General features: G+C 43.3%; 49 protein-coding genes (1 of these 49 running past the window's edge). 30 read left to right on the top strand and 19 right to left on the bottom strand.

What is annotated here, in order from left to right:
* On the top strand, positions 1–876 hold the 3' portion of the coding sequence (locus BB427_RS06905; protein ID WP_069019829.1) for a DUF342 domain-containing protein. The gene continues 777 nt to the left of window position 1, outside the view; only the last 876 of its 1,653 coding nucleotides appear in the window; its start codon lies beyond the left edge, outside the window; its stop codon occupies positions 874–876.
* Positions 877–922: 46 nt separating this feature from the next.
* Here BB427_RS06905 and rnt read toward each other — a convergent pair whose 3' ends face one another.
* Complete coding sequence (rnt, locus tag BB427_RS06900) at positions 923–1,597, bottom strand: ribonuclease T (protein WP_010375437.1); 675 nt, start codon at positions 1,595–1,597, stop codon at positions 923–925.
* A 164-nt stretch (positions 1,598–1,761) separates the two neighbouring features.
* On the opposite strand from rnt, the gene BB427_RS06895 reads away from it, so the two are divergent.
* Positions 1,762–2,667: a flagellar protein MotY gene (locus BB427_RS06895; protein WP_069019826.1), complete on the top strand. Its 906-nt coding sequence runs from the start codon at positions 1,762–1,764 to the stop codon at positions 2,665–2,667.
* Positions 2,668–2,809: 142 nt separating this feature from the next.
* On the opposite strand, the gene BB427_RS06890 is transcribed toward BB427_RS06895, so the two are convergent.
* Positions 2,810–3,283: a protease gene (locus BB427_RS06890; protein ID WP_069019822.1), complete on the bottom strand. Its 474-nt coding sequence runs from the start codon at positions 3,281–3,283 to the stop codon at positions 2,810–2,812.
* 103 nt (positions 3,284–3,386) lie between these two features.
* Between BB427_RS06890 and BB427_RS06885 the strand changes: the two genes are divergently transcribed.
* Together BB427_RS06885 and BB427_RS06880 are read left to right on the top strand one after the other, a co-directional pair.
* Complete coding sequence (locus BB427_RS06885) at positions 3,387–3,704, top strand: DUF962 domain-containing protein (RefSeq protein WP_010606470.1); 318 nt, start codon at positions 3,387–3,389, stop codon at positions 3,702–3,704.
* 23 nt (positions 3,705–3,727) lie between these two features.
* Positions 3,728–4,834: an amidohydrolase family protein gene (locus BB427_RS06880; RefSeq protein WP_069019819.1), complete on the top strand. Its 1,107-nt coding sequence runs from the start codon at positions 3,728–3,730 to the stop codon at positions 4,832–4,834.
* Here BB427_RS06880 and BB427_RS06875 read toward each other — a convergent pair.
* On the bottom strand, positions 4,818–9,023 hold the full coding sequence (locus BB427_RS06875) for a DEAD/DEAH box helicase (RefSeq protein ID WP_069019811.1): 4,206 nt from the start codon (positions 9,021–9,023) through the stop codon (positions 4,818–4,820). The two genes, BB427_RS06880 and BB427_RS06875, sit on opposite strands and share 17 nt — an antisense overlap.
* 117 nt (positions 9,024–9,140) lie before the next feature.
* Positions 9,141–10,397, bottom strand: coding sequence for an aromatic amino acid transport family protein (locus tag BB427_RS06870; protein ID WP_069019808.1), 1,257 nt, complete (start codon positions 10,395–10,397; stop codon positions 9,141–9,143).
* A 278-nt stretch (positions 10,398–10,675) separates the two neighbouring features.
* On the opposite strand from BB427_RS06870, the gene BB427_RS06865 reads away from it, so the two are divergent.
* Positions 10,676–11,437 carry a peptidylprolyl isomerase gene (locus BB427_RS06865; protein WP_039492377.1) on the top strand — a complete coding sequence of 254 codons (762 nt, stop codon included), beginning with the start codon at positions 10,676–10,678 and terminating at the stop codon, positions 11,435–11,437.
* 125 nt (positions 11,438–11,562) lie between these two features.
* On the opposite strand, the gene BB427_RS06860 is transcribed toward BB427_RS06865, so the two are convergent.
* Positions 11,563–11,793 carry a hypothetical protein gene (locus tag BB427_RS06860; protein WP_039492375.1) on the bottom strand — a complete coding sequence of 77 codons (231 nt, stop codon included), beginning with the start codon at positions 11,791–11,793 and terminating at the stop codon, positions 11,563–11,565.
* Between the two features lie 152 nt (positions 11,794–11,945).
* Complete coding sequence (locus BB427_RS06855) at positions 11,946–13,541, bottom strand: ABC-F family ATPase (protein ID WP_010375453.1); 1,596 nt, start codon at positions 13,539–13,541, stop codon at positions 11,946–11,948.
* A 247-nt stretch (positions 13,542–13,788) separates the two neighbouring features.
* Here BB427_RS06855 and BB427_RS06850 point away from each other — a divergent pair, with 247 nt between their 5' ends.
* The 4 genes from BB427_RS06850 (at position 13,789) to BB427_RS06835 (ending at position 19,291) form a co-directional block, all read left to right on the top strand.
* Positions 13,789–15,855, top strand: coding sequence for a T6SS phospholipase effector Tle1-like catalytic domain-containing protein (locus tag BB427_RS06850; RefSeq protein ID WP_069019805.1), 2,067 nt, complete (start codon positions 13,789–13,791; stop codon positions 15,853–15,855).
* Positions 15,852–16,382 (top strand): hypothetical protein, encoded by a 531-nt coding sequence (locus tag BB427_RS06845; protein WP_010606478.1) that lies wholly within the window; start codon positions 15,852–15,854, stop codon positions 16,380–16,382. Before BB427_RS06850 ends, BB427_RS06845 begins: the two co-directional genes overlap by 4 nt.
* Before the next feature lie 70 nt (positions 16,383–16,452).
* Positions 16,453–16,980 carry a hypothetical protein gene (locus BB427_RS06840; protein ID WP_069019802.1) on the top strand — a complete coding sequence of 176 codons (528 nt, stop codon included), beginning with the start codon at positions 16,453–16,455 and terminating at the stop codon, positions 16,978–16,980.
* A gap of 151 nt (positions 16,981–17,131) precedes the next feature.
* Positions 17,132–19,291, top strand: a complete 2,160-nt coding sequence (locus BB427_RS06835) for a S46 family peptidase (RefSeq protein ID WP_069019799.1) — start codon at positions 17,132–17,134, stop codon at positions 19,289–19,291.
* Positions 19,292–19,458: 167 nt separating this feature from the next.
* On the opposite strand, the gene BB427_RS06830 is transcribed toward BB427_RS06835, so the two are convergent.
* Together BB427_RS06830 and soxR are read right to left on the bottom strand one after the other, a co-directional pair.
* Positions 19,459–21,243 carry a DUF885 domain-containing protein gene (locus BB427_RS06830; protein ID WP_069019796.1) on the bottom strand — a complete coding sequence of 595 codons (1,785 nt, stop codon included), beginning with the start codon at positions 21,241–21,243 and terminating at the stop codon, positions 19,459–19,461.
* A 13-nt stretch (positions 21,244–21,256) separates the two neighbouring features.
* Positions 21,257–21,763 (bottom strand): redox-sensitive transcriptional activator SoxR, encoded by a 507-nt coding sequence (soxR, locus tag BB427_RS06825; RefSeq protein WP_010375466.1) that lies wholly within the window; start codon positions 21,761–21,763, stop codon positions 21,257–21,259.
* Positions 21,764–21,844: 81 nt separating this feature from the next.
* Here soxR and BB427_RS06820 point away from each other — a divergent pair, with 81 nt between their 5' ends.
* Entirely contained in the window at positions 21,845–22,300 is a 456-nt protein-coding gene (locus BB427_RS06820) for a flavodoxin family protein (protein WP_045989097.1), read from the top strand.
* A 201-nt stretch (positions 22,301–22,501) separates the two neighbouring features.
* Here BB427_RS06820 and BB427_RS06815 read toward each other — a convergent pair whose 3' ends face one another.
* Positions 22,502–24,136, bottom strand: coding sequence for a methyl-accepting chemotaxis protein (locus BB427_RS06815; RefSeq protein ID WP_069019794.1), 1,635 nt, complete (start codon positions 24,134–24,136; stop codon positions 22,502–22,504).
* Between the two features lie 392 nt (positions 24,137–24,528).
* Here BB427_RS06815 and BB427_RS06810 point away from each other — a divergent pair, with 392 nt between their 5' ends.
* The 8 genes from BB427_RS06810 to BB427_RS06775 all read left to right on the top strand — a co-directional run bounded on the left by BB427_RS06810 (position 24,529) and on the right by BB427_RS06775 (position 30,741).
* The gene (locus BB427_RS06810; RefSeq protein WP_069019791.1) at positions 24,529–24,960 is read left to right on the top strand and encodes a hypothetical protein; all 432 of its coding nucleotides are present in this window, start codon (positions 24,529–24,531) and stop codon (positions 24,958–24,960) included.
* Between the two features lie 362 nt (positions 24,961–25,322).
* Entirely contained in the window at positions 25,323–26,183 is an 861-nt protein-coding gene (cyoA, locus tag BB427_RS06805) for a ubiquinol oxidase subunit II (RefSeq protein WP_045989113.1), read from the top strand.
* Positions 26,184–26,185: 2 nt separating this feature from the next.
* The gene (gene cyoB / locus BB427_RS06800; RefSeq protein ID WP_045989093.1) at positions 26,186–28,168 is read left to right on the top strand and encodes a cytochrome o ubiquinol oxidase subunit I; all 1,983 of its coding nucleotides are present in this window, start codon (positions 26,186–26,188) and stop codon (positions 28,166–28,168) included.
* 3 nt (positions 28,169–28,171) lie between these two features.
* Entirely contained in the window at positions 28,172–28,792 is a 621-nt protein-coding gene (gene cyoC / locus BB427_RS06795; protein WP_010606488.1) for a cytochrome o ubiquinol oxidase subunit III, read from the top strand.
* Positions 28,792–29,151 (top strand): cytochrome o ubiquinol oxidase subunit IV, encoded by a 360-nt coding sequence (gene cyoD / locus BB427_RS06790; RefSeq protein ID WP_069019785.1) that lies wholly within the window; start codon positions 28,792–28,794, stop codon positions 29,149–29,151. Before cyoC ends, cyoD begins: the two co-directional genes overlap by 1 nt.
* Positions 29,152–29,164: 13 nt before the next feature.
* Entirely contained in the window at positions 29,165–30,043 is an 879-nt protein-coding gene (gene cyoE, locus BB427_RS06785) for a heme o synthase (RefSeq protein ID WP_039492343.1), read from the top strand.
* A 138-nt stretch (positions 30,044–30,181) separates the two neighbouring features.
* The gene (locus tag BB427_RS06780) at positions 30,182–30,409 is read left to right on the top strand and encodes a hypothetical protein (protein WP_017218863.1); all 228 of its coding nucleotides are present in this window, start codon (positions 30,182–30,184) and stop codon (positions 30,407–30,409) included.
* Between the two features lie 20 nt (positions 30,410–30,429).
* Positions 30,430–30,741 carry a YciI family protein gene (locus BB427_RS06775; protein ID WP_045989089.1) on the top strand — a complete coding sequence of 104 codons (312 nt, stop codon included), beginning with the start codon at positions 30,430–30,432 and terminating at the stop codon, positions 30,739–30,741.
* Here BB427_RS06775 and BB427_RS06770 read toward each other — a convergent pair.
* Positions 30,731–31,261, bottom strand: a complete 531-nt coding sequence (locus BB427_RS06770; RefSeq protein ID WP_069019782.1) for a TetR/AcrR family transcriptional regulator — start codon at positions 31,259–31,261, stop codon at positions 30,731–30,733. The genes BB427_RS06775 and BB427_RS06770 overlap by 11 nt on opposite strands.
* Before the next feature lie 118 nt (positions 31,262–31,379).
* Between BB427_RS06770 and BB427_RS06765 the strand changes: the two genes are divergently transcribed.
* Together BB427_RS06765 and BB427_RS06760 are read left to right on the top strand one after the other, a co-directional pair.
* On the top strand, positions 31,380–31,841 hold the full coding sequence (locus tag BB427_RS06765) for an HPP family protein (protein ID WP_045989087.1): 462 nt from the start codon (positions 31,380–31,382) through the stop codon (positions 31,839–31,841).
* A 493-nt stretch (positions 31,842–32,334) separates the two neighbouring features.
* Positions 32,335–34,383, top strand: coding sequence for a winged helix-turn-helix domain-containing protein (locus BB427_RS06760; protein WP_069019778.1), 2,049 nt, complete (start codon positions 32,335–32,337; stop codon positions 34,381–34,383).
* Between the two features lie 19 nt (positions 34,384–34,402).
* Here BB427_RS06760 and BB427_RS06755 read toward each other — a convergent pair whose 3' ends face one another.
* A complete protein-coding gene (locus BB427_RS06755; RefSeq protein ID WP_069019776.1) occupies positions 34,403–36,592 on the bottom strand; it encodes a carbohydrate binding family 9 domain-containing protein in 2,190 nt (729 codons plus the stop codon).
* A gap of 190 nt (positions 36,593–36,782) precedes the next feature.
* On the opposite strand from BB427_RS06755, the gene BB427_RS06750 reads away from it, so the two are divergent.
* From BB427_RS06750 to BB427_RS06740, 3 genes are all read left to right on the top strand, one after another.
* Complete coding sequence (locus tag BB427_RS06750; RefSeq protein ID WP_069019774.1) at positions 36,783–38,756, top strand: UvrD-helicase domain-containing protein; 1,974 nt, start codon at positions 36,783–36,785, stop codon at positions 38,754–38,756.
* Between the two features lie 87 nt (positions 38,757–38,843).
* On the top strand, positions 38,844–40,133 hold the full coding sequence (locus BB427_RS06745) for a Glu/Leu/Phe/Val family dehydrogenase (protein WP_069019772.1): 1,290 nt from the start codon (positions 38,844–38,846) through the stop codon (positions 40,131–40,133).
* Between the two features lie 169 nt (positions 40,134–40,302).
* Complete coding sequence (locus tag BB427_RS06740) at positions 40,303–41,274, top strand: ATP-grasp domain-containing protein (RefSeq protein WP_069019769.1); 972 nt, start codon at positions 40,303–40,305, stop codon at positions 41,272–41,274.
* A gap of 45 nt (positions 41,275–41,319) precedes the next feature.
* On the opposite strand, the gene BB427_RS06735 is transcribed toward BB427_RS06740, so the two are convergent.
* Positions 41,320–43,338, bottom strand: a complete 2,019-nt coding sequence (locus tag BB427_RS06735; protein ID WP_069019755.1) for an ATP-binding protein — start codon at positions 43,336–43,338, stop codon at positions 41,320–41,322.
* Positions 43,339–43,505: 167 nt separating this feature from the next.
* Here BB427_RS06735 and BB427_RS06730 point away from each other — a divergent pair, with 167 nt between their 5' ends.
* Positions 43,506–44,663, top strand: a complete 1,158-nt coding sequence (locus BB427_RS06730) for an endonuclease/exonuclease/phosphatase family protein (RefSeq protein ID WP_069019752.1) — start codon at positions 43,506–43,508, stop codon at positions 44,661–44,663.
* A gap of 106 nt (positions 44,664–44,769) precedes the next feature.
* On the top strand, positions 44,770–45,180 hold the full coding sequence (locus tag BB427_RS06725) for a hypothetical protein (protein ID WP_069019749.1): 411 nt from the start codon (positions 44,770–44,772) through the stop codon (positions 45,178–45,180).
* Positions 45,181–45,215: 35 nt separating this feature from the next.
* Here BB427_RS06725 and BB427_RS06720 read toward each other — a convergent pair whose 3' ends face one another.
* Complete coding sequence (locus BB427_RS06720; protein ID WP_069019746.1) at positions 45,216–45,422, bottom strand: DUF2897 family protein; 207 nt, start codon at positions 45,420–45,422, stop codon at positions 45,216–45,218.
* A 145-nt stretch (positions 45,423–45,567) separates the two neighbouring features.
* Between BB427_RS06720 and BB427_RS06715 the strand changes: the two genes are divergently transcribed.
* Positions 45,568–46,902, top strand: coding sequence for an ankyrin repeat domain-containing protein (locus tag BB427_RS06715; protein WP_069019744.1), 1,335 nt, complete (start codon positions 45,568–45,570; stop codon positions 46,900–46,902).
* 95 nt (positions 46,903–46,997) lie between these two features.
* On the opposite strand, the gene BB427_RS06710 is transcribed toward BB427_RS06715, so the two are convergent.
* The 5 genes from BB427_RS06710 to BB427_RS06690 all read right to left on the bottom strand — a co-directional run bounded on the left by BB427_RS06710 (position 46,998) and on the right by BB427_RS06690 (position 50,578).
* Entirely contained in the window at positions 46,998–47,435 is a 438-nt protein-coding gene (locus BB427_RS06710; RefSeq protein WP_010375505.1) for a DUF2069 domain-containing protein, read from the bottom strand.
* Positions 47,432–47,983, bottom strand: a complete 552-nt coding sequence (gene wrbA / locus BB427_RS06705) for an NAD(P)H:quinone oxidoreductase (protein ID WP_069019740.1) — start codon at positions 47,981–47,983, stop codon at positions 47,432–47,434. The genes BB427_RS06710 and wrbA overlap by 4 nt, the downstream gene beginning before the upstream one ends.
* The gene (arsC, locus tag BB427_RS06700; protein ID WP_069019737.1) at positions 47,983–48,330 is read right to left on the bottom strand and encodes an arsenate reductase (glutaredoxin); all 348 of its coding nucleotides are present in this window, start codon (positions 48,328–48,330) and stop codon (positions 47,983–47,985) included. The genes wrbA and arsC overlap by 1 nt, the downstream gene beginning before the upstream one ends.
* A 129-nt stretch (positions 48,331–48,459) precedes the next feature.
* Positions 48,460–49,911 (bottom strand): beta-barrel assembly-enhancing protease, encoded by a 1,452-nt coding sequence (locus BB427_RS06695; protein WP_069019734.1) that lies wholly within the window; start codon positions 49,909–49,911, stop codon positions 48,460–48,462.
* A 1-nt stretch (position 49,912) separates the two neighbouring features.
* Positions 49,913–50,578, bottom strand: a complete 666-nt coding sequence (locus tag BB427_RS06690; RefSeq protein WP_045989077.1) for a hypothetical protein — start codon at positions 50,576–50,578, stop codon at positions 49,913–49,915.
* A 309-nt stretch (positions 50,579–50,887) separates the two neighbouring features.
* On the opposite strand from BB427_RS06690, the gene BB427_RS06680 reads away from it, so the two are divergent.
* Positions 50,888–51,955, top strand: coding sequence for an AI-2E family transporter (locus tag BB427_RS06680; RefSeq protein WP_045989076.1), 1,068 nt, complete (start codon positions 50,888–50,890; stop codon positions 51,953–51,955).
* Positions 51,956–52,002: 47 nt separating this feature from the next.
* On the opposite strand, the gene BB427_RS06675 is transcribed toward BB427_RS06680, so the two are convergent.
* Positions 52,003–53,040, bottom strand: a complete 1,038-nt coding sequence (locus BB427_RS06675; protein ID WP_069019731.1) for a LacI family DNA-binding transcriptional regulator — start codon at positions 53,038–53,040, stop codon at positions 52,003–52,005.
* Positions 53,041–53,422: 382 nt separating this feature from the next.
* Here BB427_RS06675 and pgi point away from each other — a divergent pair, with 382 nt between their 5' ends.
* The 3 genes from pgi to pgl all read left to right on the top strand — a co-directional run bounded on the left by pgi (position 53,423) and on the right by pgl (position 57,534).
* Entirely contained in the window at positions 53,423–55,069 is a 1,647-nt protein-coding gene (gene pgi / locus BB427_RS06670) for a glucose-6-phosphate isomerase (protein ID WP_069019728.1), read from the top strand.
* 285 nt (positions 55,070–55,354) lie between these two features.
* The gene (gene zwf / locus BB427_RS06665) at positions 55,355–56,824 is read left to right on the top strand and encodes a glucose-6-phosphate dehydrogenase (protein WP_069019726.1); all 1,470 of its coding nucleotides are present in this window, start codon (positions 55,355–55,357) and stop codon (positions 56,822–56,824) included.
* A complete protein-coding gene (gene pgl, locus BB427_RS06660; protein ID WP_069019723.1) occupies positions 56,824–57,534 on the top strand; it encodes a 6-phosphogluconolactonase in 711 nt (236 codons plus the stop codon). Before zwf ends, pgl begins: the two co-directional genes overlap by 1 nt.
* Positions 57,535–57,671 lie beyond the last annotated feature (137 nt).

Raw genomic sequence — 57,671 nt, 5'->3', positions numbered from 1 at the left:
GATGTGCTGTGCTATGAAAACATTGATGTGACGACTGGGCATGTTGAGTTTGATGGCAGCGTGATTGTGAGCGGTGATATTAAAGATGGAATGCGTGTGAAGGCTTCGGGCGATATTACTGTTATTGGCTTTGTGGAATCGGCTATTCTTGAAAGTGGTAGCGCGGTCACGATAATGCTTGGCACAATTGGCCGTAAGCGCACTGAAGGTGAACCTTTTTCATGTTCAATTAAAGCAAAGCGCAGTGTTTCGTTAGGTTATGCGCAGTACTGTCGAATTGAAAGCGAACAAGATATTCTCATTGAACGTCAAGCTTTGCATTGTGATTTGGCTTCCAAGCGTTTAATCAAAGTAGGTAAAGGTGAAACCCCTAGAGGCAAACTGATTGGCGGAAATGTATTGGATGCCATGCGTATAGAAACGGGTGAACTTGGGGCACCTTCAGGCACAAGAACACGTATTTCACTAGCCCAAGACTGGGATAGTTTGCACGATAAGCACCGCGAATTAGTGGAGCTGGAAAAGGTGCTGGCGTCCAAAGTCATCGATATTAAACAAGCCATGAATAAAGCACAGGCGTCGCCGCAATCGCAAAAACGAGATGCATATCTTGCCAAGTTGCAGCACAGCGAAGCGCAGATAAATAAACATTATGGCCGTAATCAGCGTAACATCCGGTTAATACAGCAAAAAATACATCGATTAGCACGCTTGAGTCGAGTCACGGTCAATGAGCTAATGCACCCCGGAACCGAAGTAAAAATAGCGAAAGACACTAAGCTGTTTTCGCGAATTTACCCGCCTAATTTCGTTAAATTGCATGAAGGTAAGATCATGCAACAGTTTACGACGGCCAAAACCGCAGAAATAGCGTAAAAACGAGCACTTATAAAAATGCCAGCTGGATTTGCTGGCATTTTTATTATTCGGTGTCGGTTGTTGACTCAGGTTCTGACTCGGCTTCAGGCTCTGGTAATGGCCAGCCTCCTAATGCTTGCCACTTGTTGACTATGTAGCAAAAGAGCTCTGCGGTGCGTTCCGTGTCGTAAAGTGCGCTGTGCGCTTGACTATTGTCGAACTCGATACCTGCTGCACGACATGCCTTTGCAAGCACCGTTTGGCCTAGAGCAAGCCCTGCAAGTGATGTGGTATCAAAGCTGACAAATGGGTGAAAAGGCGTACGCTTTATCTTGTTACGCTCAATCGCTGCATTTAAAAAGCCGTGATCAAAAGCGGCATTATGGGCAACGACAACGGAGCGCTGACAGCCTGCGGCTTTTTGGGCTTTACGCACGGCTTTGCAAATTTCTTTCAGCACTTCATCTTCCGCAACAGCGCCTCTGAGTGGTGAAAATGGATCAATGCCATTAAAGTCAATCGCAGCTTGCTCAATATTTGCACCTTCAAAAGGCGCAACATGAAAGTGTACTGTCTGATCTAAGCTTAATACCCCGTCATCGTCCATTTTTAACATACTGACGGCAATTTCTAGTAGGGCGTCAGTATCTTTATTAAAGCCAGCGGTTTCCACGTCGATAACTACAGGAAAGAAGCCGCGAAAGCGTTTTGAAAATAGCGTTTGCTCGGTATCAGACATAATCTTCTTGGTTTGTGAAATTTAGCGGCCTATTATACTGATACCTCGACAAGAAGCGAGCAGCTTGAGAGCGCTTAGTATGGTACATTTATTGCTTAACTCTAAATAGCACGAATTGGTAGAGATAAGCTCTAGTTTTTGGCGTGTTGAGCGCATGTAGATTAATGGTTGATGTTGTGAGGTGTGGGGTGATCAAGTTATATAAATCAGTAGGTTGGGTTGGTATATCGTTATGCGCCATTACCTTTAATAGCGAGGCTGCAATGCGGCAATACGCTGCCGAAGCTGATTCATCACATTGGAATGTTGACCAAAACAATCGTTTGAGTTGTGCGCTTAATCATGAAGTCCCGTATTATGGTGAAGCTATATTTTCAAGTAATGCCAGTAAAAATAAAGATTTAACCTTTAATCTAGATATGATGGTACGTCCTGAAAGTTACGATTTTGCAGGGCTTGAATCGGTGCCACCGCTTTGGCGAGCCGGCAAACCGGCAAGAAGTATCGGTCAAATGAAATTACTGAAAAAATTTGACGGTGAACTTGAAAATGACATCGCGTGGCAGTTGCTGACTGAGCTTGAAAAGGGCTACTTTCCTACTTTTTATTATAAAGATTGGCACAACGACGTAGATAAAATCTCGGTTTCTTTGTCATCAGTGAACTTTAAACAGGCGTATTGGGCGTTCTTACAATGTCGCGATAACTTGTTGCCATACAGCTTTGAAGACATCGCTTTTACGGTGATGAATTACAAGAAAAATTCCAGCGAACTGACAAAGTCGTCACGCAAACGCTTAGATATGATCGGCGAATACCTTAAAAATGACCCGAAAATTGAGCAAATTTATATTTCGGCTTATAGCGATAGTTACGGTGGCCGTGATACCAACCTGAGATTGTCAAAGAAACGTGCCGAGGCGATTAAATCATATATGGCGAGCCTAGGGGTTGAAGAGAATAAGATTATGACTGACGGCTTTGGCGAAAAACGCCATATTGATACCAACGACAACGCCATTGGTCGTGGTAAAAACCGTCGAGTTGTGATCCAAATTTCGAGACCTTGATGTTGGGGTTTTGTGTTTTTGTAGTTGGTTGTCGGTTAGTTGGGTTGTGGGTTGTGGGTTGTGGGTTGTTGGGTTAAGTTGTCGGCTTAAAAGCCGACCTACAAGCCGACCTACAAGCCGAGACACGGTGCTGATATCGGTTTTATTCTAATACCGTACTACATGACGCTTTTAATGCATCGGCATGACTGAGCTGATTGTGATAGGTGATGGTAATGGGCTGTGCGGTGTTTATCTCATAAGCCAGTGCTAAATCTAATTCTACGCTTTTACTTTGCCCAGCATTTAGGGTCATAAATTCATTAGCTGAGGGCGCGAGTCGTTTCGCCATGGGTCCTTGATAATTAAGCGACTTACCATTTTGTGTTACCTCTAAAAATTGGCTCCACCAGCCTTCAAAAGGGGTATGCCAAATTAGAAACTTTTCATCATTATGGCCAGCGTTGGTAAAAGTGAAATTAATGGGGTAGGTCATACCTGAATCAGAACCCTTACTCACACTGCATTGAATGTTACTCTGTGTATTCATCGTTGCCTCTGATTTGGTAGTTGGGGCGGTGTCGTTGCAAGCTTGGAGCAGCATCGCAGCGGTGATCATCATTAGGGGTTTCAACATACTGTTTTTGAGCCTGTTGCCACGCTCATTCCTTTTTTATTTTCAACGTAAATACTTTGCACTATGCTGAGTATTACAGTCGAATAACGAATCGCATACTCTCATGACCAAAAATAATAACAAAGAGTTCAATTCTTTTGCATCGTTTTACCCTTATTATCTCGCGGAGCACAAAAACAAAACCTGCCGTCGCTTACATTTTATCGGCTCAACCTTAGTGCTCTTGATTTTGCTCTTTGCGTTGGTTTTTGCACATTGGTCTTTATTATGGCTGCTGCCAATCGCGGGTTATGGTTTTGCTTGGGTGGGGCATTTCTTTTTTGAGAAAAATAAGCCTGCGACATTTCAATATCCGCTGTATAGCTTGATGGGTGACTGGGTCATGTACAAGGATATTATCCGTGGTAAAGTACCTTGGTAAAGGAGACTCGGTAGATAATAAGAATGAATGTAAAACAAAATGTTACTGCCATGAGCTGTGCTGTTTTACTGGCAGGTTGCCAAAGTGTGTCAGCCACTGGCACACGCACGCTAGCAACTTTTAGTGTAGATAATACTCAGTGCTACGACCGCAAGGCGCAATCTAGTTATTTTGCCGTTGATTCTCATCACCATTTTCAGCCATTTCGGGGAGATGCGGTCCCGTTTGATAAGCTCGTTACTTGGGCAGAGCGTGCGGGAGTGGTGTTTATCAATGTTTATGGCATTGGTCAAACCTACGAGCGAAAGCCTGATTGCTTTGGTGAGCGTGGGTGCTACAGCCAGTTGATTTCACCCAGCATTCAAAATGACTTTAAAAATGCGAGCAATTATCTTAAATATGGCGCAGATAACGTGCATATAACCTTGTCTATGACCTTTGCTGACTTGCACAAACCAGAGACTATTTTGCCAAAAATGGCACTACTCGAAGATGAGTTTGGTGACTTATTTCGTTGGATGGGAGAAGTGAATTTAGTCAAAGCGGCGCATTTTGGTAACGGTCATCAAGCGGTAGATAAAGAGACTATCGCCAAGTGGCAGCCATTTATGGCAGTGCTAAAAGAAAAGCGTATTCCGCTTGCTCTGCACGCTGACTTAGGCGATAACAACGCGCCACTTAAATACTTACCTTTGTTTGAGGAAGTGTTAAAACGTTACCCAGAAAACGATATTATTTGGATGCACATGGGAGTCTCAAAAGAGTTAAACCAAATTGATCCTGAGCTGCACATAAACACCATGGAGCGGTTATTCTCCCAATATAAAAACCTAAAGGCCGATCTGTCATGGCGAATTTTGTACGACTATTATTTTAGTGACCCGAAAACTCAGGGACAGTATGTTGAATTTATTAATGCCCATGCTGAGCGCTTTTTGCCAGGCAGTGATTTCGTCGCTAGTAAAAATAAACGCTTTTTCGATTATTTAGAAGAAGTCGATATCAATAGCCGAATTCTCGCCTCTCTTGACGATAATGCTTTTCGCCGGATCGCCTTAGGTCAAAACTATTTTTCGCTGTTAGATTTACCTTATCGTGCGCCAGAGATCTGTGTTATAGCGTCTCCTTGAGCATGGATAGCACATCGTTTACGTCTAGTTTCATCACTTTATCGGTGTTCGCGAGCAATTGATCCGCGAGGTCTTTTTTATGGTGATGGAGCTCGACAATTTGTTCTTCAATCGTGCCTTTGGCAATTAAGCGATAAATAGTAACGGGGCGTGTTTGTCCCATTCTGTGTGCGCGGTCTGACGCTTGCTCTTCAACCGCAGGATTCCACCAAGGATCCATGTGAATAACATAATCTGCTGCGGTAAGGTTCAAACCAGAGCCGCCGGCTTTGAGGCTAATTAAAAATACCTCGCCTTCACCTTTTTGAAAGGCATTCACGGCCTGCTGACGAGCTTTGCTTGGCGTGCTGCCATCTAAATACTGAAACCGGATCCCGCGTTTTTCCAAGCGAGCTTTGATAAGTTGCAAGTGGCCTACAAACTGACTGAATATAAGTGCCTTGTGATTGTTTTCTTGCAGCTCGGTTAGAAGCTCATCCAATGCCGCCAATTTCGAGCTGGTTATCTGACTTTCTGCCATTAACAGTTTTGGATGACAACAGGCTTGGCGCAAGCGGGTTAGCGCTGCCAGCATTTTAAAGCGTTGTTCATTGGCACTGTCTTGCTGTGTTGACTGTGAAATTTCGTCAATGGCGTTTTGGCGCAGCGCTTCGTAAAAGGTTTGTTCTTCTTGGCTCAATTGAATTGGTACATTGATCTCAGTGCGTGGTGGCAATTCGGTTAATACCTGATGCTTCATACGGCGTAGAATAAAAGGCTGGATCAGGTGTTTGAGGCCTTTACGGGCACGGTGTGCTGCTAGCTTATCTTCATTGGCGTTTTCAATGGGAGCGGAAAACTTTTCGCTAAAGCGTTTGAGGTTACCGAGCAACCCTGGGTTTACAAAACGAAAGAGTGACCAAAGCTCTGTGAGGTTATTTTCTATTGGGGTCCCTGTGGTGATAAGCTTAAACTTGCCTTTGAGCGCGCAGGCGGCTTGAGTACGTTTTGCTAATGGGTTTTTCAGTGCTTGGGCTTCATCGGCGACAATAGTTTCAAAAGCGATAGGTTTTAAGATATCAATTTCGCGCTGGAGTAGACCATAACTTAATATCACACAATCCAGTGGTTGCAAGTTGTTCAGCATCTCAGCTCTGGCATCAGAATGTGGATAGTCAGAAAACAGTTTCACCGACAAGGTTGGAGCGAATTTTTGGATTTCTTGTTGCCAGTTGAAGCAGACCGATGTTGGCGCGATGACAAGTGTCGGGCCGACATTGGCACGGGCCAATATCATCGCCAGCGCTTGGATGGTTTTACCCAATCCCATATCATCGGCAAGGCACGCACCTGCACCCCAATGGGCTAGTCGCATTGCCCAGTCAAATCCCGCTTGCTGGTAGTCGCGCAGCTCGGCTTGTAATGTTGAAGGAAGCGTTGGAGTCAATGCGACGGCTTGCTGCATTTTTTCGTTTTGCTCTTCCCAAGCCGGCAAGGTTTTCATCCGCATTCCAGTGGTGGCTTCAGCAATTAACGGCGCAGCTAGCGGGTGAAATTTTCCGTCTTCGGTCGCGTTATTGAGCTGGTCAAGTTGCGCTTTTAAGTCACTTGAAAGGGCGAGTACTTGCTCACCGTCCAGCGCAATAAAGCGGCCATTGCTGGTGGCAACCATTTTGAGAAGCTGTTTAAGTTCGATAACTTGGTCATTACTTACTTGTAGCTCGCCAGTCATGTCGAACCATTCATTTTTCTTGCTCATGGCAAGTTGCAAATGTTGGCTTTCGAGCTTGCTACTGAGCTTAACCTTTTTACCTTTAGGCCATCTGAGCTTGAGCGCCATAGGGCAAGGCTCTTGATTGATCACCAGCTCAAGTTCTTGCAACACCTCTAGCGCTTCGTCCATTTCGGCTAAACTTAAGCGATTATCCGTCATTTCCAAAAATAGCGGGCAGTGCGTATCTAACTCATCCAGTCTTTGCTGCTCAAGTAGCAAGTTTCGGGTGGTGGATAAGCGTTTACCATCGATCTCGGCGCTGACAGTGGCAATACCGTGCCCGGGATGAAAAATCGGCCCTTTTTCGCCAAAGGGCATGACCACACAGTGAAAATCGAGGCCTTGATGATAAGGTTGAATGTTAATAACGAGCGCCGATTGCGCCTCGATACTATCCAGCCCAGTATCTATATCAGCTAAATCAGACTGTACATTAAGATAAGGTGCGATGGCTTTAATACTCGACAGCACTTTTTGTTTTGCACTGGCAGGCACGGTTAATCCGGATTCACCAATAATCTCAGCGACCTGTATATGTGATTGGTTAAACACAATAAACTCGTAGTGATGCTCAGCTTGCTGAATAAATGAGTAGGTTTGCGGTTGACCAAAATAGCTGGGTAAATTAGGAATAGAGAGTAGCAGATCGTCGCCATGTTGACGGATGTGTAACTCGGGAGATTTCTCGGCAATGGTAATGGCTTGTTTTAAGTCTTCTTCATGGTATAGGTTGGTGGCACCGACTGCGGCTTTTAACGCTGGAATTCCCGCAAGGGTATAGTCCGCACGACCATTGTAGCCATAACCTGACTGTGGTGCGATGGCATCAATCAGCTTTTTATCGGACTGGCTGATATAACTAAATTGCTCCGGGTGCTGTTTCAGTTGTTTGCAGGAAATTGGCTTACCTTTTCCCCAGCCTGTTTTACCTCGCTTTTGCTCGCGTGCTAAAAACTCAATATCAAAGCGACCTTGCCTAATTTGCCAAATCAGGCGAAATTGTTCGTCAACTTCTTGGCTGGTATTTGCGTTCGGGTTGAGCGCAATAAGCTTGTCCAATGCTAGATCCCATGCCGTCTTTTTAGCAACGAGATGGCTAACATTCAGCTCGGGATTAAATGCAAGCGGGTATTGCTCACCGTGCTGCGCTAGCATCAACTGCTTTGCAAGCCCGGTAAACAGAGGTAAAGAGAGGCGCTCAAACGTTGCGATGCAGTCGTCGAGACTGGTAAGTGCTTTGGCATCTAAGCTCTGATTACACCAGAAGTGTGCAAAGCAGTCGAGTAAGCGACCTAAGGAATAGTCAAAAACATGAGATTTCTTCAGACTTGAATAATTTAAATGGGCGCTGCTGTAGCTACTGTTTTGCGACAAGCTCTCTGCGCAGTATAACAGCACGTTATTGGCAAAGAAGTTATTATAAGGCGCTTTGCTGTCTTGGCTTTCAAACTCAAGCTGTTGCGAGAGTGTGTCAAATAATGCGGCATCATGGCTATTGGCTTGTTGCAATAACGCCAACTTATGAAACAAACCCAGTGTTCTACCTAGGTACTGCTTTTTACGTTTGGTGATTTTGTCTTTGGCTTTTAGTGCTTGTTCAAAACAAACGATAAGGTTGTCGTGTTGTTGTAAAAAAGCAATGCTCGCCATAATTTGTGCACTATAAGCGGTTTGGATATTGGCTACCAACGCCTGAGCCTTATCCAATTGCAGGGTATAGATTTGATATTCTGCTAATAAACAGGTCAGTAGCGTGCTTTGTGTCTTGGCTTGAACCTGTGTGAGTATTTCAACTGCATAGCTAATGCTGTGACCACCTTGTAGTAAGGTATAGAGCAAAGTTGCAAAAGCTTGATATTGCAAGTCATCAGCAAGCGCCGAAAATCCTTCAACTGAAAAAGGATAAAAATACAATGGTAATAACACTTGGTTGGTCTTATGACACACCGCCTGTGGGTCTTTCGCCAGTCCTAAATGATTACGGGCTTTTGGTAGTTGATTGATAAATAAAAAGTCTCGAATGAGTCGCTGTTCATCGGCAAATTGGCGCTCCCATTCATAAGCATTCAGTACAGGGATAAACTCTTCAGCAGCGTTAAGGATTGCTAAAAACTGGCCATCAGCCATGACTCGATGGCTTAAACTGGTCGCGAGCTTTAGGTTTATTTGCACTCCATCTTCGTTAAAAGTCACTAACCCGTCTGAGCGCCATTTCATAATTTGGCTATGACTTACACCTTGTTCAAAGTCATTTTCGGGGATGATCTCTCTTGCCACGAGTGCTTGAACTAGGCGTTTGAGTTTGATTGCTGAAACTGGTTTATAGACTACCGCCAGCACACTCAACAGCATTTGCTCGTGCACAGGTAGGTTATGCACTTGATTGATTAGCGCTGTGATTTCTTCGTTAATTGCTGGTGGAAAGTCAAAATTCATCGTTTGGTTGTAGTATTCAATTTAAGACACTGAAAACTACCATAATTTAGTCTGAACTGCCATGAGGATAAGCAACAAGAAAAAAGAGAGGTGAGGGAGGCGATGCCTCCCTTTTGGTTAGCCTAGCATGTTATAGAGTAATGCAGAAACCGCCAGCAAGCCGACTAAAAGTACAAAATAAGTGCCAATGTGGCTTTTGTATTTTTGTAGTGCCGGTACTTTAAACACGGCAATGGTTGGCATGATAAACAAAATCATCGCAATGATTGGACCTGAGATAGCCCCCATCATGTCCAAAATACTTGGGTTTAATACGGCGCATACCCAAATAGCAACAAACATAAATACCACGCCTAGCTTGTCAGCAAGCTTATAGCTCATGCTCGTTTGCTTGGTTGCAAGGCCGTTAAAGCTTTCACGTGCACCAAGGAAATGGCCTAGGAAAGACGAAGTAATCGCGATAAATGCCACAAGAGGGCCAAGCATTTCAATAAACGGATTGTTATACACGTTAGCTAAATAGGATAAAACAGACACGTTCGCCGATTTTGCTTCTTCCATTTGCTCTGGTGTTAAAGAGAATACGCAGGAGAATACGAATAGCAAAACAAACACTATCAACATAATGGAGGTCGTACGAAGGATCGCTTCTGATTTTTGAACTGCCTCACTTTTGTAGTGACGACGCTGTACGTTAGCAAAGCTAGAAATGGCGGCTGCATGGCTAAATGAAAATACTACGATAGGAACGGATAGCCAAAGTAACTCGGTTAAGCTCGCAACATCAGGCGTGCTTACCACAGGCATTTGCCAGTTAGGCACTAAATAGAGTGACAAAAATAGTAATACCCCAACCAGCGGGTAAACCAAAATAGCAAAAGCACGCAGTAGCAGTTTTTCGCCGCCTAGCATAATGGCAATCATCCCGGCAACGAGCACACCAGAGAGTAAAATACGAGACGGTGACTCAAAGCCAAGTTGATTGACGATAAAGCTGTCGACGGTATTGGTTAGGCCAACACCATAAATAAGCAAAATAGGAAAAATAGAGAAAAAGTAAAGTAAGGAAATTAAACGGCCAGCACCTGCGCCGAAGTGCTCTTCTACTACATCCGTAAAATCGGCATCTTTTTGCTTTGATGAAAGGACGAACCGGGCCAATCCTCGGTGTGCTAAAAAGGTCATAGGGAAGGCAAGCACGGTCATGATTAGTAGTGGCCAAAAACCACCAATACCAATGTTAATTGGCAAGAATAAAATACCTGCGCCGACCGCAGTGCCAAATAAACTTAACACCCAATGGGTGTCGTGTTGGGTCCAGCGCCCATCGCTGATGGTATTCATCTCCATCGTCGCTTCAGAGGAATTACTCATATACTTGTTGTCCTGGATTTAGAATTATAATCGGGCGCATCATATAAAAAATGACGAAGTGTTGCATGTATAAACCGTCTACTCCGAGGAGTTATGCGGTGAAATTCTTTTATTTGACTAAAACTTGCTCAAGGTGTGGTGGGTTCCTAACCAGTTTTTGTAAATCTAAGTCTGCAAATGTTCTTAATTGTTACCACTGGCAATGAATTGCTAGCCGACTTATAAATAAATTTTTATTCTAGTTTGCAAAGAGAATTAAAATAACCAAGTGGAAAAGTATGTTCAAGCTAAACTCTCTATTGCTCGCTTCAACTTTGTTGGGCAGCTTCGCTGCTAATGCAACGATTGTCGAATTTCAAACTTCTCATGGTAGCTTTCAGGTCAATCTATTTGATGAAAGCACGCCTAAAACCGTGGAAAACTTTTTGAAATATGTAGATAACGGGCGTTATTCTGATACCGTAATTCACCGCGTTATTCCAGATTTTGTTGTGCAAGGTGGCGGCTTCAAATATGAAGGAGACGTGCCTCTTGACGCCATCGCTACTTACGATGCTGTAAAAAATGAACCTGAGTGGTCTAACGTAAAAGGCACTATTGCAATGGCAAAGGTAGCAAATAGACCTGATAGTGCGACAAGCCAATGGTTCTTTAATTTGGTAGACAACAGTAAAAATTTGGACGTTGACAACGGTGGCTTCACAGTTTTTGGTCAAGTGACTGGTGATGGCATGGAAATATTAGAAGCGATAGCAAAAATTCCTCGTTGTGGTAATGTGCCATTAGTTAACTTCACTGATGAACAGTGTAAAGATAGCAATAGTGAGCCGGGGGCAGCTAACTTTGTGACCATAAACGCAGTTACTGTGCTGGATGATGACCCCAAATCAGCTCAGGGCTTAAGCCCAAAAGCAAATACCTTGATTGATCAAGTGCCTGATAAGCCTTCAACTGACTCTGATTCATCTGGCGGTTCAATGTTTGCCGGCCTTATGTTGCTGGCTGGTATTTTCGGATTTAGACGTAGATTTCATAGGTAACCAAATCACTTTGGTTGCAGATGCTAACGATAGCATCACAGTCCCTAGTTAACCTGATCTCAGGTTAATAACTTGGAAGCGCACTTCGGTGCGCTTATTTCTTTGTTATTAAGTTATTGTTTTCGTTATTCGTCTTCGCCAAACAGTGCAATCGCTTTTGTCGTTAAACTATACTGATCACGGCCATCCGCTTGGATAAGCCCTTCATTGAGGTGAGTAGTTACAACATCTTCGAGTAGTTGTTGATCCACATGCGGGAGTGAAAAAGTGTGGTGATTGATATCGCACGATTCTGGAAAGCTTGCTTTCAGCTTAGACAGCAACATTATCGAATACATATTCTGTAAACGTTCCATAGCCGACCCTTTTATTATTCCAATTTTTGCGAGAACAATCCTAACAGTAAAATTGCGGGTTTGTCTATTTTTTGTGCTGGTTTGTGAGGGGGCAAAGATCCGCTGTGCTTGAGAAAATACAAAGGGCCAATTTGGCCCTTTACAGTCTAATCTTATACGGCTTCAGCCGCTTTCTTCGCGAGGTATTCGTCGTACGTACCATGGAAGTCGGTGATCTTACCGTCTTTAATTTCCCAAATGCGCGTTGCAAGTGATGAGACAAACTGGCGGTCGTGCGATACGAAGAATAACGTACCTTCGTATTGTTCAAGTGCCAAGTTGAGAGACTCGATTGATTCCATATCCATGTGGTTCGTTGGTTCGTCCATTAGTAGGATATTTGGCTTATGCATCATGATTTTACCAAATAGCATACGGCCTTGTTCACCACCTGAGATCACCTTAACTGACTTTTTGATGTCGTTTTGAGAGAACAGCATACGGCCAAGGAAGCCGCGTACGACTTGCTCATCATCGCCTGGCTGTTGCCACTGTTCCATCCATTGGAAAAGATCCAGATCTTTTTCAAATTCGTCAGCATGGTCTTGCGCATAATAACCAATATTGGCGTTTTCTGACCATTTATACTCACCTGCTTGCGGCGCTTTACGGCCCGCTAAGGTGTTGAGTAGTGTCGTTTTACCGGCACCATTTTCACCGATGATGGCAACTTTCTCGCCAACTTCAACAAGGCCATTTAGGTCAGAGAATAGGGTGTCGTCATAACCTTGTGATAGTGAGATAAGCTCAAGTGCGTTACGGAATAGCGGCTTTTCCTGCTCAAAGCGAATAAATGGATTTTGACGACTTGATGCTTTAACTTCTTCCAGTTGGATCTTGTCAATTTGCTTAGCACGAGATGTCGCTTGCTTCGCTTTTGAGGCGTTTGCAGAGAAGCGCGAAACGAACTGCTGTAGCTCAGCGATTTGCGCCTTTTTCTTAGCATTGTCTGACAACAGGCGCTCGCGAGCTTGCGTCGCAGCAAACATGTATTCATCATAATTACCTGAGTAAATACGCAGATCGCCATAGTCGATATCCGCCATGTGTGTACACACTGAGTTTAAGAAGTGGCGGTCGTGCGAGATGATGATCATAGTACAATCACGCTGATTCAATACGTCTTCCAACCACTTGATAGTATAGATATCCAAGTTGTTGGTTGGTTCGTCTAGGAGCATGATATCTGGTTCTGCAAATAATACCTGTGCAAGTAGTACACGCAGCTTCCAGCCCGGAGCAACTTCTGACATCAAGCCATAATGTTGCTCGGTTGGAATACCCACACCGAGGAGTAATTCACCTGCTTTTGCTTCTGCGGAATAGCCATCCATTTCAGCAAATTGCGTTTCAAGGTCGGCAACACGCATGCCGTCTTCTTCGCTCATTTCTGGTAATGAGTAAATGCGATCGCGCTCTTGCTTGATTTCCCACAGCTCTTTATGACCCATGATCACTGTGTCTACAACCGTATATTGCTCGTAGGCAAATTGATCCTGATTTAGCTTAGCGATGCGCTCGTTTGGATCGTAGTTTACGTTACCTGCACTTGGTTCTAGCTCTTTGCTTAGGATTTTCATAAAGGTGGATTTACCGCAGCCGTTAGCGCCTATTAGGCCGTAGCGGTTGCCGTCACCAAACTTAACGGAAATATTCTCAAACAGTGGTTTTGCACCAAACTGCATAGTGATGTTGTTACACGAAAGCATAAATTTGACTCATTACTGACAATTGCGGCGATCCTATCATTTATGGGTGACAAATGATGTAAAAAGTTTGGCTAACTCACACATTACTTTTGCGGCTGATATAGCAAAGACCTAGGTGTTGAAAACTTATCGCCATAAGACGTTTTATTTACGATTTTATTAAATTTTATTTACCAATCGGGTGGTTAAATGTTAGCCTGTTTTAATGCGAAAGGATGGTATAAAAAACTAACTCTGGTGAACAAGGATGAAAATAGTTGAAGAAAAACATAATTGGTTGATTGACCAACAAATCGATGAGCTGGAAGTCTTACCACCCCATACCACAACCGCTCATTTACCGTCAGAAATTAGAACGCAACTAAAGCCTCATGCCAGTGATTGGATAGTATTGCAACAAAGACATAATTGGCGCCATGTTAAGCGTGACGAATTTACTCGTGTTTTTATAAAGACCAAAAAGGGCTTACAAAGTGTAAGGTCTGGCAGTGCTGCCGGTTCTAGAGAGCAGCTAATCATCGTTAAACGCAAGTCTTATTTCAAAGCAGAGATTAGAAACAATGCCTTTACAAGCAGTGGTGGGGTTGATCCTAATCAGCCCATTGGCGCAAGCCAATTAGACCCGTTAACACCGGTTGAACAGGTATTGGCCTCGATTAACGTCGATAAATCACCTGAGGTGGCTGAAAAGCGCATATTGGTGTCGCTGGAAGGGGAGTTGGCGGTGAGTTTTGTGATCCAAGGTGCTAATACTCCCACATTGTCCAGAGCCTCTGAAGGGGCAACACAAACGCCTCTGATATTCGGCAAGTTGAGTGAAGATGGTCGCTATAGCCTAAAAGCAAAAATCTTAGGTGTGCCGGAGCAGGTGCTTTTTAACAATGTGCCCTATGCAGACTTACTTGATATAGAAAAAGTAAAAGCACTTAAGATTGGCGCTGAGGGCGGAGTGCAGCTGATTAAACACAGAGTGTCAGGTGAGGGTAATGTACACCTATATTTTATTAGCGAGCCTCCGAGTATCGGGATCTTCTTTGATGGTACAGGCAACAACAAGTACAACGATATTTTGGACCCCTTTGATGATAAAGAGCCGACGAATATAGCTAAGCTCCATGAGTTGTATGAAAATGAAGGTAAGTTTACCACTTCTTCATATATTGAAGGAGTTGGCACTTCGGCTGGAAAGAAAGATTCGACCATCGATCTGGCAATTGCATACTCTTTTGACGAAAGGCTAATTGAAGCGGTGTCAGACTTGGATAAGTTCATAAATAACAATGGATTAATTGAGCTTTGTAACACTCTATTGGTTGATTGTTTTGGCTTTAGCCGTGGCGCAGCGGCAGCACGAGCGTTTGTTAATTTGATCAATGAAATGAGAGAAAAGCAAGATACTAAATTAGCGAATAAAGAGGTGGTATTTCGCTTTGTTGGTATTTTCGATACCGTCGCGTCTATTGGAGGGGATGGAGATAATGATCATGGTGAGCTGTATGCCAGAGATGAGTTAGACGATGCAGCTAGACTCGATCTCAATCAGGCCAGCGCAGGGGCTGTATATCACTTAACGGCTTGGGATGAGCGACGTGATAAATTCCCACTAAGCTCATTAAAAAATAAAGGTGGTAGTTTGTTTGCTAATCATAAGGAAGTCTACTTACCAGGTGTTCATTCTGATATTGGAGGCGGGTATGCCCCTATCAGTATTGATATTGAGTATCCTTTAAAGCGTATTCGTGGTATTCCCGGAAATCCAGAGCATGAAGCAAAAGTACAACAGGCGAAATTGGCAATTGAACATAAATATCAGTGGCCCGGCATTAACGTGGATATGGTCTACCGCTTTAAAAGGCTAAGATATGGCGCAAGTCGCTCGGGAAGAGATAAGGATTTTTACACCACATACCGGCCTGTTTGGAGACGTAAAATAGATAATACCCTTGCCCATTATGGACTGCACCAAATGTATAACGAGGCGATTCAACATGGCGTTCCGCTAAAAGATATGGCGCGTCTTCAAAGTATCTACCCTTATGAACTTAGCAATGAGGTCGCAACTTTGGTACCTAAAGCTCTTAAAGCTGGGCCAGCAAGCCAAGCTTGGCAGAAGTTATACGAGCATTATATTCATATTAGTTCTCGGTTTACGGGAGCTGTGGATAAAATGGCTCATGGAGCTGAAAGAAAGGCAAAATACGCCACTGAAAATGGACAAAGGGAAATGTTTTACAATAATGCAAAAGCGCTACCGCAGGTACAAATTTGGAAAGCGTATAAAAATGGAAATAAATCAATTTGGAGGAAAGGATGAACAATAAGCTCTATACCGTTTTACTGGCAGTAATACTGCTTTGCAGTTGCTCTTCACATTCCGAGCTCGAAAAATTACATATAGGCATTTCCGCTTATGAAAAAAGTGACCTGATGGTAAAGCTGATATTTGACGATAGATTTTCCCCTCCCGCTGGTGCTATAGGCTGTTGCTGGGGGAACGCTCAAAAGAAAGGTGTGTTTTGGGGAGCTGAGATCCCACATAAAGTTCAAGCAGAATGGTGGGATTATAAGCAAGGCAGGCATTATCGTGCTGTGTTTATAGTACAGCGAGACAAGGCATACAAAATCGCGGATAATTTACCGAGTGTGACTTATTACACAGGCAAAACGGAGACCGATGTTGATCCTTATATCATCTTTGGGTTTGGTGAAAAGGGAGAAGTAAAAATGTGGATTTCTAATTCTCAGTTTGCTAGTGGAGTTAAAGGACGCATTTTAGAAGAAATTGGTTCAGCACAGGCGACTTGGGAGCCCTTTGAATTAACCGATGAGATGTTTAATTAGATAAGCGCCCACAATCCAAAGTTAATATAAAAAACAAATGAGACTAGGGATGTTCGACATGGAGAAAAGGATGTTCAATAAGCTCTCTACCGTTTTACTGGCATTAATACTGCTTTGCAGTTGCTCTTCACATACCGAGCTAGCACAGTTGGATATAGGTATTTCAGCTTATGAAAATAGTGACTTGATGGTCAAAATAGTGTTTGATGATAAATTTTCTCCACCTGCAGGAGCGATAGGCTGTTGTTGGGGAAATGCTCAGAAAAAAGGATCGTTTTGGGGTGCTGAAATCCCACATAAAGTGGATGTTGAATGGCGAGACTACAAGCAAGCAAAACTCTACAGAGCCTCATTCAAAGTTCAGCGGAAGAAAGCCTACCATATAATTGACGAATTGACTCCTGTTACATTTGCATCAGGACGTGTTGATGATGATGTGAATCCATTCATCATTTTTGGGTTTGGTGAAGGAGGTGAAGTAAAAATGTGGATCTCTAATGCACCGTTTGATGGCGTGGAAGGACGCATTTTAGAAGAAATCGGTTCGGCACAGGCGACTTGGGAACCCTTTGAATTAACCGATGAAATGTTTCGCTAAAAAAGTGAAAACTAGGCGTTTTATCTTGGTACTTTCTGCATGGTTGTTTACATCGGTTTATCGAATTCCACCGAAATAAATTGCTATTTGGCGCTATCTTGGGTCACATTACTGACCGCAATTAAAATAATATAACATTTAGGATTGGAATATGCGTATTAAAGCTATCTCCGCGGCCATGGTGTTGGCCTTTTCTCAGTATGTTGCTGCCGATGAAGGCATGTGGCAACCACATCAGCTACCTGAACTTGAATCTATTTTAAAGTCTAAAGGGCTAGAGATAGATGCTAAGTCAATTTCAAAACTCACTGAGTTCCCGATGAATGCGGTGATTAGCTTAGGTGGTTGTACGGCGTCATTTGTCTCTCCTAAAGGTCTGGTGGTGACAAACCATCACTGTGCATACGGCTCTATTCAATACAATTCAACAACAGATAACAATATTCTTGAGAATGGCTTTTTAGCAAAACAGCCAAGTGGAGACTTGCCGGCGGCACCGGGCTCACGCGTTTATGTGACTAAAGAAGTGTCGAACGTAACGGATAAAGTTAATGCTGGGACGGACTCACTGACCGGTAAAGCACGTTTTGATGCCATTGACAGTAAGCGCAAGCAACTTGTTGCCGAGTGTGAGCAAGATGAAAGCTATCGCTGTAATGTATACACCTTTCATGGTGGATTGGAATATTACCTCATTAAATCGCTAGAGATAAAAGACGTCCGTTTGGCATATACACCTGCGATGGGCGTGGGCAAATATGGTGGCGATATAGATAACTGGATGTGGCCTCGTCACACTGGCGATTTTGCTTTTTACCGTGCATATGTGGGGAAAGATGGTAAACCCGCTGAGTTTTCTAAAGATAACGTACCTTATAACCCTGAGTCGTTTTTGAGTGTGAGTGCAAAAGGCGTGCAAGAGGGCGACTTTGTAATGGTGACGGGTTATCCGGGTCGTACCAACCGTTATCGTATTGCTTCTGAAGTAGATTATGTGTTTAACACGGTTTACCCCATGGTACGTAAACATAACTCTAAGTATGTGGCACTGATTGAAGAAAATGCACCAGAAGGTTCTCAAGCTCGTATCGCTTATGAAAGCACCATTGCAGGTTACAACAACTACATCAAAAACTTTGGCTCTATGATTGAGAGCTTCAAAAAAGGCAGTATGTACAGCCGCAAGCAGCAATTTGAGCGCGATCTGAGCACTTGGATTAATGCCGATGCAGACCGTAAAGCAAAGTATGGCGCTGTGCTAAATGAATTGAGCGAGTTGGTTGCTCAATCTCAAGCCCATTATGAGCGTGATATGATGGTTGGCTATATCCACCGTTCGCAAATGATGTCTGTAGCGCGTCAACTTTACCGCTTGGCGGTTGAAAAGCAAAAGCCTGATGCTGAGCGTGAGAGTGGTTATCAAGAACGAGATATGCCAAAAATCAAAGCGGGGCTTCAGCGTATGACGCGCCGCTATGATGAAACAGTTGATAAAGCGATTATGCTTTACTTCATGGAGCTTTATGCAGCCTTGCCAAAAGAAGCGCGTTTAGCTGAAGTCGATAAGCAGCTTCAACTTGAAAGCGGCTTCAATAAAGCAAAGCACCAAGCGCTGCTAGATGAGATGTATGCCAACTCTAAGCTTGCTGATGAAAAAGCCCGTCTTTGGATGTTAGATTTAGAGCTTGAGCAGTTAAATCAAAGCTCTGATCCATTCATTCAATATGCAAAAGCGATTTTTGCAGTGATGAAGCAAATCGAAGATGAAGAAAAAGAATTGGCTGGTAAGCAGCAATCTGCACGTCCAGCTTTGATGGAAGCCATTATTGCTTACAACAAGTCGCAAAATAAGCCAGTTTACGCAGATGCTAACAGCACACTCCGTGTCACTTACGGTACGGTAGGTGGCTACTCACCGCAAGATGGCTTAGTGGCAACGCCATTTACTTCGCTTGAAGGGTTACTGGCTAAGAATACCGATGTTGAACCATTTAACGCGCCGAAAAAGCAACAGCAGTTGATCCGCGAAAAAGTATATGGTCAATATACAGGGGGCATGAATACCGTACCGGTGAATTTCCTTTCTAACGTGGATACCACTGGTGGTAACTCGGGCTCGCCAACCTTAAATGGGAAAGCGGAGTTAGTTGGTTTACTGTTTGACGGTGTATATGAAAGCATTATTGGTGACTGGGATTACGATAAAAACCTAAACCGCTCAATCCATGTTGATTCGCGTTACATGTTATGGGTAATGGACAAGGTTGATAATGCGCAAAACCTGCTAGATGAAATGAAGATAGTAAAGTAGGTCGACCTTTAGGTCGACAATCCCCCCAACGTTTAAAGGGTAGCCCTTGGGTTTATAGGGTATCCTTTAGGTTTATAGGGTACCCGTAGGTCGGCCTAAAGGCCGACCTACGGGTGATATCAATTTTTCGAAAAAACAATGCCGGCCATGAGGCTGGCATTATTGTGTTACTTCGCCATTAACTGGCGGATATATTTTACCGGAGCACTACCAAAGCTTAAGAATTTTTCATGGAATGCTTTTAAGTCAAATTCCTTTCCAAGCTTTTGCTTTTGTGTTTCACGGAAGTCGTAAATTTCGCGATAACCAGAGTAATAGCTGGTTAATTGTACTTGGCTCAAGGTTGCACGGCGCCATTTACCTTCGGCTTCTGCACGCTCTTGGAAAGCTCCATTCATCAGCAGATCTAAGCCTTCTTCTTTGCTTATTCCTTTTACTTGGATACCGTAATCTAGGATAGTGTTACAGATCACACGTAGATTCCACTTGTAGTACATTAACCACATTTCAGGCTCAAAGTTACCATAGCCTTCTTCTAGCATCATGCGCTCAGTGTATACAGCCCAGCCTTCAATCATCGCGCCATTGCTTAAGATACTCTTCACCAAAGACGGGGATTCGTTAGAGTAAACCAACTGAGTGTAATGACCTGGCACGGCTTCGTGAATATTTAGGATCTGCAGGATCCAGTGGTTGTATTCACGTAGATACGATTCAGCTTGCTCGTCGCTCATTGAGTCCAGCGGAGACACGTTATAATAGGTGTTCTCTTTTTTGTCGTATGGGCCCGGAGCACTGATTGAAGCGCCAGCAAAGCCACGCATATATTCAGGCGTCTCGCGAACAACTAGTGGCTTTTCTGGGTCTAGCGTGATGAGATCTTTTTCCATCACAAACTTTTCAAGTTCTGGTATTTGCGCCTTGATTTCGCTCACAAAGTTTTCACGTTTTACGTGTTTGACTGAAAGGTGCTTGATAAGCGTGGCAATCGCATCAATGTCAGATTCAGGGCGTGGCTTGTCAGCAAAGTACTTTGGCCAGAGTTGATCAACAATCTTAACCATTTCATTAGTAACACGGGCTTTGTCGGCCATTGCCTTTTCATACATTTGCTTGGCGGTGTAGCCAGACTGAATATCAAAGGCAAATTTTTCTTCGTACAGCTTCTCACCAATTCTAAATGAGCGCGCGTTACCGCTTTCACTTAACTCTTTTTCAAGGTTGCTAAGGTAAGATACATATCCATTGATGGCAGATTTCGCGGCAGCGAAGCGCTGTTTGAATAGGGCTTTTTCCTCGGCTGTTAATAATGAAGTCGCGAGTTTATCAAGCAACTCGTCGTTTAATACACTAAATGCGCCTTGGTTTTGTGCAATCGCAAGCTGAGTATATTCAAGCGTTGGATTGTTAATATTGTTTTGTGCTGCTTCATAATACGCTGGCACATATTGAAGACGTGCTAAAACGAGCTTGAGCTTTTCGTCATCCGTTTTAAAGCGGCTGTTGAGTATCGTCGCAAAGCCATAAGAAACATTGTAGTTTGACGGATTCCACTGCCAGCTTTTGAAGGTTTCAATATGCCAGATATCGCGTTTTAAGCGATTTTCAATTAAGTGATAATCGATTTTTTGACTATTGCTTAAGTTAGCAAGATCGAACTGTTGTAACATAGCCAGTTGCGCCTGAGAGAAGGCAACACTTGCATCACGAGTCGCTTGGGTTGGTACAGTGATAATATCATCGTACTTGCCAAAACCTGCCCAGAGCGACGCTTCTGGGTACTGTTTCCATAAGTCATTGATAAATTGCTGAGAAAAGTCAGCGAATTGTGCATTTTTTGCTACTGTTTGCTGTGAAGCTGAAGGCGTCGTCTCGACAGACGAAGGAGAAAGTGAGCAGCCAGTCAGGCCCATTGCCATGGCTAGCGCCATGCACAAGGCAGTCTTTTTCATTATTGTGTCCTATTTAATGGTTTTCGCTATCATAACAAGATTTTGCTTTATTTGCTTTGTCTGGCTCATCCAACCACACCGCACCGTTAGCCTCTTTGGCAACGATGTCATCGGGGTTGTAGATAGGGCATGATTTCATCGACAAACAGCCACAGCCAATGCAACCATCGACATAGTCTCTTAAACGTTGCATGTAAGCGATTTTTTCGTCCAGCTTTGCTTGCCAGGCTGTAGAAAGTTTGGCCCAGTCCGCTTTGGTTGGTGTTCTTGAATCGGGTAGGGTATCAAGGGTTTCTTTTATCTCCCCTAGGGTTATCCCCATTTTTTGACCAGCTTTAATAATGGCAATTCGGCGCAACACATCCTTTTTATAACGGCGCTGATTACCGTTATTACGCCAACTACGAATAAGCCCTTTGTTCTCATAGAAATGCAGTGCAGACACCGCAACGTCAGCTCTTTGGGCAACCTTACCGACGCTGAGGTTTGGCTCGTCTCTTAATAATTTTTCAGTTTTCATAAATTAGTACTTTACCTTAACTTAAGGTGAGGTTTTAAGGTAGCACCCAATTTATTATTAGTGCAACTGGAATTGAAGATTATGAAAACAGTCGTTATTTACTCAAGCTCAAACCCCAATGGAAATACCTACCAATCTGCAAAGGCACTAGCAGAAGAAAAAAGAGCTGAGCTCATCTATTTAGACCGTTATAAAATTGGTGAGTATTGCTACAAACACTCTCACAGTGATGATGACTTTGTTAACCTTTTTAGATGGGTACTTGGTTTTGAGCACATCATTTTTGCATCCCCCGTTTATTGGTATGCAGTGACACCAAGAATGAAGGCATTTATCGACAGAATAACTGACTTTATGGACATAGAAGTGTTAAAGCCTGAGCTTAGAACGCTACGTGAAAAGCAGTTTTCTATCTTGTCGACCTCATGCCAAGAAAAAGCACCGGCACCATTTACTGAGATGCTGGTGGGGACCTTTGAATATTTGGGCATGAAATTACAAGAGCAGCGTCATGTCCATTATCCTTATGCTGATTAATCGCTGTGGATTTTGTTGGGTGGGGTTGTGTGACGATGGCTTTTAAAGATCGCTGCGTAAAGCAGCTCCTACTCTGAAGTAAAATCAGTTTGGTGGGTGGTTTATCCGCCGAGAAGCTTTGTGACTGGCGGGCTAAACTCCTTGCTACCCGACATTTCTCAGCGGAAGTACGCACTTCCGCCTATGCGAATAGGTGCAAGGTCACACCTTAAATTCATTTACCATTTGTGAGAGTCGTTGTGACATTTCGCTTAATTGCTGGCTCGACGCTTTGGTGTGTTCAGCGCCAAGGGCGGTTTGGTTTGCCACTGTTGCGATACCCCTGATGTTGTCAGTCATGTCAATAAGATCTTCGGATTGCTTTTCACTCCAGGTGGCGATATTAACGTTAATATCATTCACGGTTGCGATGGAGAGGTTGATTTGCTCTAGTGCGTGCTTACATTCTTGGCTCACTTTGAGGCTTTGCTCGGATGCTGCACGGCAGCTCTCCATTTCTTCAACGGTTGTGGCGACGCCATTGTGCAGTTTATCAATGATCGCTTGAATATCATCGGTAGATTGTTGCGTACGCTGAGCTAGTGTTCTTACCTCATCGGCCACCACGGCAAAACCGCGACCTTGTTCTCCTGCTCTCGCAGCCTCGATGGCCGCATTCAATGCTAATAAATTAGTTTGATCTGCCACTTTTTTAATGACGTCAAGTACTGCACCAATCTCGGTTGATGAGCGTTGTAGTTCGAGCACAGCTTGTTGCGCTGAGTCGACGCTACGAGAGGCATGCGCTATGACTGCCACATTTTCGTCTACATGCGTCAGCCCTTGGGTCGTCAATGTGGTTGTCTCTGTCACTTTATCAAGCGCACGCTTTGACTCATTATTGACAGCTTGCGCCACTTGATTAAGCGATTGCATGCGGTTTTGCACTGATTCTGTTTCACTGTTTTGTTGTCCAATACCAGCTTGGATCTGCTCGGTAATACAGGATAACTCCTCTGCTTGGGAAGCCAAAGAATGGGTGTTTTCGTTGATATCATGCAGTACATCACGAAAATGCGAGTTCATTTTATTAAATGCGATAGCCATTTGGGCAAGCTCGTCTTTACCGTGGCTTTTCAGTGTAATGGTGAGGTCTTTTTGCGCTGAAATGAGTTCCATAGTACGGGTGAGCTTATCCAGTGGCTTGGTAATATTTTTGCTGATCAAGCTCGAGAGGAAAATAAGTAATATCGCATAGCCGAGCGTTTCAGCAGTCATCAACATGAGTCGGTCATAAAACTGTTCTTCAACGTCTTGAAGGTAAATGCCTGTCCCAATTGCCCAGTTATAGTGCCCTAAGTTAACAATATAAGAAAGCTTGCCCTCAAGCTCCTTTGTCCCCGGTTTTGGCCATTCATATCGGGCAAAGCCTTGTTGATTTTGATTAGCAATGACGACAAACTGGCTGAATGCCTCGCGAATAAAACGTTCATGATGGTGAGTCATTGAGGCGCCATTGAGTAGTGGCTTAATGGGATGCGTTACCATATTCCCGTTTAAGTCAAATAAGAAGAAGTAGCCAGCATCACCATAGCGTGCAGCATCAATGAGTTTTTTTATTTTTTCTTGTCTTTGTTGTGGGGAGAGTGAGGCCTCGGTGGCAACCATATTAAGTTGTGCAACTGTGGTTTCCATTAGGTTTTTTGCATTAATACGTCTTTCTTGCGTTAAGCTGTCTCGTAAAACGAGTGCTGATGAGAGTTGCACAAGGGCAATGATCATGACAGACAAAAGCAGACTAAGTCTGAGTTTATTGGGCACTTTCATTAAACCTAGGAGTTTATTCAGCTGCTTCATGAGTTCCTCTAGTAACAAAGAATTAGTTAAAATGACAGCGATGTCAGTTGGCGTGGATCATACTTAGAACGAACCAAAAATAAATAGCATGAACAAGAGATGAATAAGGCGTCAAGCCGTGCAGACGGTTATCTAATTGATAGTTAATAAAAATGTTAATATTCACGTTTTGTAAATGATTGTGAATGAGAACTATTGTTAATAAGTAAGTGTAAGGGTTTTGTCTTAGGGAAGGATGGAGGTTAGAGATAGATCAAGAAAATTTGATACAGATCATTGCAGATATCGCTTGAATCGAATAGCGACTTTGTTATACTCGCTGCGAATTTTCAGTTTAGACTGAAAGTTCTGAACTAATCAATTCTATCAAGATAAAAACATCAGGATAATCTGTGCCACTGTTAAGCTATGTTCGACATACTGCTACTACTGACGACACAACCTATCAAGGTTGTACGATCACGCGTGCGCAGTTATTCGGTCGTATTTTCAGTGTGCTAAGCGCATTGATGATGTTTAACACGGCATTATTATTCACTGGCATGCTAGGTGATGTAGCTGAATTAGAAGCACTTTTTGCAGATAATTCACTACCTGACTCTGTTTTGGTGATGCTTGGAGAGTTTTGGGCTCAGCCTATCTTGTCATTACAATTATTGATAGGTCTTTATTGGTTAGTTTTCCATACTATTTTGCCTACACGCGCTGGCGTTGTCCTGCGTAAAACGGCATTCGCCTCTACTGAGGCTATTCAACCTCAACCGGTGCCTAGCGCACATGGTTGTCGTGCTCCTCCTTTTGGGTACCGCTGTCTGTTTGCGTAATCGCAATATTTGAGTCCAGTGCGTTTGATTTACGCGATTTGGATCTGCAGTCAGCAATTCAGTTTCAATTACATTAATCGGCTACTTACAGTCCTTTTAGGGCGAATTGTAAGCTTAGTAAATGTGATTGTCCGTTTACTGTATCGATTATTTGGTAAATGGTTAGTGACTGGTATCAAAGGAGCTTTTCCCTTCACTAATACATTTTCCCTGATGGATACAGTGCAATTCGAACTTGTGCAGCATAGCTTGCACAAATAGATACTCAGCGCGCTTGATAAATAAGCCGCAGCTTATCGTTGAAGGGTAATCAATTGAATAAACGTAGTGTTGTGAATTATGCGTTCGCTTCATTGGGGCTTATGCTCACCGGCTGTAGTGGTGGCATTTTAGATCCCAAGGGGCAAATTGGCATGGATGAGAAGTCCTTGATCATCATTGCCACTGTACTGATGTTACTCGTTGTAGTACCAGTTATTATTCTTACCTTATATTTTGCGTGGAAGTACCGAGATGGTCGTGACCACGAGATCTATGCACCTAAATGGGCTCACTCTAACAAAATAGAAGCCGTGGTTTGGACCATTCCGATAGTGATTATTATTGTACTTGGGGTGATCACTTGGCGCTCTACACAATCACTTGATCCGTATAAGCCGTTGGAAGGTAAAGGTGAACACCTCACAGTTCAGGTGGTATCGCTAAACTGGAAGTGGTTATTTATCTATCCTGAGCAAGGCATTGCTACAGTGAATGAGCTGGTGTTTCCAGCGAATGTACCAGTGGAGTACAAAATCACTTCCGAAAGCACCATGAACTCTTTCTTTATTCCACAGCTTGGCAGCCAAATCTACTCGATGGCTGGGATGGAAACGCAGCTTCACCTGATTGCTAACGAGCCGGGGACGTTCAAAGGCTTTTCTGCTAACTACAGCGGAGCGGGCTTTACGGGAATGAAGTTCGATGCCATTGCGACCAAAGACAAAGCAAGTTTTGATAACTGGGTTGCCGATGTCAAAGCAAACGGCGAAGCCTTAACCGCAGGTCGTTATACGAAACTGGCTGAGCCTTCGGAATATCACCCCGTTGAATATTTTGGTTCGGTAGAGCAGGGCTTATTCCACACCATAGTTATGAAGTACATGCAGGGCCATGGCGAAATGAGTTATTACGCCAAACCAGAGCATGCTGCGCATCCACATCACGGCAAGGCTGAGGAGTAATTATGTCGTTGTTTGGTAAATTATCCATAGAGGCAATCCCCTATCACGAACCCATCATTATGGTGACGTTAGCTGTGGTGGCGATTGTTGGTCTAATTGTGGCGGCAATGGTCACAAAACACAAAAAATGGGGCGTGCTGTGGCACGATTGGATCACTTCAATCGATCATAAACGCTTAGGCGTGATGTACATTATCTTGGCATTAATTATGTTAATGCGTGGTTTTGCCGACGCCATCATGATGCGCACACAGCTGGCGATGGCCACAAGCGGCGCTGCCGGTTACTTGCCTCCTGAGCACTATGACCAGATCTTCACCGCACACGGGGTGATCATGATCATCTTTATGGCGATGCCATTTATGATTGGTTTGATGAATATCATCTTGCCACTGCAAATTGGTGCTAGAGATGTTGCCTTTCCGTTTTTGAATAATCTCAGTTTTTGGCTGACGGCGGGCGGGGCAATTCTGATCAACTTGTCCTTGGCATTTGGCGAGTTTGCAAAAACCGGTTGGGTGGCGTATCCGCCATTGTCGGAGTTGTCGTTTAGTCCGGGTGTCGGGGTTGATTACTATATTTGGGCACTGCAAATATCCGGGCTTGGGACATTGCTCACCGCCGTGAATTTCTTGGTAACCGTATTTAAGATGCGTGCACCTGGCATGACGCTAATGAAAATGCCTATTTTTACTTGGACTTGTACTTGGGCAAATATCCTAGTTGCGGCGTCTTTCCCAATTCTTACTGCGGTGCTAGCGATGCTAACGCTTGACCGTTATATGGATTTCCACTTCTTCACCAATGAAGCCGGTGGTAATGCCATGATGTATATCAATCTGTTCTGGGCATGGGGTCACCCTGAAGTTTATATTTTGATCTTGCCTGCGTTTGGGATTTTCTCAGAAATTATTTCAACCTTTACAGGCAAACGCCTGTTTGGCTATAAGTCGATGGTGTACGCCAGCGGTGCGATTTCTATTTTGGGCTTTATTGTTTGGCTACATCACTTCTTTACTATGGGTTCAAGCGCCAATGTTAATGCTTTCTTTGGGGTCATGACGATGGTCATTGCGGTCCCGACGGGAGTAAAACTCTTTAACTGGTTATTTACCATGTATCGCGGTCGTTTGCGGATCACGGTGCCAGTCCTTTGGACGTTAGGGTTTATGGTGACCTTTACCGTTGGTGGGATGACTGGCGTACTGCTTGCGATTCCTGGCGCGGACTATGTGCTGCACAACAGTCTTTTCCTAATTGCACATTTCCATAACACCATTATCGGTGGGGCAGTGTTTGGTTATCTGGCGGGTTTTGCTTACTGGTTCCCTAAAGTAATGGGTTACAAGCTTGATGAGCGTTGGGGTAAAGCCTCATTTTGGTGCTGGCTAGTTGGCTTTTTTGTAGCCTTTATGCCGCTTTATGTGCTTGGCTTCTTGGGCATGACACGTCGCCTTAATCATACCAACACGCCAGAGTGGAACATTTGGCTATACATCGCGTGTATTGGTGCCTTTATCATTATGTTTGGGATAGTTTTCCAAGTGGTACAGCTAGTGGTGAGCTACAAAAATCGCGAGCAATTGCAAGACACCACAGGCGATCCGTGGAATGGGCATACGCTAGAATGGTCAACGGACTCTCCTCCGCAGTACTACAACTTCGCGAAAACCCCTGTAGTTGACGATATTGACGCTTGGACAGAAATGAAAGAGCAGGGACAGGCATATCAAAAGCCTGCACATTATCAGCCTATTCACATGCCAAAAAATACCCCGGCTGGAGTGCTTATCAGCGCGTCATTGACCGTGTTTTGCTTTGCCATGATTTGGCATATTTGGTGGTTAGCGGCGGTGGGTTTTGTCAGTGCTATCGCGGTATTTATTAAGCGTTGTTACACCAGCGACGTTGATTATTATGTTCAGGTTGACGAGATTGAGCAGATTGAGTCTGCCCACCTTTCTCGCGCATTACAGGAGGGTTAATTCATGAGTGCAATTACTCCCGCTACGCTGCATGCGTTAGAAGATGCTCACGAGCATGCAGATCATGACACAGGTTCAAATACCGTATTCGGTTTTTGGCTATATCTGATGACGGACTGTTTGTTGTTTGCTTCTTTCTTTGCCACTTATGCTGTGTTGTACATGAACACGGCAGGTGGGGTATCTGGCAAAGACATATTCGAGCTGGGTTTTGTTGCGGTTGAAACCGCGGCCCTACTGTTAAGTAGTATTACCTTTGGTTTTGCCATGATAGCGGCAAACAAACAGAAAAAGTCGCAAACCTTATCTTGGCTTGCGGTGACATTTGCCTTTGGTGCGGTGTTTATTGGTATGGAAGTATATGAATTCCATCACTTAATAGTACATGGTCATGGACCGCAGCATAGTGCTTTTCTGACTTCTTTCTTCTCATTGGTGGGTCTGCACGGCATGCACGTGACGGCAGGCTTGATTTGGATGACTGTGATGATGATTGAAGTGACACGTCGTGGTCTTAAGCCACAAACGGTAACGCGTTTGAGTTGCTTAAGCTTGTTCTGGCACTTTTTAGATATCGTGTGGATCTGTGTATTTACCGTTGTTTATTTAATGGGGGCAATGTAATGAGCCATAGTGAATCTCAAGCGTTAGTACAGATGGATGTTCATGAGCATGAACACGACAGCCACGGTAGTGTGAAGTCGTATCTAATTGGTTTTGTGCTATCCGTTATTTTGACAGCCATTCCTTTTGCTGCCGTGATGAGTGGCAGCTTGTCATCTAGCACGACATTTTGGACGTTAGTGACAACCGCGTTAGTGCAAATTTGGGTGCACCTAAAGTACTTTTTACACCTGAATTTTGTTACGGAAGAAGGCAAGGCAAGCACGCTTTCCTTTATCTTTAGTGCGTTGATTATTGTGATGGTAGTGGGGCTGTCGGTCTGGATCATCTACGAATCGAACGCCATGATGATGTATTAACAGGAGAGTAGTCATGCTGCGTCGTTATTTTCAGGTGACAAAACCTGGGATCATTATGGGAAACTTGATTTCAGTCGCAGGAGGCTTTTTATTGGCCTCTCGAGGTGAAGTTGATTGGCTGCTATTTGCCTTGACTCTGCTAGGGCTATCTTTAGTCGTTGCGTCAGGTTGTGTAGTTAACAATGTCATCGACAGGGATATCGATGCGGCAATGGCTCGCACTAAAACTCGCGTGACAGTAACTGGGGAAATTTCCTCAGTTGCTGCACTGTCACATAGTCTGGTACTTGGATTATCTGGCTTTGGGCTCTTAGCCTATTTCACCAATTGGATTGCGCTGGGTTTTGCCGCATTTGGGTTTTTTATTTATGTCGGTGTTTACAGCTTATACATGAAACGAAACTCAGTGTATGGCACGGTGGTTGGTAGCCTGTCTGGGGCAGTGCCTCCTGTGGTTGGTTACTGCGCAGTAAGCGGGGTGTTTGACTCTGGCGCTGCCATTTTATTATTGATGTTTTGTCTTTGGCAAATGCCGCACTCTTACGCCATTGCGATTTTCCGTTTTGAAGATTACCGGGCCGCGAATATTCCGGTGTTGCCAGTCGCGCAAGGTGTTGAAAAGGCCAAGCATCACATTGTTTTGTATATCGCCATTTATGCACTCGTGGTGATGTTACTGCCGCTTAGCGGTTATACCGGCATAGCATTTATGGCGGTGGCCTGTACAACCAGTTTTTGGTGGTTATTGATGGCGCTAAAAGGATACCAAAGAGACTTAGATTTACATGGTTGGGCGAGGCAAGTATTTGCATTCTCAATAGTCAATATCACAGTCCTAAGTATCGCGATGGCGATTGATAATCACAGCACAGTTTCTGCGATGCTGTACTGATCGCAGATTATCCCAAAGTAACTAAAATCCAAAGGCCCACGGGGCCTTTTTTCGTTCTTATCTTATTTGTTTTACGTCGCTTGCTTTTTACCCGTTTTATCTCCATATCCAGCTTATTGAATAGATGAGAAGATAATAATGGATATAGGGATCACAGAAGTATTGTTGTTATTTACGGCGATTTTTATCGCGTCCTTTTTACTTTTTAAGGTCGTGCTATGGGCCAAAAAAATGCCAAAAGGCGCCTATCTATTTTTGGCTTTAATGCCGCTCATTTCGCTTTTCCCTATTCCACCACCCGTTTTTAAAAATGTCGCGAAAGCCAAACAAGAACAACGTAAAAAAGCACCCAAATCAGAACCATAATCTCACAGGAAAATAGTTTAATGTCAGCTTCAATATTTATTGTTAACCTTACTTATGTTACCGAAATTGAACAGGTAGAGCCGCTGCTCGCCCCTCACATCGCGTTTTTAGATCGCTTCTATGCCAATGGTACTTTTATCGCCTCTGGCAGAAAAATCCCACGAACTGGTGGGGTTATTTTGGCAAAGGCGAGTAGTGAAGCTGAGCTACTTGATATTGTTCGTCAAGATCCCTTTTATGTCGCCGAAGTGGCTCGGTATGACATTATCGAGTTTGTGCCAAGCAAGTTTGCATCTTGCTTTACAGAAGTGGAGAAATACCTTAATTCTTGAGTGCCCGCTTGGCCACGTCCGTATCGTGACAGGTATAGGCCGTTGAAATAATCCCTTCGCTCAATAGAAACAAGCGCTCGACAGCAGCATCATCAGCGCCGTTGAGCGCTTGTTTAAGTAACGCTTTTACCGCAAGTTTGTGCCGCTGGCATAGTTGATTTATTGGATTGGTAAGCTCACCAAATTCTGCCGCCGTGTTAATAAAGTAACAACCACGGAAATCGCCCAGCACTGCCACTTTATTATTAATCCACTGATCTAGCGCTGAAAATAGCTGCTCTGCGAGCTGTTCATTCGTTTGAGCATTTTCAAGGCAACGAGATAACCAAGATATAAATAGGTGATGCCGCTGCTCAAGTGTTGCAAGCACCAGCGCCTCTTTACTCTCAAAATGGTTGTACAGGGTTTTTTTAGCAATACCAGATGACTTTAATACTTCGTTAATGCCAATGGCATGAATGCCATGTTGATAGAACAGTCCCATTGCGCAATCGATCAGTTGTTGTCTTTTTGTACTCATCAGTCAGTCATTCAGTCATGTTTATTAGCGTGATTATAGGTTGACAGAAGTAGACCAACTTGTCTACTATTTGCGTGGTAGACAAGCTGGTCTACCTTTTGGAAAGGGAAAGAATACAATGAGAGAAATACAACTTGCTTTAATTGCTGGAGCGGGGGCGTTTATCGCAATTGCAATATTGGCGTTTAGTCAAACGATAAGTGCTGAGCATATTTTTTTAATGGCACCTTTGGGCGCGACGGCAGTGCTGGTATTTGGTGTGCCTGAAAGTCCACTTGCGCAGCCTAAAAATGTCATCTTTGGACATATCATTACCGCTACAATCGGGATTATTTTTGCGCAGTATATCGGTGTTAACGAATTCACTTTGGCATTAGCAACGGGGCTTGGCGTATTTAGTATGTTAGTAACAAAAACCACCCACCCACCGGCTGGCGCGAATCCAATACTGATCATGTTGGCACTAGAGGGATGGAGCTTTTTATTTACGCCTGTGATTATTGGTGCAGTGGTGCTTGTGCTGGTTGGTAAAGCAACGTTAGTGGCTAAAACAAAGCTAACTACAATAACAGCTGCTTGATACTAATCACGCAATTTTCACTTTATTTAATATGCAGACTGCAATGGTCTGCTGTCCTCATAATACCAATCAAATTCACTTTCCAACCAATTTAAAAGGCTAAATACTCTATTCTATGTGTCAAAAGCTTCGCAACGAAATAACCTAAGGTGTAGGTAAAAAAATGGATTAACGTATTATTTTTTATCACATTAAATTATTTTCTTATCCAGCTGGAAAGGCATTAGTTATCCGAAGAGTAGTTACCATAGTAAAGTTTTTGCTGGGCCTATTTAGAGGTAACCGTATTGGTGGTTGCAAAGGGTGGGAGCCTTACTAAGAGGCCATTTCCTCGCTGCAAAAGGGCTCGTTTACTTAATGTAATTGTTATAGACTAAGCTTTAGCAAACACTTTAACGATTCAAATATTTTTTAATTATTTGACGCCAAACAAACTTATAGTGTCGGTTGGTAAATAAGAATAACAATAAGCCTTACATGGAGTAGATGTAGTTTGGAGCGTATTCAATTTGGCGAGTTTCAGTTTGATACTGGAGCCTATGAATTAACATATCACGGGCAAGTTGTCGCACTTGATCCGAGAATGGTCGCATTGTTGGTTTTTTGCCTCGACAATCCCAATCGAATAATTACTCGGGATGAGTTACAAGATGCGATTTGGCAAGGTGTGATTGTAACCGATAACGCTATCAACAAATTGGTTGCTAATTTACGAAAAACCCTAAATGACGACCCTAAATCTCCACAATATATTCAAACTGTGCCTAAACTGGGCTATCGCTTTATTGCTTCAATAAGTACGGTCGGTGATGTTAAAGGTCCTAATTATCAAAGATATTTGAAAAGCAGCTCTAGTTATAATAATAAGGTACTTGGTGGCGCGTTGATCGGTTTGCTCGTTATTGCTGTTTTCGTTTGGAACAGTATTGAAGATACTGAGCTGAGCTATGGTGAAAACAGCGTATTGACTCGGGTTTTGGGTGCCAAGCGTAGTTTGGTTGTCGCCCCAAAAGGGAATTCAGTGAGTTTTATCAATGATACTCGAGGTCATGGGAATACACTTTGGATGAAACATCTCGGTAATAATCACGATGATGTTGGTACTGAAGTGAGCAGTGGAGAGTACTACATTGAGTCTTTAATTGCGCAAACGTCGACGAGTCTTATTTTTAATGGTTATAACGAAGGTCAGTGCGGTTGGTTCAAAGCTCCTTTTACTGAACAGACAAACAGCATTGAGCGAGCACATGTTCAGCGGTTAGGCTGTGACAATCTCGTTGCTCACCGGCTTACCTATGCCACCAAGCAAGAGGCGATATGGTTGTTGGGACATGCCAGAAATCATGAGCATAGAAATACATTATATAAAGTTAATTTTGAAAGTGGGGTTGAGCCAGTCAACATTGCTTTGCCTCAAGATTGGCATTTTGTCTCTGTGGATTTAAAACCCGATTCAAATGATTTGTTATTAATAGCTCATAATAGCCAAGGCATCAGCCGCTTATTTGACTTTGATATCGAGTCGCAAACTTTATCCATGCTAGCTGATATCCAGCAACAAATTGAGTTTGGAATTTGGGGACAAGGTGGTGGTGATGTTGTCTATGTGTCGGCCTCCAAACCGACCCAATTACAACTGTTTAATACGCAAAATGACAAGGAACAAACGCTTGTAAGTTTGGGGGATAGAATTTGTTGTGAGTTAGCGCGCCATCCCAATGAAAAAGATTACATTTACTCAACATACGACAAAAACATTGATCTAAATTGGCAAACAGCAGGTTTTGAGTTAGATAATAGCAACGGCAATGAGCGATTACCTGCATTTGCAAACGATCAAGTCGGGATCTACTTTGCTTCCAATCGTGCTGGTCATAGTTACATCTATTTTCAAGCTCCAGAACAACGAGCTACACCCATTTTTCCTATTGCAGAACATGCAGTATTGAGAGGCCTTTCTGTCTCTCCCGATGATAGGTTTGTGCTACTTAATCACGATAATCACCAATTGTGGTTGCTTGACAATGAAGAGAGAAAGGTAACACAGCAAACCTACTTAGACGGTTATGGCTTTGCCCAATCTTGGATTAATTCTACGTTATTTGCTATTACAGTGAAGCAAAATAAGACGCGTAAAGTTAGAGTCTACAACCGTCAACTACAATTAGTTGCAGAGCTTCCTTCATCATGGGTAAGGCTAATGGTTGATAAAGCAGATAAAAAGTCTGTGTATGTGTACAATCAGCAAAGCGAACTTTATCGGTTCAACTTAGCTGATGTTCTCAATGGTCAGATGAAAAATGGGGCTTTACTTGGTGAAATAGCGCATTTTCACCAAGGTGTTATAGAAAAAGGCGTGCTTTATGTCGGTAACGATAAAGAGACAACACTCACTACCTATAAGATTCATGATGACTCGCTACAGCGATTAAGCCAAAAGCGTTTTGATGGTTATTACGGATTTGATGTTAGAGATGGTCAAATTATTTATGCCAGTGCTCGGGCATTTAGTAGTGACTTATACACTACCCGAGCACAGTAGAGAAAATAATATGTGATCCTTACCATCTATATGTGTAAGCTAGTTTTATCGCCGTCTCATCGGTGGTTTCTACACGTTCATGCCAGCCAGATCCTAAGTCGTAACCGCGATTGATGCTAGCGATATAGACAGCATTTGGAGATGGCTCGTAACGTAACCGACTAAATAGCGAGAAATTGTTAGTTTGGTTATTGTGTTGTAATAACGTATTCCAAGACCACTCAGTGTTAAATGCAACGTTAATTTTGAGCTGAGTGTTGAATAGCTGATCATTAATACCATCTCTTTCATAGTAATACATATTACGACTCAAGTTTAAAAATAGATGTCTGTTCGGGCGGTAGTTTAGGTCAAGACTGACTCGCTCTAGCTCAGCATCATAAAATTCTCCCTTAGTGATGCGGGAAGTGACATAAATAGGTCTGCTATTGGCACTACTGAAGTAAATTTCGTTTTGGTTGTAATTATATTCCTTAGGCACAAAAGTGAGTTTATTCGTAAAGCTAAAGGGTTTTGTTAACATCCTTTGATAGCGATTGTGCGTGAAGAAGAAAAAATCATCACTTTTAAAATCGATTTGTAGCGGTCTTATAAAAATGCTTTGTCCTTCACGCTTACCTTGCGTGTCCTCCCATAAATAATAAAAGCCGGTAAATTGGTAGTAATTAACCTGCTCACTTAACCAACCTGATTGCGGTCGTATTCTGTAGTGACTCACCGTTTCATAGTATTTTAGATCTTTCCTGTTCACAAAACCTAAAGTAGGATTAAAGTTCTTTCCTACATACTGAAAACGGTTGCGCATGTAAAATGTATCATTGAGCAGGCGCATCGACGCACCGTAAGACTTATTATCTTCATTAGAAATAGCATTGTGTGACGCCGATTCCGCTACCTGATAATAGGCATGTGCATCAACAGGAAACTGTTTAAATATATTTCCTTGATAACGATAGTCTGCACCGAATAGCCTGCTATCTGATTGGTCATTGGGGCTACCGTGCGTCACTATTGCGCCTATTTGATGTTTATCTACAACTTGGTGAATGATACGGGCAACACTTAATTGAGTATCTTCTGACTGCATGGCATCTTGCTCTTGGTTTACGCTCAATATGCCTAGGCGAGTGTTACCAATCTGCCCGGTAAGCTTAGTACCCCAGTTGATGTCTAACAGACCGGATTGGCGACCTTGCCCAATGCGCCTTGAATAGAAAGGCATGCCATTTGAATAGGTATCATCCATGCCACCAAAGCGGAAAATTTGACTATCTTGCAGGAAAAAATCACGTTTTTCAGTAAAGTACTGACTAAACCTAGTGGTATTTAAAGGGACTTCGTCCACTTCTGTGCCAGAAAAATCAGTGTTGAGAGTCAGCATGGCTGATAGGTTTGGAGTGAGCTTGTATAACACATCAAGTGCAGGAGTGAGCTCGCTTTTTTCATTATTAGTGCTTTTTAGTGCTAGGCTTGGTTTTAGCTCTAGGCCGATACCTTGCTTCAAGTTGCGAAGACCGCTGATTGGTGCCAGTTGATTAGTGTGCCAAGCATAATTGTTGGGGTTATTGACGTTCCAGTAAATCTGCGTGTTCGGGCTTGCTGTTCTATGCCTTAACTGCAACCCCCATAGTGCGGCATTTTGCTCAAATGAGATGGATTGCATTGGGATCGCAATCTCAACTGACCAACTGTTTGCTTCTACGGAAGTTTTGGCATGCCAAAGCGTTTTCCACTGTGCGATATAGCTGGTGCCATCAACAAGGCCATCCTCTTTTACTCCGGAGGGAGTGACGTGAAATAAGTATGCATCGGATTTATCGAAATTTGTGTCGAGCACTAGACCAAAGTAATCTTCGTCCCACATATATTCACCTTGGGAGAGTACTCTGTCGGTCAATGTATGTTTTGGTTGGTAAATTTTTGCTGCCACGTAAAAGAATTCACTGTCATAGCTGACATATGCTTCGATATTATGAGTGGGCTGGTCTCCAACATTGGGTCTAAATACCACAAAATCCTCAATCAGCCTCGCATCTTGCCATTCACCTTTAGATAACTTGCCATCAATAATGGGCTTGATATTGGTTTTAGGTATATGTGTTTCGGGCTGAGTGAACTGTTGCCAATTTGCTTCACTATAAGAGGAAGTAATGCAGGATAAGACGCAAAGCGCAATCAAGTGGGGTTTCTGGCTAAAAGTACTTTTCATATTATTTTTCTCATTACGATGGATAGATAAATGATGCAGCAGTCGCTGTATAAAAAAGTGATAAAGGCGAGAATTGTGATGACAAAAAGGTGATTTATGGTGATGAAAAGGTGTCTAGTTAATTGAAATCAATGGTAATAAATAGCAATGACAAAATTTCATTAAGCGCATTTTTGGGTTTCGTGCTAGTATGGCTGCAACGGAATTACTTTGTCTGATTGACCAATTGATAGCATTACATCTCTTTAGTCGGCTGTTTTATGGGGTACGTAGTGCCAAATGTACGAAAGAAGGCCTCCACCTTAAGTCGAAATCTGCTGACAGTTTCATCCCCTTTAGCGCTATGACAGTTCCGCCAGCACCTCAGCGTGGTTGGCTTGCTCAAAAAGTCCTGATCAAACAGGGTCACGAGACCTATGTGTTAAGTGTTAAAAATCTAGGTGCAGATGAGTTAGTGCAACAATTGCAACGACTGTGGATCTTACACCATGGCAAGCACTTGCAAGTCAAAATTCGTAAAATCGAGCAGTTATTAACGCGTCGATATCTCAGCCATCATAATCAAACTCTAGTACGTCATGTTTGCAGTGCCTTATGGTCCAGCTGGCAGCACCTAGATGACAATATCGTGCCAAGTTCGTTAAAGCCTCAAGTAGCAACAGTACGAGAAATTGCAGTTTGGAATGAGCGTGATATTGCTGAGTTTCAGTCTGCTTTTGTCGAACACTACTTGGCAAAAGACGCTAACTATTTTGACAGCGTTGAATCAAATCCCCTTACAGTAGCTCAGCGTAAGGCTTGTGTGATCCAGGATGACAGGCAATTACTGCTTGCTGGCGCAGGCACGGGTAAGACAAGCGTTATCAAGGCCAAAGTTGGGTATCTTTTGCATCGTAAATTAGCTCAGGCGAATGAGCTGTTATTGCTTGCGTATGGTAATGATGCCGCGACGGAGATGCGTCAACGCTGTCAGCCTCTCTGTGATACCTTAAATTGCTCTACCTTTCATTCGCTTGGCATGCAGATCATCGAAGCGGTTACAGGGGCAAAGCCAACAATTTCAACTCTAGCAACGGATAAAAAACTATTTAAACAATTTATTGCAGACACCGTGCAGTCGTTGCGACAAGAAAGCCACTTTGAGCGAGACTTTGCGCTATTTCTGAAAAGTTCGAGCACACAGCAAGCGTCACAGGCGATAGACCTGATAAGTCAGGTATTACCTTTGATGAAGCATGCTCAAATAATGGGTGAGGTTGAGCAACTGCTGACGCAATTTAGCAATCAAATGAGTGTGATCATGCCAGTTCTTGCGGAATATCAGCTGTATTTAAGCAATGAATCTAGCATCGATTTCGATGACATGCTGGAGCGGGCTATTTATTACGTAGAGTCTGGTCAGTTTATTTCACCGTGGAAGTTCATCTTGGTCGACGAATTTCAAGACATCTCCCGTGTGCGGGCAAAGCTCATTCAGGTGCTGCTAGATAAAAAAGCTGGCTCGCAATTGTTCGCCGTTGGTGATGATTGGCAGGCTATTTATCGCTTTAGTGGTGGCGATATGCGCCTAACTACCGAATTTACTCGCTATTTTGGTAAGTCGACGACCACATATTTGGATAAAACATTCCGTTATCCTCAAACCATTTTAGATACGGCGAGTGAGTTTATTTGCCGCAACCCAGAACAAATAACCAAGCATATCACTTCTCATACCACCGGCGTAGCGGGGCAGGGTGTGGTAAAAGTTATGGTGGATGACGAATTGTCGCAGGCGCAACAACTGCTTAATCTTATCGAGCAGCGCAACGAAGGAAAAGCTTCCGTTGCCCTACTGGCAAGAAATCACAGAGCATTACCTGATAAATCAAAGATTGCGCAGTGGCGACAGCTCTATCCAGAACTTATTATTTCACATAACACCTTTCACGGTGCTAAAGGGACTGAAGCAGACTTTACGATAGTATTTGGTCTCAAGCATAGAAACTTTCCGTCACAGGTAAAAACACCAGCATTTGTCGATGCGCTTTTACCTGCACAAGGGGCATTTCCCGACGCAGAAGAGCGGCGCTTATTCTACGTGGCGTTAACCAGAGCGAAGAAACAATGCTTTTTACTAGCGCCAAACGATGCACCTTCCTACTTTTTAGAGGAAATCGCATAATTATTAATCCCATGTTGATGGACTTGATCTTTTTGCGCCATGCACTCATACAATTACTTGTTGAATTAAAAAATAAGCGAGGAAAGGATGAGTACGGATCTACTAAAAGACGCATTGAAAAGATTAAATCATATAGTCGAAAAAACAGGAATTAACGAGTCTACCTATCAAGCGTTAGCCCAGCCTCAAAGAACGCTGTCGAGCAACATTTCAATTCGTCGTGACAACGGTAAGCTTGATTATTTTAAGGCGTATCGTTGTCAATACAATGATTTGCTAGGCCCAACAAAAGGCGGAATACGCTTTCACCAAGAGTCTGATATGAGTGAGGTGCAAGCTTTAGCCCTTTGGATGACACTAAAGTGTGCGGCGGTTGGCGTGCCATTTGGCGGTGGTAAAGGTGCCGTAACCGTTGACCCTAAATCACTGAGTCCGATGGAGCTTGAGCGCCTTGCTCGAGCATATATTAGAGCTAATGCTGATTTTATTGGACCCGATCAAGATATTCCCGCACCGGATGTGTACACCAATGCCAGGATCATGGGTTGGATGATGGATGAATACGAGAAAATCGTCCGTAAAAAAAGTCCAGCCGTGATCACTGGTAAACCGCTTATTTTTGGAGGGAGTGAAGGGCGAGAGTCCGCCACAGGTCGCGGTGCATTTTTAATGATAGAGCGGCTTAGTGAAAAAAATAATTGGAATAAAGCAGAACAAACAGTAGCTATTCAAGGCTTTGGTAACGGTGGCTATCACTGTGCAAGGCTGTTGCAGCAAGCGGGTTATAAAGTCGTTGCAGTAAGCGATTCAAAAGGCGGGATTTACTGTAAAGATGGCTTAGATATAGAAAGCATTTATCAAGAAAAGCAACGTAACAAAGCGCTTAAAGCCGTGTATTGTGATGATTCAGTCTGTGAAAGCGTTGAACATAAAGTGCTGAGTAATGAAGAGCTGCTTGCGCTGGATGTAGACATTTTAGTGCCCGCAGCGCTATCCGGCGCAATCACCCGAGATAACGCCAAAGCAGTATCGGCAAAGTATATTGTCGAAATTGCCAATGGACCGATTGAGGCGGACGCCGACGAAATCTTGCATGAACAGGGCGTGATAGTGATCCCTGATATTTTAGCTAATGCCGGCGGCGTTATCGTAAGCTATTTTGAGTGGTGTCAGAATCGCCAAGGTGAGGCTTGGGACGAACATACTGTGCAAAATAAATTGGCGCAATATTTATCGAGTGCGTTTGAAGCGGCGTGGCAGCTGCGAAGTGATGAAGGGCTTGAGATGCGAGATGCCGTATACAAACTGGCGTTAAAACGGATTGAGAGCGCCTTGGAAGCCCACGGGACACAATCTTACTTTGAAAATCGTGAGTAGTTTTTTAGATTGTGTCGATAAATTTTTTTTGCTGTACTGTTTTCGGGTGAGTCCACATAATCGCGCTTTTGTTTGGGGGCCGGTGATACACGAACCTGCTTAGGTGTTTTCACTTAACAATTCGTGTCAACAGCGACCCTCTTATTCCGCTACTCAAGGGGCAATTCGTATGCGCGGTTGGATCATTTACAAAGACTCTGCCAGTTTGTTAAAACCTGAAATTTATGAAATAGATAGATTGATGGCGGTGGCAAAGGAAGAAGGTATTGATCTTCAAGTTTACTCACCTGATCAATTCGATCTATTGGTAACCAGAGAAGATGAAGAAAGTATTCTAATCGATGGTCAGCCGGTTGCGTTACCTGACTTTGTACTGCCGCGTATGGGTGCAGGCACGACTTACTTTACGCTTGCGATTATTCGTCACCTTGAACGTTTAGGCGTACATTGTTTTAACTCTTCGCAGTCTATCGAAACCGTAAAAGATAAGCTGTATGCGCAGCAGATCCTTGCAGAGCAAAACTTACCAACACCGAAAACCATGTTGGTTAAGTTCCCTGTAAATATAGAACTGGTAGAGAAGCAAATTGGTTTCCCGGTGGTGATTAAAACGCTATCAGGCTCGCAGGGCAGCGGCGTATTTTTGTCTAAATCACGCGGTGAATTTGATGATTTGATGCAACTTATTGAAGCAACAAATCCAAAAGCAAATATCATTTTGCAGCGTTTTGTGAAGTCGAGTCATGGTCGAGACTTACGTGTATTGACCATTGGTGGTCGTGCTGTCGCTTGTATGGAGCGTAATTCTGGCGGTAAGAACTTTAAGGCCAACGTAAGTTTAGGTGCAAAAGGTAGCCCCCACCCGATCACCCCTGAAATCGAATGGCTAGCAACACAAACCGCTAATATCCTGAATCTAGATGTCGCTGGCATCGATTTATTATTCGATGAAGAGCATTTTAAAGTTTGTGAAGCAAACTCAAGTCCAGGTTTTGAAGGGCTAGAACAGGCTGTAGACATTGATGTGGCGAGAGAGATTTTACACTTTATTCGAATTCGCTTAGGGATCTTTAACCGCACTGGTCAATCAAAGAAGAGCAGTAACGGCACTAAAGCGAGCAAAGAAAAAGCAGCGGAATAATACCGCTACGTCATAACAAGAAAGGAGCTAGGTCAAGCTCCTTTTTTATTGCGTGAAGGGCTCAAGCGCGCTTCTTAGTGCGTCAAGCTGAATAGGCTTAGACAGAAAGTTATTCATGCCGGCCTCATAACAGGCTGCCTTATCGGACTCAGAAGTATTGGCGGTCAACGCAATAATATGTGGTCCTTGGCGTTTATCTTTTGCAAGCCGACGAATACTGCGAGTGGCTTCAAAGCCATCCATAATCGGCATGACGCAATCCATAAACACAATATCAAAAGTTTTGTCTTGGCATGATTTTACGGCTTGCTCGCCGTTATAAACTTTGTCGATGTGAGTTGCACCAAACTGATTCAGTAACTTTTCCATCACCAGTACGTTGATTTGATTATCATCTACAAGCAGGATTTTACATTCTGATAAGGAAATATGCTGCTCTTCAGTCTTTTGCTCTTGTACGTCGTTGGCCTCGTCTGCAAACTCTATTGGGAAGGTAACGATAAAGGTACTTCCTTTACCCAACTCACTTTCTACCTGTACTTCGCCTTGTAACAAATTACAAAGCTCAAATACGATTGAAAGACCAAGACCAGTACCACCAAAATGCCGACTTACACTGGCATCGCCTTGGCTAAATGGCTGAAAAAGATGTATTTGATTGGTCTTAGCAATCCCTATGCCTGTGTCTGAGACACTTAATTGTAGAACCGGTGAAGTTTCACTTCCCAGCACGTCGGCATAAATATCGATACTACCCGTTGGTGTAAATTTGATGGCATTACTCACGAGGTTTGCAATAATTTGTTTAACTCGCGTCGGATCTGAATAGAGCCAATTTGTGCCTTGTTTATGAATATGGAAGTTGATTGCAAGCCCTTTTTCCCGACAGGCTGGACTGTACAGGCCAACAACTTGTTCGACTAGCTGATGAAGATCAAACGCGGTATTGTCTAGCTTCAGGTTGTTACTATTTAACTTACTGAAGTCTAATACGTCGTTTATCAATGTGATCAACATATCTGCACTGTTGACTGCGACGCTCAGGTTACTCTTGATTTCTTTTATGTCGGTTTCTTTTCGGCACGCTTGCAGCATGCCGACTAAACCATTCAGCGGGGTTCTTAATTCATGGCTGATTTTGGCGATAAATTCACTCCGGGTCTTAAGAAGTTGCTCCGCTTCTTCGCGCTTTTGCTCTAATGCAATACGCATTTTGACTTGTTCATCAATATCTTGAATTGCTCCAAAAACCCGAACGCATTCGCCATTTTCATATTCACCTTGACCGTGAGAGGCGACCCACTTTTCGTTGCCGTTGGCATCAATAATAATGGATTCTATGTCCCATTTGGTTTTGGAGGTGATGGCGTCGTCTATGGCTTGTTTAATGTTTCCTTGGTGTACGCCGGGTTTATAGAAACTGATGGCATTGTCGAGTGTTGGTGTAAAGTTATCATCAACGCCATGAATGAGTCGCGTTTGTTGGCTCCAATACACTTTGTTCTTTTTAAAGTCGACTTCCCATGAGCCAATATCAGCAAGACGGCTCATCGCTGCTAATGCTTGTGAGCGGTGTTGTATTTTTTTTAACGCCTTTTGCCGAGAAATTTCAACACCAATCCATTGACCTAATAAACTCACATAATCTAAGTGTTCTTGACTGAACGCTTGGGCTTTGGCGCTTGATGCGGAAAAGTTGACGGTACCATAGCGTTTACCATCAACAATAATCGGCGCACCAATGTAGCTTTCTAGGCCAAAGTTTGCGTAGCAAGGGTGAGTGGCAATTTCGCTGGTACCAGCGTGATGAAAAGACAGTGCGCTGTCAGCTTGTAAAGTGTGCCAGCAATAGGTGTTTGCCAGTTCAAAATCCGTACCTACTAACAAAGAATTATCTGGAGTGATCACATGCCTTACTGTGTATACATCAGCTTGGATTTCACTGACGATTGCAATATCAAGCTCAAATACATCGAGGCCAAGAGTCAGCAGCGCCGTCACTTTTTCTTCAAATGTGGTGTCTTGGTTTGTGGTGATGAGGTGTAATCGTTTTAAAATACTCACAAATTTCACATTGGCAGTACAAGGCAGTTAATCATTTAACTTTAACCGCTCTTTGCTAACTTGCCAACATTAAATCGTTTGAGTCTGTCGAGATAATTTCCGTTTTTCAAAGGATTATGAATAAAATAGTCATCGCGGGATTTATCACAATTTTTTAAGGCAAGTCTATGAAATACGTAGGTCTACTTTTTTTATTAATGACAACGGTCGTAAGTGCACAAACACTTCGTGTTGCTACCTTTAATGTCAGTATGGAAGCAACGAACTATCAACAAAAAGGGCAAGCACTGGACTCTCAAAAGCTCAGTAAGTTGCTACAAAATGGTCAACATCAACAAATCAAGAATATTGCAGAAATCATTCAGCGTGTTCGTCCAGATGTGATTCTACTTAATGAATTTGATTACATCGCTGAACCAAATAAAGGTGTACAGGCATTTGTAAATAACTATCTAGCACAACCTCAAGCGGATCAGCAGCCGATATCGTACCCTTACTTTTATATTGCGCCAGTCAATACTGGATTACCAACACCGTTTGATTTAGATAATGACGGTAAGCAATCTAACTATGGCGGTGATGCCCAAGGGTTTGGGCTATATGAGGGGCAATATGGGATGGTTGTGCTGTCAAAGTATCCGATTAAAAAAGAGCAGGCCCGAACTCTGCAGGCATTTCTTTGGAAAGATATGCCAAACCATATGGTGACAATAGATCCGACGACGAGACAGCCTTGGTATAGTGAGCAAGAGTGGCAAAGCTTGAGGCTAAGCTCAAAATCTCACTGGGATCTGCCAATTGAAGTGAACGGTAAATTATTTCACCTGCTGGCTATGCACCCAACGCCTCCTGTCTTTGATGGTGAAGAGGATAGGAATGGCAACAGAAATCACGATGAGATCCGCTTAATGGCTGATTATATCGACCCTAAACGTAGCCAGTACATTTATGATGACAATGGTGTTAAAGGTGGCCTTAAAAATGATACACGATTTATCATCGTCGGTGATTTAAACGCTGCTGATAAAGGCGATAAACATAGACTAGGCGTGATAGAACAATTATTAGATAATCCTAAAGTATTCTCGAACTTTACGCCAAAAAGCAGAGGGGGAAGTGAACATAGCAAGGAAAGTGAGAGTCGCAGTTATACCGCACATTGGGGGGCTCGTGTAGATTACGTATTGCCATCCAAGTTCGGTTTTCGGGTGATTAGCAGCGGGGTTTTCTGGCCAAGCAAAGAAGATGAATTATTCCGTTTAGTGGAAAGTCGTCATGCCAGCTCCGATCACCGTTTAGTTTGGGTAGACGTGGAAGTTAAATGACCGCTGTGATTGGTCAATTGTGTCGCTTATTACAAATTTAAACAATGACTAACGGAACTAAACCGAAATAACCCCTAAGCTTGCGCTTAATGAATAGGAGAGTGTGATGAAAAGAATTCTATTAAGTGTTGGTTTAGCGGTTTGGTTATCCGGGTGTGCTCATCATGATGATGTGCGTCCATCGTCTGATGGTGTGCATAATATTATGTTATTTTCCGACAGCCGTGATGCGGGTAGTAAAGAAGCATTAAAGCAGGCCGAGCACTATTGCAAACAAGCCGATATGGTCGCGTATGTTGTGGATCTAGATATTATTTATAACAGCGATACGCCTGAGAGTACTTATATCACGCAAAAAGGCGTAGCTAACGCCGTTGAGGCTGCCGGTATGGCGATGTGGATTTTTGGTCGAAATAGTGTCGATGATGCAGGGGCTGCAATGACCATAGGTGGAGGAATAGCCGATGGTGCGCTCGGTAAGCCTTATGATGTGCGATTAAATTTCAAATGTGGATGAATGATTAGTCAGCACGTCTAACGTCGCAACATGCTTCAATCTTCATCCTTTTTTGGATTATTTTGAGGCGTGTTGTTTTTGGATGTTACCTTATCTTTGTCAAAAGGCGCCGTTTGCTCGTCTATTTTCTTTTTCATTTCAAATTTGGCGGAATATTTTAACAACGCAATATTGCTCCAAATCACCCCTAACACACCAGCAATGATCAAGATCACTTGCCATGTTTCTAATTGATTGCCCATTCTAGCTCCTCAAAAAAGCCCTATTTTTTAAATTTGTCCTGAAATAGGTGAGCATTTTAGCGCGACTGTTGATATTATTCACCACCTAGTCATTTCGCGATAATTATGCTGCATATATTTACATTCTGAGGATAATAGCGCATTCATGGAACAAGTGTTAATTTGGCCTGCCCAGTATCCCATGCTGTTAAAGGGGTTAATCGAACAAAACGGTGCTTACATTCTAGATGCCATAGAGGCATGGCCGAATTGCCAACAAATGAAAGATGAGCAGGGCGTAACGACCACTGTTCTACCTCCTTTATTTTACCTCGCTTGGCTACGACCGCTAGAGCCGTTCGAAGCCTGTTATTTTCAGCATATTGATGACTATGACGATAAACAGCGTCAATACGTTAATAGCGTAATTCAACACATCGAGGAAAATGATACTGATCAGGATGAGCTAATAAAAACACTCATTCAGCGTCTTGGTCAGTACTCTAACATTCAAGCTCAGGTACAAGAGCAAAGTTTATCGTTTGTAGAGCTGCTCTATGACAAACATTATGAAAAAACGCTGATATGGCTATTGGAGAAAGGGCTTAAGTTTAGCGCGAAAGAAATTGTTGCTCTGTGGTGCAACAGCTCGGAGGCAACACAGACGGTACTATTGACTCATATTGATACTTGTCTGCTTGACCGAGCCGCTACTGCTAAACTAGCAACAGATAGTTTGCTGGATGGACAGCAGACTTTTGAGCTGCTTTGCGCTATGTGTGACAAAGATGAAGTGACGGGTCTTTTGGAACAAGCGCTATTGTTCCAACTAACCCAGCAACAGGTGAAGCAATCAGCTATTATTACGCTGGTAACGCAGGGCGCGAAAGGAACGGCAAGAGATAGCAACGGGCGCTCTGCCATTATGTTAGCAGTTGAAAATGGTTTTGTGAGTGCAGTTGAAACCATGTTGCCGCACCATAAAGTAAATGAGTTGGACGAATCGGGCAGGAACTTAATGCATTATGCGGCGGCATCGAACTCTGCTGCTATGATCGAAATGATTTTTGAACATGGTGATGACCCGACGCTTGCGGATATTCATGGCGACACCCCTTACCGTGTTGCTATGAAAAATCAGGCACTTACTTCTAAGCAAACATTTGAACAGCGCGGTATTATCGAGCTTTCTAACGAAGCAAAGTATCAAAAAATAAAAACCGTCCATATTCTTTATGCCTTTGCTGCGATTTTGCTACCACTTCAGTTATTTTTATTTTTTACTGATGAGGTTGATGAAAAAACCATTGCAACACTTGTCACTACGGCTGCTTCTATCGCAATTTTTGTTTTTGCGAGACGAAAACGCAGTAATCCCCTCTATCCGAGCAGCTCAACACCTTGGTCACTCATCGGGGTAAATGCGTTAGCTTGGCTCAGTATTGGTGTGCAGGTATTGTTTTCAGTATTGGTGTTGATAGCCGTACTCTCGTTGCAGTAGCTTACCATATCGAATAATACCAAGGCATGAATACGAAAAAAGCGCAGCTACTTCATTGAAGACTGCGCTTTTTTAATGGAGTTACGCAAGCGAGATTATGACTCTTTATGTTCGTGAGCTGCCTTTTCGTCGGCAAGGTCCTCTTTTAACTTGCGGATCTTCAATCCTAACTCTTGGCCTCTGTGTCTTGCATAGTAAGTGCAACCAATAAACATGGAGGTTGCAAAGCCAATCTCAAGCAGGACTAACACTAGCTCGTCAGGAGATGTCCACAACAGGGTAAAGCCGTGGATAAAATAAAACATCACGACAAAGTTTGCCCACGCATAAGTGTATGGCTTATCCTGTAAAATACCTTTAAGCGGGAGTAATAAAGGTAAAACGTACACCACAAAGACAAAGCCCAAGCTGTAACCTTCTCTTGGTGCAAGCACAAAGAGCCACAGTGGCATTAGGATCAAAAGACCAAAATACCCAACTAGCGCACAGAGTTGAAAGCGTCTAGTGATGGGCTTTTTTGCAATTTCATTCATGTTAACTTTTCCGCGACGCGTAGCAGTCGACTCGCTGCTGCACGACAAATTTTGATTTCTGTTTGAGTGAGAGAAGTATTGTTTTGGCTACCCGCAACATGTGTTGCACCGTAAGGCGTTCCGCCCATTTCGGTCGCCAAAAGCTCTGGAACATCATAGGGGATACCTAACAACATCATGCCGTGGTGTAATAACGGTAAGGAGAGGTTGAGTAGAGTAGCCTCGTTGCCACCGTGCATACTGCTTGAAGAAGAAAATACGCAGGCTGGTTTATCGATGAGCGCGCCTTTAAGCCACAGATCGCTGGTGGTTTCCCAAAACGCTTTCGCTTGAGCCGCCATCATACCAAAGCGTGTTGGAGTGCCAAACGCCAAACCGTCACAGGATATTAAGTCTTGCTTTGTTACGACCACATCATGGTCTTGACGTTTCTCAAATACGCGTACTATAGCTTCACCACCTTGTGACACTATGGTGTCTGCAAATTCGTGCGCCATATTCGCCACAGAGCCATGACTAGAGTGGTATAAAATAAGAATTTTACTCATTACAGGATATCAAGCACTGACTCTGGGGGTCTACCAATCGCTGCCTTGTCACCATTGACAACTATAGGACGTTCAATCAGTTTAGGGTTTTCAAGCATGGCTGTGCGCAGTGTCGCTTCGTCCGAGTTTTTCGATAGTCCAAGCTCTTTGTAGAGCGTTTCTTTGCTGCGGACGAGCTGGTGAGCAGAACTAAATCCAAGTTTAGAAAGTAAATTAGCCAAAGTGTCACTATCGATTGGCGTCTTTAGGTATTCAATAACGGTAGGATTAACGTCATTGGACTCTAGTAAAGCTAGGGTTTCACGTGATTTTGAACAGCGCGGGTTGTGATAGATTTCTACTGACATGATTTCGCTCTATTTTGCTCTAAGTCGTAATGTAAACGGATCATAGCTTAATGTTGAGATGACGAAAAGCGATGTGCAAGAAAATTGGCTTAAATACGTTTTTACTATTGCTGTAAGCAATCGCTAAGCCTACAGCTTAGCGATTTCTTTTTGCATATTACGGTATTGGCTAAGTAGCGCCTTTAATCTGGTACGTTTGATATCTTCGTTATCTTCGACATGATTGAGTGCACGCTGGACTTCATCTGCTGCCTTATTAAATGCACCGTACTGGGCATAGACACTCGCTTTTGACTCATGGTAAGCCGCCTTGTTTTCTTGGGCTTCATAGGCTTGTGTGAGTAAATCGCGGGCGAGAATATGATCCGGTTTCTCAAGCAAAAAGATCTTGAGCAATTGCTCTGCAACTTCATACTGTTTTGCTTTTATGGCGGCATTAGCATAATTCAGCGTGATAACTTGGTTATTGGGCCTAAGTTGATGTTGGGCCTGAAGCATCTCAACGGCTTTGCCAGAGTGCTCTGTCGCAATTAAATAATCGGTATATACATCAAGATAAAACAAGTTATTTGGATCTTTTTCTAACAACTCATCCAATAGTTTGCCAGCTTCTTCGTACTTTTTTTGATCGAGTAACGTAATTGCTAATCCGTATTGTAGGGCGCGCTTGTCGAGCTCTGCTGAGTGTTTTAGCGCGTTTCTGAAAAACGCTTCTCCAGCATCTTCTGAATAATAGTATCGTGCAAGCACACGGCTTTTAGCTAACGCGTAGGAAAGGCTTGAGGGGTAATGCTTTTTCTCGAATTGTTGTGCTCTAAGCCTAACGTCCGATACTCGACTGTCGGGTAACGGGTGCGTAAGCAAAAATGCGGGTGGCTTATTTTTAAAGCGAATTTGATCCGAGAGCTTAGTTAAAAATTCACTGGCCGCATAGGGGTCAAAGCCTGCTTTATGTAGGGTATTCATACCAAATCGGTCGGCTTCTTGCTCCGCTTTTCGGCTATGCGTTAATTGGTTCAACGATGATTGCGTTTGGCTTGCGGATAAAATGGCGATACCTGCATCTGGGGCAACAACGGTTGCCAAAATACCAGTAATAAGCCCCGCGATGGTCAAGGCACTGTTGTCTTTTGCGTTTTGTACGCGGCGTGCTAAATGGCGTTGGGTAACGTGCGCAATTTCGTGGCCAATAACGGATGCTAACTGACTCTCGTTATCGGATTGCGCAATGAGTCCCGTATGTACACCAACGTGGCCCCCGTAAAAAGCGAAGGCATTAATATCTTTGTTATTTATCCAAAAAAAGGTAAATGGAAAGCGTACGTCATTAGCATTGGCGACGAGGCGATTGCCCAGGCTAGTTAAGTACTCTTCAAGTACCGGATCGCCAACCACAGGGGAGCGCGAGCGTAACTGCATCATCATGACTTCGCCGATCGCTTGCTCTTTTTCAATAGGTAGTACTTGGAGAGCTGAAGTGCCTAAATCTGGTAGTTTCAGCTCTGTTTGTGCAATAGCGCTGCTGGATGCAGCGAGCGCAAATGTTAAAACGATTGAATTTAATAGGGGTTTTAACCGCATTTTAATCCCTTTTAAGGTCTTCTCCGAGCATGATCCTAGCTAAGTCGACTTCATCATTGCATGCTCGAGCATCTTTTTCGCAAAGTTGGTAAAAATCTTTTATTGAGACCCCATCAACACCTGTGATGTTCAATTCTTTTTGCAAAAACGTCACTGTCATATGTAGCACTTTGTGCGCATGAAGTATCAGAGCTTTGTCGGCTATATCACCACGTTCAAAGTAAAACGCAATGAATTTATGGAGCTGGTTGATGCGCAGTAAGTTTTTCATCGTGTGCGGATCCCACACTCGGAATTCTAAAAAACGATTATCTTTAACATAGGCATCAATCTTGGTGCCTTTGGCTATTGGGTAAGCCCAAAGCTCAAAGCCTCTATCAGTAAATGCTTGATGTAATGCTATTTGAGGTTTATTGTCACAGTGAATTATGCCACTGTCATCCTCATAACCACCTAATAGTTCGATATTCCAATTTCGCTTATCTAGCAAACGCTTTACTGCATTATCAAAGCCGTGATGGAGCAGACCCTCACATTCACTCACCGCTGAGGCGACAAGGTGATAAAAAGGCGGAAGTTCACCCCAATTAATTTGTTTTTTGTACCAATTTATTTCTTTTAGTGTTGGATTGGCTGGCAATCGGGCCTTATTATTAACGCCTGGCATTAAGATTCCCAAGAAGTAGAGTATGCTATTAAGAATAAACCATCAACGCCTTGAGGGCTACCGCATTGAGTGATTTGTGTGGAGACAAGACAACAAAATTTGTGCATGATTTGCGAGAATTTACCTGTCCCGCATTATTTGTTCAGTTTAAGTGGCGGTTAAAGCGCCATGACTATACTCTAGGCAAACTAAAGTTGCTGATGAGTCAGGATCAAAGCTTGTTAGACATAAAAAAATATTTGGATGGTAACTCGGTGAGTTACCAAATTATTGAAATTGAAAGCGGTGAAGTGTGTTTGGAGATCATGGATGTTTGAGTTAGTAAAAGCGTGGTATATCAAAAAGTTTTCAGATCCACATTCCGTTACTCTATTGCTGATGCTAGTTGCTACGGTTGCTTTGCTGTACTTTTTTGGCAGTTATGTCATGCCGGTACTGGTCGCAATTGTTATAGCTTATTTACTAGAATGGCCAGTGAACAAGCTTACCCGAGTGACTGGCAGTAGGATGTTATCAGCAGTAGTGGTAATGGCGGTATTTGTGGGGGTCGCTTTGGGGCTGGTATTTGGTATCGTTCCCGTTTTGTGGCAACAGTTAAGTAACCTGCTCCAAGAAAGTCCAACCATGGTAGAAGAGGGTAAGGACTTCCTTTTACATTTACCTGAATACTATCCGACGCTGATTTCTACAACTCAGGTACAGGCAATTGTGAGTTCTGTGGAAAGCAAACTGTTAGAGCTTGGCGAAGTCATTGTGTCAGCCTCATTAACTTCATTAAAAGACGTTGTCGCTTGGATGATTTATTTAGTCTTAGTGCCGCTGCTTGCTTTTTTCATGTTGAAAGACAAGTCAGAGCTTACATCTGGAGTGTCAAAAATTATACCCAAGGACAGAAAGCTCATTTCACAAGTGTGGCATGAGATGGACCAACAAATCATGAATTATATTCGTGGTAAAGTTTTTGAGATTGTCATCGTTGGAGTAGTGAGCTTTGTGACCTTTTCCATTTTGGATTTACGTTATGCCGCACTACTGGGAACGTTGGTTGGGCTCTCTGTACTTATCCCATTTATTGGTGCTGCACTCGTTACCTTACCCGTTGCTGCAGTTGCTTTGTTTCAATTTGGTCTAGCGCCAGAATTTTGGACCATTCTCATCGCGTACGGCATTATTCAAGCATTAGATGGTAATGTTTTAGTGCCGTTATTGTTTTCAGAAGCAGTGGATCTCAACCCTGTTTATATCATTGTTGCAGTGTTATTTTTTGGTGGTTTATGGGGATTTTGGGGGGTATTCTTTGCGATTCCACTTGCATCTCTGGTCAAGGCGCTGATCAATGCATGGTCGAGTAAGAGTGAAGAACTGTTGGCGAAATAGTGAGAATTTTTGATGTTAGTCGGCTCAAGAGCCGACTAAATAAATAGCTATTGTGTGATCCTACCCGTGCTTTCACGAACCACCATACTCGGTGTGAACACATGTGAGACTTCTTTATCATTTTTTCGATGTCCCCGTGTTTTAGAAAACAATAAACGCGCAGCATGTTCAGAAATAATGTTGTTAGCCTGATGTGCAGTCGTAAGCTTTGGCCAAGTTTGGCGGGAGAATGGAGAGTCTTCGAAGCCACTGATAGACAATTGACCCGGGATCTCTATGTTCATCAGCCGCGCAGCAAATAAAGCTCCAGCGGCTACCTCATCGTTACCACCTAAAATCGCAGTGATTTGGTTTGGATTACCATCGGCCAGCAGCGCTTTAGCGCCTTTTACCCCTGATTCAAATGAGTAAGTACCGTGATAGAGCAGTGTATCGTCCTGTTCTATATCGTGTGCTTTTAGGGCATCGCGATATCCGGCTAACCGTTCTGTCGTTGATTTGTGTTCTTCATCCCCAAGTACAAACGCAATTTTTTTATGTCCAAGTTGGATCAGATGCTCAGTAATTTCATAGGCTGCAGCGTAGTCGTCAACAAAGATACAGTTATTTGCGCTATTTTTCGCTTCTTGCGCTCGACCAGAAAGTAGACGCACGTAATGTATGCCCAGCTCATCTAGCATATCAATAATGGATTGCTGCTCGGATAGAGGAGGAGTCAAGACTAAACCTGCAAGACGTGAGCGTTTGATCATAGTGACGAATTCTTCGGCCATATTTTCCGAATTGGATTCACAGGGGTGGATGACGAGCTCATATCCTTCATCTCTACAGCGAGATAACACCCCGTTTTGCATATCAATGACATAATACGCATTGGGATTGTCGTAGACCAAGCCAATTGCAAATGAAGAAGTACCAGCTAAGTTTCTCGCAGCGATATTAGGCTGATAATTAAGCTCTTTGACAGCCAGCATTACTTGATCGTAGGTTTTTTTTCTAACCGAAGGTTCTTTATTGATTACCCGCGATACGGTTTTCATAGATACGCCAGCTAGCTTGGCAACATCATTAATAGTGACTTTCATGTAGTTGTTCTTCTATTTACAGGTCTGTATCGATCATTATTAAGCACAGAGGAATAGTAGCGCTTTATGTATGCAGAAGCTAGCGCCCAATTTCTGAGATATTTAGCCGCTAAGGCGACCATCGGCTTAATAAAAGGATCATCTGTTTTTCTTAGTCTATCTAATAAGTACAGAATTTAGCACTACAATTCGCAGAAATAAATGAATGATACCGGTGTCAAAAATTTTATTTTAGGTTATTATTCGCAATGTAAAATTGAAAAGAAGCGATTTGACAGCGTTGTCATTTTGGCATAATGTGCTTGTTTAATAATGTTTCTTTGTTGTTACTACCTGAAAAGTAAGGTAACTAACAATCACTTACGTCTTAGGGGAATATGTAATGGGTGGTCGTGTAGATTTGGATAGTTGGCAAAAGCTCAGTGGTTCTGCTCAGCGAGTAGAGCAACAGCATTTAAAAACGATGTTTGCAAACGATGCACAAAGGTTTGAAAAGTTTTCTCGTCAAATCTCAGGTGTATTGTTCGACTTTTCCAAGCAACGCATTGATGACCAAACATTCTCTGAGATGATGCAGCTCGCAAAAGAGAGTGATATTGCGCTTTGGCGAGAAAAGATGTTCTCAGGTGAAAAAATAAATATCACTGAGGACCGAGCGGTTTTACATACAGCACTGCGTAACCGAGCTAATACACCTATTTATGTGGATGGTGTAAACGTTACTGAACAAGTCAATGCAGAATTAGAAAAACTACAAGCATTTAGTAACCGAGTTCGTTCGGGTGAGTGGCAAGGGTATACAGGCAAAGCTGTCAAAGATGTGGTTGCGATTGGCGTTGGTGGTTCTAACTTAGGTCCGCAAATGGTGACTGATGCGCTAGCCGCGTATGCAGATGAAACGCTAAACGTGCATTATGTTTCGAATGTTGACGGTGTACAGATTGCTTCAGTACTAAAAGGTTTGGATGCAGAAACCACCTTGTTTGTTGTGTCATCAAAAACTTTCACAACCTCTGAAACCATGACCAATGCAAAGACTGCCGTTGAGTGGTTTTTGAATGCTGCAAGCGATAGAGCGGCAATCGCCAAGCATTTTGTTGCAGTTAGCACCAACCTTGAGAAGACCAGAGCGTTTGGTATTAGCGATGACAACGTATTTACGATGTGGGACTGGGTTGGCGGTCGTTTCTCGCTTTGGAGCGCGATAGGATTACCAATCGCACTTTATTTAGGCTTCGATAAGTTTGTCGAAGTACTTGAAGGTGCGTTTGAAATTGATGAGCACTTTAAAACGGCAAACAACGAAGACAATATTCCACTGTTGATGGCGTTACTCAGTGTATGGAATACCAGCTTCTTGGGGTATCAAGCACAAGCGATTTTGCCTTATGATCAGGCGCTTCATATGCTGCCTGCGTATTTACAACAAGGTGAAATGGAAAGTAATGGTAAGCATGTTACTTTTGCAGGAGAGCAGGTAAACTATACGACTGTGCCAATTATTTGGGGCATGACAGGGATAAATGGCCAGCACGCTTTTTATCAGTGTTTACACCAAGGTAATGTGATTGTACCGGCTGATTTCATCGCTTCGATTGAACCGCAAAACAAAGTAGGCCAGCATCACGATATTTTACTGTCTAACTTCTTCGCGCAAACGGAAGCAATGATGACGGGTGTAGATGCACAGCAGGTACGTGAAGATTTAACGGCTAAAGGTAAGTCGGATGCGGAAATCGACAAGTTGATCCCGCATAAAATACACCAAGGTAACCGTCCAACCTCTTCATTTATCTTAGATAAGGTAGATGCAAAAGCTGTGGGCCGACTGATTGCCTTGTATGAACACAAAATTTTCTGCCAAGGCATTATTTTGGATGTGTGTTCATTTGACCAGTGGGGTGTTGAGCTTGGTAAAGGGCTTGCTTCAAATATTGAAGCCGAGCTAACGCAAGAAGGCGTTACTAACCCGCATGATAGCTCAACGGCGGGTCTAATCGCTTATTACAAGCAAAAGAGAACAAATTAATACTTCGAGTGGAACTGGAAGTAAACAGAATACCTTTGAACGGGTAGCGCTGGAGTACTTAGAGCCTGTATTTTTGTGAGAGGAAATACAGGTTTCTAAGACTCATTTATACCAACTTACTTAATCCCTCAAATTGAGCAGGTATTAAGTCGAATTGATATTACTAGTGCATTGCAATCGAAATCATCACCCGTTACACAATGAGTTTGGTAGGCTTTGGAGTGGCTCCAAATCGAATAAACACTGCGTGCTTGTAGTGCACGCCTAACCTAATGAGAGTGAATTATGCTTAATCCTTTTGACATCGTAATTTTTGGTGGGGGAGGCGATTTAGCACTTCGCAAACTCCTACCTGCCTTGTATCGTGCATATCAAGAAGGTAACTTACCTGAAGGCACTCGCATCTTACCGACCGTTCGTGAACAAAACAAACAACAAGAATTTATCGAAACGGCACATATCGCATTACAAACTCACCTTGGCAAAGGCGAATACAACAAGAAAGATTGGTCCGCATTTGAACAGTTTTTAGTGCCTGTGGTAGTCAACGTTACTGAAGAAGATGAACACTGGGATACGCTAAAGAATATTTTGGCTGATGGGGAAGATAAGTCTCGTGTATTCTACTTGTCACTTCCTCCAGCGGTTTATGGCCGTTGTTGTGAGCTATTGTCAATCAAAGGGCTAATCACTGAGCAATCACGTGTAGTTGTTGAAAAGCCTATTGGTTATTGCGGTAAATCTGCAGAAGAAATTAATGCCAAAATCGGTGAGTTCTTCTCGGAAGAGCAAGTATTCCGTATCGATCATTATCTAGGTAAAGAAACGGTTCAAAACCTGATGGCACTTAGATTCTCAAACGCACTGTTCGAGAATTTATGGGATGCTAAAGCCATAGATAATATTCAGATCAGTATCTCTGAAACAGTCGGTCTTGAAAGCAGAGCTGGCTTCTACGACAAAGCGGGTGCACTTCGTGATATGGTGCAAAATCACTTATTGCAACTACTTTGCTTGGTTGCGATGGAGTCACCACATAAACTTAATGCCAACAGCATTCGCACTGAAAAGCTTAAAGTATTAGAAGCGCTTAGACCGCTAATTGACACGGGTGTAGATAATAATGTTGTGCGTGGTCAATATGTGCCAGGCGACCTTGAAGGTAAGCTGGTACCTGGCTACCTTGAAGAGTTGGGCGAAGGGTCGAGTAAAACAGAAACATTTGTTGCTATTCGTGCTCACATTGATAACTGGCGTTGGTCTGGCGTGCCTTTCTATTTAAGAACAGGGAAGCGTATGAAAAAGCGTTGTGCTGAAATTGTGGTTGAGTACAAGCCTGTTTCTCACAATGTTTATGGCGATGCGGCGGGTCCAATTCAGCCAAACCGTCTGGTAATAAGATTACAACCTGAAGAAAGTATTCAGTTAACGCTAATGTCTAAGCGTCTAGATAACCTTGAAATGCAACTAGAGCCAGTGACGCTAAATATCTCATTGAGTGAAAAGTATAACAATGGCTATCATTCAGACGCATATAAGCGCTTAATGCTAGACGCCGCTGCAAATAACCCTGCTTTATTTATTCACCGTGACGAAGTGCGCCAAGCGTGGCAGTGGGTTGATCCAATCATTGAGCGTTGGCAGAGTAAAGGGGCTCCGTCACTTTATCGTGCTGGCTCTTGGGGTCCTGAAGACGCCGATGAACTGCTAGAAGAAAACAAACATGTTTGGTTCAACGCGGGAGAGCAAGCGTAATGGCACAGTTAACAGAAAGAAATTTCAGCTCCAAAGACGAGATGACAGCAGCGCTTGCAGAGCTACTTCAAGCTGGGCTCAGTCAAGGTATTGAGCAGGACGGTGAAGCTGTGCTGTTAGTATCTGGTGGTTCATCACCGGCTCCAGCGTATCGTTACCTTTCTGGTGTTGAACTAGGCTGGGACAAAATTACGGTTGCTATGGTTGATGAACGCTGGGTCGAACCGGAACACGAAAAGTCTAACGAAGCATTTATCAAGTCGACATTACTGCAAGACAAAGCGGCAAATGCTCGATTTGTGACGATGAAGAATGCGGCAGTGTCAGCAGAAGAGGGCGCTGATTTATGTGAGTCTGCTTATGCAGCGTTGAAAAAACCGTTCGATGTTACTATTTTGGGAATGGGACCTGATGGTCATACCGCCAGTTTATTTCCAAATGCAAAGGGCCTAGAGCACGCGTTAACGACCACAAACACTGTGTGCGCAATTAATGCTCATCAAAGCGAAGTGACAGGTGAGATCACTGAGCGTATGAGTTTGTCTTTGGCGGGAATAGCTAACTCTAAGGCGGCTGTTTTATTGATCTCTGGTGATGAAAAAAAGGCAGTGTATGAAGCGGCAAAACAATCCGGTTCGGAGTATGACGTACCACTGCGCGCTGTATTAAATCACCCTGATATTAATTTGACCGTATTCTGGTGCCCGTAACCCGAGTGCATCTACTAAAAATAGTAAAATGTAAGGCTGGCGTGATAGCTAGCCTTGTCTCGATATTATTTGAGTCAACTGATTGAATATCTCTGGACATTCAGCTCGAAGCGACAACACTTCTTACTTCTTACTTC

This window comes from Pseudoalteromonas sp. BMB (assembly GCF_001709235.1).
GTDB lineage: Bacteria > Pseudomonadota > Gammaproteobacteria > Enterobacterales > Alteromonadaceae > Pseudoalteromonas > Pseudoalteromonas maricaloris.
Note: the sequence above shows the minus strand (reverse complement) of the source record. Positions and strands in the feature narration are given on the sequence as shown.

Bases quoted from the DNA above. Each gene is read 5' to 3' on its own strand.
- BB427_RS06750 (WP_069019774.1), top strand. From the start codon at position 36,783: ATGGCTGCAACGGAATTACTTTGTCTGATTGACCAATTGATAGCATTA.
- BB427_RS06855 (WP_010375453.1), bottom strand. From the start codon at position 13,541: ATGCTTTCGTGTAACAACATCACTATGCAGTTTGGTGCAAAACCACTG.
- BB427_RS06680 (WP_045989076.1), top strand. From the start codon at position 50,888: ATGTTTGAGTTAGTAAAAGCGTGGTATATCAAAAAGTTTTCAGATCCA.
- BB427_RS06885 (WP_010606470.1), top strand. From the start codon at position 3,387: ATGACCAAAAATAATAACAAAGAGTTCAATTCTTTTGCATCGTTTTAC.
- BB427_RS06725 (WP_069019749.1), top strand. From the start codon at position 44,770: ATGAAAAGAATTCTATTAAGTGTTGGTTTAGCGGTTTGGTTATCCGGG.
- BB427_RS06880 (WP_069019819.1), top strand. From the start codon at position 3,728: ATGAATGTAAAACAAAATGTTACTGCCATGAGCTGTGCTGTTTTACTG.
- BB427_RS06850 (WP_069019805.1), top strand. From the start codon at position 13,789: ATGAAAATAGTTGAAGAAAAACATAATTGGTTGATTGACCAACAAATC.
- BB427_RS06710 (WP_010375505.1), bottom strand. From the start codon at position 47,435: ATGAATGAAATTGCAAAAAAGCCCATCACTAGACGCTTTCAACTCTGT.
- BB427_RS06755 (WP_069019776.1), bottom strand. From the start codon at position 36,592: ATGAAAAGTACTTTTAGCCAGAAACCCCACTTGATTGCGCTTTGCGTC.
- BB427_RS06775 (WP_045989089.1), top strand. From the start codon at position 30,430: ATGTCAGCTTCAATATTTATTGTTAACCTTACTTATGTTACCGAAATT.
- BB427_RS06780 (WP_017218863.1), top strand. From the start codon at position 30,182: ATGGATATAGGGATCACAGAAGTATTGTTGTTATTTACGGCGATTTTT.
- BB427_RS06845 (WP_010606478.1), top strand. From the start codon at position 15,852: ATGAACAATAAGCTCTATACCGTTTTACTGGCAGTAATACTGCTTTGC.
- cyoE (WP_039492343.1), top strand. From the start codon at position 29,165: ATGCTGCGTCGTTATTTTCAGGTGACAAAACCTGGGATCATTATGGGA.
- BB427_RS06745 (WP_069019772.1), top strand. From the start codon at position 38,844: ATGAGTACGGATCTACTAAAAGACGCATTGAAAAGATTAAATCATATA.
- BB427_RS06830 (WP_069019796.1), bottom strand. From the start codon at position 21,243: ATGAAAAAGACTGCCTTGTGCATGGCGCTAGCCATGGCAATGGGCCTG.
- BB427_RS06715 (WP_069019744.1), top strand. From the start codon at position 45,568: ATGGAACAAGTGTTAATTTGGCCTGCCCAGTATCCCATGCTGTTAAAG.
- arsC (WP_069019737.1), bottom strand. From the start codon at position 48,330: ATGTCAGTAGAAATCTATCACAACCCGCGCTGTTCAAAATCACGTGAA.
- BB427_RS06870 (WP_069019808.1), bottom strand. From the start codon at position 10,397: ATGAGTAATTCCTCTGAAGCGACGATGGAGATGAATACCATCAGCGAT.
- BB427_RS06895 (WP_069019826.1), top strand. From the start codon at position 1,762: ATGGTTGATGTTGTGAGGTGTGGGGTGATCAAGTTATATAAATCAGTA.
- zwf (WP_069019726.1), top strand. From the start codon at position 55,355: ATGCTTAATCCTTTTGACATCGTAATTTTTGGTGGGGGAGGCGATTTA.
- BB427_RS06695 (WP_069019734.1), bottom strand. From the start codon at position 49,911: ATGCGGTTAAAACCCCTATTAAATTCAATCGTTTTAACATTTGCGCTC.
- BB427_RS06860 (WP_039492375.1), bottom strand. From the start codon at position 11,793: ATGGAACGTTTACAGAATATGTATTCGATAATGTTGCTGTCTAAGCTG.
- cyoA (WP_045989113.1), top strand. From the start codon at position 25,323: ATGCTCACCGGCTGTAGTGGTGGCATTTTAGATCCCAAGGGGCAAATT.
- BB427_RS06875 (WP_069019811.1), bottom strand. From the start codon at position 9,023: ATGAATTTTGACTTTCCACCAGCAATTAACGAAGAAATCACAGCGCTA.
- BB427_RS06840 (WP_069019802.1), top strand. From the start codon at position 16,453: ATGTTCAATAAGCTCTCTACCGTTTTACTGGCATTAATACTGCTTTGC.
- wrbA (WP_069019740.1), bottom strand. From the start codon at position 47,983: ATGAGTAAAATTCTTATTTTATACCACTCTAGTCATGGCTCTGTGGCG.
- BB427_RS06820 (WP_045989097.1), top strand. From the start codon at position 21,845: ATGAAAACAGTCGTTATTTACTCAAGCTCAAACCCCAATGGAAATACC.
- pgi (WP_069019728.1), top strand. From the start codon at position 53,423: ATGGGTGGTCGTGTAGATTTGGATAGTTGGCAAAAGCTCAGTGGTTCT.
- pgl (WP_069019723.1), top strand. From the start codon at position 56,824: ATGGCACAGTTAACAGAAAGAAATTTCAGCTCCAAAGACGAGATGACA.
- BB427_RS06890 (WP_069019822.1), bottom strand. From the start codon at position 3,283: ATGTTGAAACCCCTAATGATGATCACCGCTGCGATGCTGCTCCAAGCT.
- soxR (WP_010375466.1), bottom strand. From the start codon at position 21,763: ATGAAAACTGAAAAATTATTAAGAGACGAGCCAAACCTCAGCGTCGGT.
- BB427_RS06765 (WP_045989087.1), top strand. From the start codon at position 31,380: ATGAGAGAAATACAACTTGCTTTAATTGCTGGAGCGGGGGCGTTTATC.
- rnt (WP_010375437.1), bottom strand. From the start codon at position 1,597: ATGTCTGATACCGAGCAAACGCTATTTTCAAAACGCTTTCGCGGCTTC.
- BB427_RS06675 (WP_069019731.1), bottom strand. From the start codon at position 53,040: ATGAAAGTCACTATTAATGATGTTGCCAAGCTAGCTGGCGTATCTATG.
- BB427_RS06730 (WP_069019752.1), top strand. From the start codon at position 43,506: ATGAAATACGTAGGTCTACTTTTTTTATTAATGACAACGGTCGTAAGT.
- BB427_RS06815 (WP_069019794.1), bottom strand. From the start codon at position 24,136: ATGAAGCAGCTGAATAAACTCCTAGGTTTAATGAAAGTGCCCAATAAA.
- BB427_RS06720 (WP_069019746.1), bottom strand. From the start codon at position 45,422: ATGGGCAATCAATTAGAAACATGGCAAGTGATCTTGATCATTGCTGGT.
- cyoB (WP_045989093.1), top strand. From the start codon at position 26,186: ATGTCGTTGTTTGGTAAATTATCCATAGAGGCAATCCCCTATCACGAA.
- cyoC (WP_010606488.1), top strand. From the start codon at position 28,172: ATGAGTGCAATTACTCCCGCTACGCTGCATGCGTTAGAAGATGCTCAC.
- BB427_RS06690 (WP_045989077.1), bottom strand. From the start codon at position 50,578: ATGCCAGGCGTTAATAATAAGGCCCGATTGCCAGCCAATCCAACACTA.
- BB427_RS06865 (WP_039492377.1), top strand. From the start codon at position 10,676: ATGTTCAAGCTAAACTCTCTATTGCTCGCTTCAACTTTGTTGGGCAGC.
- BB427_RS06770 (WP_069019782.1), bottom strand. From the start codon at position 31,261: ATGAGTACAAAAAGACAACAACTGATCGATTGCGCAATGGGACTGTTC.
- BB427_RS06740 (WP_069019769.1), top strand. From the start codon at position 40,303: ATGCGCGGTTGGATCATTTACAAAGACTCTGCCAGTTTGTTAAAACCT.
- BB427_RS06835 (WP_069019799.1), top strand. From the start codon at position 17,132: ATGCGTATTAAAGCTATCTCCGCGGCCATGGTGTTGGCCTTTTCTCAG.
- cyoD (WP_069019785.1), top strand. From the start codon at position 28,792: ATGAGCCATAGTGAATCTCAAGCGTTAGTACAGATGGATGTTCATGAG.